This is a genomic window from Polaribacter sp. IC066, assembly GCF_007997085.1.
Taxonomy (GTDB): Bacteria; Bacteroidota; Bacteroidia; order Flavobacteriales; family Flavobacteriaceae; genus Polaribacter.
In genome coordinates this window covers 1-43,630 of the sequence record NZ_VORR01000035.1, presented here as the reverse complement: position 1 = coordinate 43,630, position 43,630 = coordinate 1, and the positions used below count along the sequence as shown (strand labels likewise).

37 protein-coding genes are annotated in these 43,630 nt (G+C 31.0%); 22 read left to right on the top strand and 15 right to left on the bottom strand.

All coding sequences use genetic code 11. The features are described 5' to 3' along the window. Positions 1-892 precede the first annotated feature (892 nt). On the top strand, positions 893-1,591 hold the full coding sequence (locus tag ES044_RS18950; protein ID WP_147187202.1) for a hypothetical protein: 699 nt from the start codon (positions 893-895) through the stop codon (positions 1,589-1,591). Next, positions 1,572-2,165, top strand: coding sequence for a transposase (locus tag ES044_RS18945; protein ID WP_147187200.1), 594 nt, complete (start codon positions 1,572-1,574; stop codon positions 2,163-2,165). The genes ES044_RS18950 and ES044_RS18945 overlap by 20 nt, the downstream gene beginning before the upstream one ends. 263 nt (positions 2,166-2,428) lie before the next feature. Here the strand turns inward: ES044_RS18945 and ES044_RS12380 are convergent, their stop codons facing one another. Next, entirely contained in the window at positions 2,429-3,859 is a 1,431-nt protein-coding gene (locus ES044_RS12380; RefSeq protein WP_147120480.1) for a sodium:solute symporter, read from the bottom strand. Positions 3,860-4,177: 318 nt separating this feature from the next. Here ES044_RS12380 and recR point away from each other — a divergent pair, with 318 nt between their 5' ends. Further along, positions 4,178-4,795: a recombination mediator RecR gene (gene recR / locus ES044_RS12375; protein WP_147120481.1), complete on the top strand. Its 618-nt coding sequence runs from the start codon at positions 4,178-4,180 to the stop codon at positions 4,793-4,795. 42 nt (positions 4,796-4,837) lie between these two features. On the opposite strand, the gene ES044_RS12370 is transcribed toward recR, so the two are convergent. The 3 genes from ES044_RS12370 to ES044_RS12360 all read right to left on the bottom strand — a co-directional run bounded on the left by ES044_RS12370 (position 4,838) and on the right by ES044_RS12360 (position 6,577). Then, positions 4,838-5,122: a hypothetical protein gene (locus ES044_RS12370; protein ID WP_147120482.1), complete on the bottom strand. Its 285-nt coding sequence runs from the start codon at positions 5,120-5,122 to the stop codon at positions 4,838-4,840. 166 nt (positions 5,123-5,288) lie between these two features. Further along, positions 5,289-5,702, bottom strand: a complete 414-nt coding sequence (locus tag ES044_RS12365) for a lipocalin family protein (RefSeq protein WP_147120483.1) — start codon at positions 5,700-5,702, stop codon at positions 5,289-5,291. Positions 5,703-5,746: 44 nt separating this feature from the next. Beyond that, complete coding sequence (locus tag ES044_RS12360; protein WP_147120484.1) at positions 5,747-6,577, bottom strand: universal stress protein; 831 nt, start codon at positions 6,575-6,577, stop codon at positions 5,747-5,749. Between the two features lie 191 nt (positions 6,578-6,768). On the opposite strand from ES044_RS12360, the gene rimP reads away from it, so the two are divergent. The 3 genes from rimP to infB are packed head-to-tail and all read left to right on the top strand — an operon-like array spanning position 6,769 to position 11,540. After that, positions 6,769-7,230 carry a ribosome assembly cofactor RimP gene (gene rimP, locus ES044_RS12355; protein ID WP_147120485.1) on the top strand — a complete coding sequence of 154 codons (462 nt, stop codon included), beginning with the start codon at positions 6,769-6,771 and terminating at the stop codon, positions 7,228-7,230. A 12-nt stretch (positions 7,231-7,242) separates the two neighbouring features. Then, a complete protein-coding gene (nusA, locus tag ES044_RS12350) occupies positions 7,243-8,499 on the top strand; it encodes a transcription termination factor NusA (RefSeq protein WP_147120486.1) in 1,257 nt (418 codons plus the stop codon). A gap of 59 nt (positions 8,500-8,558) precedes the next feature. Then, a complete protein-coding gene (gene infB, locus ES044_RS12345; RefSeq protein ID WP_147120487.1) occupies positions 8,559-11,540 on the top strand; it encodes a translation initiation factor IF-2 in 2,982 nt (993 codons plus the stop codon). Between the two features lie 71 nt (positions 11,541-11,611). On the opposite strand, the gene ES044_RS12340 is transcribed toward infB, so the two are convergent. From ES044_RS12340 to ES044_RS12320, 5 genes are all read right to left on the bottom strand, one after another. Further along, entirely contained in the window at positions 11,612-14,320 is a 2,709-nt protein-coding gene (locus ES044_RS12340) for a T9SS type B sorting domain-containing protein (RefSeq protein WP_147120488.1), read from the bottom strand. 1 nt (position 14,321) lies between these two features. Next, the gene (locus tag ES044_RS12335) at positions 14,322-19,811 is read right to left on the bottom strand and encodes a T9SS type B sorting domain-containing protein (protein WP_147187199.1); all 5,490 of its coding nucleotides are present in this window, start codon (positions 19,809-19,811) and stop codon (positions 14,322-14,324) included. Between the two features lie 278 nt (positions 19,812-20,089). Beyond that, on the bottom strand, positions 20,090-20,935 hold the full coding sequence (locus ES044_RS12330; RefSeq protein ID WP_147120197.1) for an ABC transporter permease: 846 nt from the start codon (positions 20,933-20,935) through the stop codon (positions 20,090-20,092). Positions 20,936-20,954: 19 nt separating this feature from the next. Continuing rightward, positions 20,955-21,854 carry an ABC transporter ATP-binding protein gene (locus ES044_RS12325; protein ID WP_147120198.1) on the bottom strand — a complete coding sequence of 300 codons (900 nt, stop codon included), beginning with the start codon at positions 21,852-21,854 and terminating at the stop codon, positions 20,955-20,957. A gap of 388 nt (positions 21,855-22,242) precedes the next feature. Next, positions 22,243-22,743, bottom strand: a complete 501-nt coding sequence (locus ES044_RS12320) for an IS1096 element passenger TnpR family protein (protein WP_147120199.1) — start codon at positions 22,741-22,743, stop codon at positions 22,243-22,245. 71 nt (positions 22,744-22,814) lie between these two features. Between ES044_RS12320 and ES044_RS12315 the strand changes: the two genes are divergently transcribed. Further along, a complete protein-coding gene (locus ES044_RS12315) occupies positions 22,815-23,231 on the top strand; it encodes a PaaI family thioesterase (RefSeq protein ID WP_147120200.1) in 417 nt (138 codons plus the stop codon). Positions 23,232-23,233: 2 nt separating this feature from the next. Further along, the gene (locus tag ES044_RS12310) at positions 23,234-24,337 is read left to right on the top strand and encodes a chorismate-binding protein (RefSeq protein WP_189663309.1); all 1,104 of its coding nucleotides are present in this window, start codon (positions 23,234-23,236) and stop codon (positions 24,335-24,337) included. 386 nt (positions 24,338-24,723) lie between these two features. Here ES044_RS12310 and ES044_RS12305 read toward each other — a convergent pair whose 3' ends face one another. Together ES044_RS12305 and ES044_RS12300 are read right to left on the bottom strand one after the other, a co-directional pair. After that, complete coding sequence (locus ES044_RS12305) at positions 24,724-25,083, bottom strand: PUR family DNA/RNA-binding protein (protein WP_147120201.1); 360 nt, start codon at positions 25,081-25,083, stop codon at positions 24,724-24,726. Between the two features lie 75 nt (positions 25,084-25,158). Next, positions 25,159-26,913, bottom strand: coding sequence for an ABC transporter ATP-binding protein (locus ES044_RS12300; RefSeq protein WP_147120202.1), 1,755 nt, complete (start codon positions 26,911-26,913; stop codon positions 25,159-25,161). Positions 26,914-27,060: 147 nt separating this feature from the next. Between ES044_RS12300 and ES044_RS12295 the strand changes: the two genes are divergently transcribed. The 8 genes from ES044_RS12295 to ES044_RS12260 all read left to right on the top strand — a co-directional run bounded on the left by ES044_RS12295 (position 27,061) and on the right by ES044_RS12260 (position 33,623). Continuing rightward, the gene (locus ES044_RS12295) at positions 27,061-27,999 is read left to right on the top strand and encodes a transcription antitermination protein NusB (RefSeq protein ID WP_147120203.1); all 939 of its coding nucleotides are present in this window, start codon (positions 27,061-27,063) and stop codon (positions 27,997-27,999) included. A gap of 50 nt (positions 28,000-28,049) precedes the next feature. Further along, positions 28,050-28,517 (top strand): DUF1573 domain-containing protein, encoded by a 468-nt coding sequence (locus ES044_RS12290; protein ID WP_147120204.1) that lies wholly within the window; start codon positions 28,050-28,052, stop codon positions 28,515-28,517. Positions 28,518-28,521: 4 nt separating this feature from the next. After that, a complete protein-coding gene (gene yajC / locus ES044_RS12285; RefSeq protein ID WP_147120205.1) occupies positions 28,522-28,848 on the top strand; it encodes a preprotein translocase subunit YajC in 327 nt (108 codons plus the stop codon). Between the two features lie 98 nt (positions 28,849-28,946). Beyond that, a complete protein-coding gene (locus tag ES044_RS12280; protein ID WP_147120206.1) occupies positions 28,947-29,888 on the top strand; it encodes a hypothetical protein in 942 nt (313 codons plus the stop codon). After that, a complete protein-coding gene (gene coaE / locus ES044_RS12275; RefSeq protein WP_189663310.1) occupies positions 29,889-30,488 on the top strand; it encodes a dephospho-CoA kinase in 600 nt (199 codons plus the stop codon). A 103-nt stretch (positions 30,489-30,591) separates the two neighbouring features. After that, positions 30,592-32,160, top strand: coding sequence for a sensor histidine kinase (locus ES044_RS12270; RefSeq protein WP_147120207.1), 1,569 nt, complete (start codon positions 30,592-30,594; stop codon positions 32,158-32,160). Between the two features lie 36 nt (positions 32,161-32,196). Beyond that, the gene (locus tag ES044_RS12265; protein WP_147187197.1) at positions 32,197-32,898 is read left to right on the top strand and encodes a response regulator transcription factor; all 702 of its coding nucleotides are present in this window, start codon (positions 32,197-32,199) and stop codon (positions 32,896-32,898) included. A gap of 104 nt (positions 32,899-33,002) precedes the next feature. Next, positions 33,003-33,623: an L-threonylcarbamoyladenylate synthase gene (locus ES044_RS12260; protein ID WP_147120209.1), complete on the top strand. Its 621-nt coding sequence runs from the start codon at positions 33,003-33,005 to the stop codon at positions 33,621-33,623. Positions 33,624-34,025: 402 nt separating this feature from the next. Here ES044_RS12260 and ES044_RS12255 read toward each other — a convergent pair whose 3' ends face one another. After that, the gene (locus tag ES044_RS12255; RefSeq protein ID WP_147120210.1) at positions 34,026-35,024 is read right to left on the bottom strand and encodes a glycosyltransferase family 2 protein; all 999 of its coding nucleotides are present in this window, start codon (positions 35,022-35,024) and stop codon (positions 34,026-34,028) included. Positions 35,025-35,069: 45 nt separating this feature from the next. Further along, positions 35,070-35,513: a type I restriction enzyme HsdR N-terminal domain-containing protein gene (locus ES044_RS12250; RefSeq protein WP_147120211.1), complete on the bottom strand. Its 444-nt coding sequence runs from the start codon at positions 35,511-35,513 to the stop codon at positions 35,070-35,072. Between the two features lie 514 nt (positions 35,514-36,027). Here ES044_RS12250 and holA point away from each other — a divergent pair. Both holA and ES044_RS19265 read left to right on the top strand, forming a co-directional pair. Next, complete coding sequence (gene holA / locus ES044_RS12240) at positions 36,028-37,029, top strand: DNA polymerase III subunit delta (protein ID WP_147120212.1); 1,002 nt, start codon at positions 36,028-36,030, stop codon at positions 37,027-37,029. Between the two features lie 189 nt (positions 37,030-37,218). Beyond that, positions 37,219-37,341 carry a hypothetical protein gene (locus ES044_RS19265; RefSeq protein ID WP_262712558.1) on the top strand — a complete coding sequence of 41 codons (123 nt, stop codon included), beginning with the start codon at positions 37,219-37,221 and terminating at the stop codon, positions 37,339-37,341. Positions 37,342-37,650: 309 nt separating this feature from the next. Here ES044_RS19265 and ES044_RS12230 read toward each other — a convergent pair whose 3' ends face one another. Together ES044_RS12230 and meaB are read right to left on the bottom strand one after the other, a co-directional pair. Next, positions 37,651-38,388 carry a hypothetical protein gene (locus ES044_RS12230; RefSeq protein ID WP_147120213.1) on the bottom strand — a complete coding sequence of 246 codons (738 nt, stop codon included), beginning with the start codon at positions 38,386-38,388 and terminating at the stop codon, positions 37,651-37,653. A gap of 108 nt (positions 38,389-38,496) precedes the next feature. Continuing rightward, complete coding sequence (gene meaB / locus ES044_RS12225; protein WP_147120214.1) at positions 38,497-39,564, bottom strand: methylmalonyl Co-A mutase-associated GTPase MeaB; 1,068 nt, start codon at positions 39,562-39,564, stop codon at positions 38,497-38,499. 492 nt (positions 39,565-40,056) lie between these two features. Here meaB and cysS point away from each other — a divergent pair, with 492 nt between their 5' ends. From cysS to ES044_RS12205, 4 genes are all read left to right on the top strand, one after another. Then, on the top strand, positions 40,057-41,535 hold the full coding sequence (cysS, locus tag ES044_RS12220) for a cysteine--tRNA ligase (protein ID WP_147120215.1): 1,479 nt from the start codon (positions 40,057-40,059) through the stop codon (positions 41,533-41,535). A gap of 82 nt (positions 41,536-41,617) precedes the next feature. Beyond that, the gene (gene yidD, locus ES044_RS12215; RefSeq protein WP_147120216.1) at positions 41,618-41,863 is read left to right on the top strand and encodes a membrane protein insertion efficiency factor YidD; all 246 of its coding nucleotides are present in this window, start codon (positions 41,618-41,620) and stop codon (positions 41,861-41,863) included. Between the two features lie 130 nt (positions 41,864-41,993). Next, positions 41,994-42,860, top strand: a complete 867-nt coding sequence (gene lgt / locus ES044_RS12210) for a prolipoprotein diacylglyceryl transferase (RefSeq protein WP_147120217.1) — start codon at positions 41,994-41,996, stop codon at positions 42,858-42,860. Continuing rightward, the gene (locus tag ES044_RS12205; protein WP_147120218.1) at positions 42,860-43,171 is read left to right on the top strand and encodes a DUF6787 family protein; all 312 of its coding nucleotides are present in this window, start codon (positions 42,860-42,862) and stop codon (positions 43,169-43,171) included. The genes lgt and ES044_RS12205 overlap by 1 nt, the downstream gene beginning before the upstream one ends. The last annotated feature ends 459 nt before the right edge of the window (positions 43,172-43,630 follow it).

Below are 43,630 nucleotides of genomic sequence, written 5' to 3'. Positions count from 1 at the left end.
TCATGTAATTGATTTATATGGCTTCTAGGGTCTTCTAACTTACCAAAAATACTTATTATTTTACTATCTGGATTCATACTGTTAATGTATTGATTATCAGTATAATATACGGTTTTAAAACAACTTAAACAACTATAAAATAGCTATTTATAATGCTTTTTTAAGGAAAAAAAGTGTGAGTTTGCCCTGTTAATATCTCTCTCAAATTTAAATTAAAATATTTTAGATTTATGAAAAAAAATGAATTTGTTTTTTGAAAATATTACTTTGATGTAGCTCTAGTAATTCTATTTTATAAAGGTTGGTAAGATTTTTTTAATAGGAGTGTGGTTATGATTGGGTTGATAAAAAATGAAAAGACTAGTGAAAACAACGTTCTTTGAAGACTTTTTTTAAACTTTAAAAGAATAAATTTAGGTTTAATTTAGTTTGTAGGTCAACCCAATAGTCTGACCAACACCTGTATAAATAGTATTAAAATTTTCTGAAGTAATATTCTTAACGTGAGGTATGGAATTATAAATTCAATTCAGAAATGGTCGTTAAAACACTTATTTGTGCCAACACTTAAAGATATAATAGAAATTCCGCCACTTAATTCTTCATGCTGAAAATTATTAAAATAAGTATTGTCGGCATTGCATTTAATGGTTCCGAGTCCAAATTCGAATCCAGTAAAAACTCTTAATTTTTTTTTGGTTGATAAAATTATTTCTCAAAGTAGGTATAAATGCAGACGAGTAGCAATACGAATTTATATTTCCAATAATTAGATTATGACCTTAACTCCGCAGGTCTCAATTCAAAAGAAACGGAAAGTCCTGTAAAAATAGTAGTTACAAGACTTTTCCATCTCAATAATTTTCACCAACTTGGATGAAAACCCTGACAGGTGAAAATTACAACAACTACAGAAAATATTAGTGCTTACGGCGGATTAAATTTTATATCCGAAATATTTAATAATCTTGAATTCTCTTCATTGATTGAAAAGCAACTTGGACAGAGACCTTTACAGTCAGAATTTAGCTATTTAGATGTAATTAAAAATCTTTGGATGCTATTTTTAGCAGGAGGGGATTGCGCCGAAGATATCGAGCAACATTTAAAGACAGACTTTCTTCAAATTCCAAATTTAAAAGTTTGTTCTCCAGATACTATTGGTCGAGTTTTAAAAAGTTTAGCACAGTCAAAAGAAGTTCATATCAGTAATTCGGGTATCGAACATCAGTTTAGTACTCACAAAAAACTGAATGCTTTAAACCTAGATATGCTGCTTAAAACAAGGGTTTTAGAAATTAATAAATACTATGATTTTGATTTCGATCATCAGTTTATCCCATGTGAAAAATACGACTCAAAAAAGAGTTATAAAATGAAACGTGGCTACTTCCCTGGTGTTTCTACTATTGGAAAACACATTGTTCATATCGAAAATAGAAATGGAAATACGAACGTAAAATATAAGCAAGCTGATACCTTAAAAAGTTCGTATTCACTGCTAGAAAGCAAGAACATAAAAATAAATAGAAGTCGAATGGACTGTGGTTCTTTCAGTAAAGATAGTATTGATGTGGTGGAAAAACAGTAAATTGTTTTATATAAGAGCGCAACGTTGTGTAGAACTTTCTTGCCAAATTAGAGCAGTAAAAAACTGGAAAACTGTACGTATAGGTCTTTTTGATATAGAAGTTTGCAGTGTAAAATACACGCCCTTTAAAGGCGATAAAACCTACCGTTATGTGGTAAGTCGTGAGCGTAATAAAACAGGACAAACTGATACTGAATATCAAGATAATTTCATTTATCGAGCCATTTTAACCACAGATACCGATTCTTCAGACCAAGAGGTTATTGAATATTACAATCAAAGAGGTGCTGCTGAAAAGATTTTTGATGAAATGAATAATGATTTTGGTTGGAAAAAATTACCTTTTTCATTTTTGGAACAAAATACGGTCTTTATGATGGTTATGGCAATGTGCAGAAATTTCTTCTTGCATTTACTCACTGTTTTTTCAGAAAAAGTATCTTTTGTAAAAACAACATACAGACTAAAAAAGTTCATTTTTAGATTTGTAGTGGTTCCATTTAAATGGATATACCATTCCAGACAAAATATCCTAAAATTGTATACCAAAAAAGAGTATCCTCTGCTAATTTAAGCATTAAAATTTCTTGATAAAGTAAATTGCTTAAGATAATTACGACTACTACAAAAACACAACTTACTTAAAATAAGATAGTTAAGTTTTTTGTTCTTTTGATTTCTTCCCAAAAATGAAATTTCAATGATTTAAACCTTAACTAGAAAATAAAGGTAAAAAATAAGTTAAAACGAACGTTGAAATAGCAATTAATTGAAAAGTTGCATCATTCTAAATACAACTAAAATGAACTCAACTATCCTAATATGTTACTTGTGGATTTAAGGTTTTACCAAATACAAGCCGGTGAAAGTTAAAAATCCGTTTAGAACTAAAACAAAAAAGCCAAAATCAAAATTAAAAAACACTAAACTTTGGTAGCTGATAATGAAAGTTAAAACAGGTGCGAGTAAACAAATTGCAGGCACCATTTTATCTTTTACTTTTAGTTTCGTAAACAATCCAAAACTGTATAGACCTAAAAGTGGTCCATAGGTATATCCTGCAGCTTTAAAAATATTCGCAATTACGCTGGCATCTGTAATAAAATATTTAAAAACCAAAATAGTTCCAATCAATATAAAAGAAAAAAGAATGTGAATTTGCTTTCTAGTTTTTTCTTGATCTTTTGGATTTTTCTTTTTATCAATTTCTAAAATATCAATACTAAAAGAAGTTGTTAAAGAAGTTAATGCCGAATCTGCACTAGAATATGCTGCGGCAATTAATCCTAATAAAAAGAAAATTGCGGTTGCTAAACCTAAAGTTCCTTTTGTGGCGATAATAGGAAAAAGTTGATCTTTGTGAGCATCAATTCCGTTTTGCTGCGCATAATCTGTTAATAAAACTCCTAAAGCCAAAAAGAAAAAGTTAACAATTACCAAAACAATGGTAAACCAAAACATGTTTTTTTGTGCATCTTTTAAGTTTCTACAGGTCAAGTTTTTTTGCATCATATCTTGGTCTAAACCAGTCATTACAATAGCTATAAAAGCGCCTGCTAAAAAACGTTTCCAGAAATAATCACCAGCTTTTATATCGTCAAAAAAGAATGTTTTAGAAAGTTCGTTTTCTGCAACATAAGAAAAAATATTGGTAATTTCCATTTCAGAAGAAATGGTATAAATACACACACCAACTGCAATTAACATAAACAAGGTTTGCAAAGTATCTGTCCAAACTATTGTTTTTATACCTGCTTTAAAGGTGTATAACCAAATTAATAGAATGGTAATCGTCACGGTTGCCCAAAAAGGAATTCCGTAAGCATCAAACAATAATAATTGTAGCACATTAGCGACTAAAAAGAGTCTAAAAGCAGCGCCAATTGTTCTTGATACTAAAAAGAAACTTGCACCCGTTTTATAAGAATAATCACCAAACCGATCTTGTAAATAGGTGTAAATTGATGTTAAGTTTAACCGATAATATAGGGGTAATAAAACCAAACCAATAACAGCATAACCCACAATATAGCCTAAAACCATTTGCATATAACTCATGCTTTGCGATTCTACCCAACCAGGAACAGAAATAAAAGTGACCCCAGAAAGTGAGGCACCAATCATACCAAAAGCCACTAAATACCAAGGCGAAGAATTATCTGCCTTAAAAAAAGTTTTGTTATTGGCAGATTTTCCAGTGAGATAAGAAATAAACATCAACACTGAAAAATAGCTAACAATTAATAATAAAATATGGATTGGTTGCATCTTTAGATTTACTTTTTTTAAGGCTACGAATATAGGATTTTTAGAGTTCGGAAAAGAGAAAAAAGAAAAGAGAGTGTAAGTTTTAGAAAAACTGATTTATACTAGAGATAAAGTAGAAACGAATTGAAACAGATTGCTTTTCGTTTTAGGGTTTATAACGATAAGGGGTGTATATAAAATTAAAAATTATTTAGATTTTTTTTTTTGATTTAAGAATTCATTGCTTCTGTTTACCCAATTAATTTAATAAATATCTAGAACGTCTTTTCTCTAAAATCTCTTCTCTTTTTTCTATTGAAAGTATTAAATTTGCACACTATGGATTTTTCATCAAAAATATTAGAAAATGCAGTGAATGAGGTATCTCGTTTACCTGGTATCGGAAAACGAACAGCATTGCGTTTGGTGTTGCATTTATTAAAACAACCAAAAGAAAATACATCTTATTTAACGGAAGCGTTGCTGCATTTGAGGAATGATGTAAAAACGTGCGAAAAATGTCATAATATTTCAGATACTATTTTGTGTGATATTTGTCAAAACCCAAAAAGGAATCCAGAAATTGTTTGTGTGGTAGAAGATATTAGAGATGTAATGGCTATTGAAAGCACTTCGCAATTTAGTGGTTTATACCATGTTTTAGGCGGTAAAATTTCTCCTATTGAGGGTATTGGTCCGCAAAACCTACAAATAGAATCTTTAATAAACAAAGTTGAAAAAGGTGAAACAAAAGAACTTATATTTGCATTAAGCTCAACAATGGAGGGCGATACCACTAATTTTTATATTTATAAGCAAATAGAAAGGTTTAACATTATAACGTCTACAATTGCACGCGGAATTTCTGTTGGCGACGAATTAGAATATGCAGATGAAATTACGTTGGGTAGAAGTATTGTAAATCGAATTCCTTTTGAGCAATCTATTAGAAGTTAAAAAAAAAACACTTTTAAAGTGATAAAGTGAGCTGTTTTTCGGTTAATATTTCTTGTAAGTTGCTTTATAAGTGTTTGATGTCCCGTTATATTCTTGTATAGATATAAAGCTACACATACTATTATTCTCAAAGAATGTTATTTTACGGGTTCCACTATCATTATTCCCATAATCAATTATATACGTTGTGTTCTCTATATTTTCCCAATTAGCAGAATTTACATTTGTATAGCAAGTAGTATTTGTTTGATTATGATAAGAAACCTCGGATATTGTTCCGTTTGCTAAATAAGTAATTGTAGTTTTTCTGCCACATTCTGCAATCATTTCTGCTTCATTTACTTTTTAGGAAGTAATTGCCAAGTGCCGATAATTGGATCTAAATCCGTGTCATTATCCGATTCACAAGAAATTAAAATGACAGTCGCGAAAAATAGTAAAAATAATTTTTTTATCTAAAAATACAAGTATAATTGAATCGTTAAAAAATGAATTAAATAATCTTTACAAAAACAGAAACAATTATTTGCCCATTACTATCTGCCTCTTCTAAACTAAATTTAGTGTTATTTTTAGTAAAAATAAATTCGAGAGACCTTAGTGTACCATTTGTACTTTCTATTCTATATTGAGAGTTTCCTGAATAAAACCAATTACTTACAATTTGAGGGCCGGCATTGCAGCCATTATTAAAAATACTATAAAATGTTTGTGTTAGCACTCGATCTGCCTGAAAAGTAAAAATGGTTTGTTTTGCACAATCAGTTATGGTCTCCTTCCCATCAATTATTTGTGATATTAAACTCCAACTCCCAACAACTTTGTCGGTAGACAAACCTAAATTATCATTAGAACTGCAAGAAGAAAGAAAAACTATTGTTAAAAGGAATTTGTATATTTTTTTCATAGCTAATATTTGCAAAATTTTAGGGCAAATATAAAGTACAAATCTTAAACCTTAATAGTTAAAATAGGTTTTAAGGCTTTTTTAGATAGATTTTTTGTGACGCTGGCAGAAAACAAATGAGATAAACCACTTCTGCCGCTGGTACTCAAAGCGATTAAATTAGCATTAAGATCTCTAGAGAAATTTAAAATTCCTTTTTCAATAGAAACATCATTGTAAATATGAATCGAATATTTGGGCAAGTCGAATTCTTTTATAAAGCGCTTTACTTTTTCTGTTGCTTCTTGCGTACTCTCAAAATTAGAGGGTGTATTTACCTTTAGTAAATGAATTTTACTTTTAAAATGATTTGCAAACCCTAAAAACTTTCTAAAAACTTCTTTTTTATTCTCATTTTTAAAACTAGAAGCAAAAACTAAATTTTTCATTCTAAATTTTTCATTGTCCTTTTTTACTACAATAACGGGTACTTTAGACGTTCTTACTATTTTTTCGGTATTCGATCCAATAAGTATTTCTTCAAAATTAGAATGACCTTTGGATCCCATCACAATTAAATCGACATTTATTTTATCAGCATATTTTAAAATACCCTCATAAGGGTTTTGAAGTTTTATAGCATAATGAACATCAGTGCTTTTATGAAAGAAGTTATTTTTAAATGCTACAATTTGCTCTCTAACCTTTCTTAAGTATAGCATACTTTCAGGGATGCTAAAGTTACTACCTGCGCCCATATCGGCAACTCCAGTGGGCAATTCTATGAGGTGTAATAAGTAAATTGTGCTGTTAGATTTTTTAGCAATTCTTGCCGCCATTTTAGAGGCAAATTCAGATTTTTTTGAAAAATCAATCGGGACTAAAATTTTTTTCATGACGCTAAAATTTAGATTTTTATAAGATACTTAAAGCTACGAAAATAATTGAATATATATTAGTTTGTTAAATAGCAAACATTTAGTATATTTGCACCGAATTTAACAGTAATTTGATAAATGAGGGGACTTAAAGTCCCCTCTTTTTATACTCAAAAGCAAATTTTTTGAGAATTTTGTAAAATTTTAAAATGGATCAAACCAAAGTAAAAGATTTAGTAGACGAGGCTTTAGCAGTAAATGAATCATTGTTTTTAGTTGATTTAGTTATTTCAGCAAACAATAAAATTCAGATTACTGTTGATGGAGACAATGGCGTTCCTTTAAGTGAGTGTATACGAATAAGTAGAAGTGTCGATGATAAGTTTGATAGGGAAGAAGAAGATTTTTCTCTAGAAGTATCAACACCAGATATTTCTCACCCACTTAAATTAAAGAGACAATATATTAAAAACGTCAATAGAATTTTAAAAGTTAAGTTGGCTGAAGAGGAAGTAGAAGGTACTTTAGTAGCAGCCGATAATGATAAAATTGTGCTAAATTGGAAAGCTAGAGAGCCAAAGCCAATAGGTAAAGGGAAAGTTACTGTTCAAAAGACAGCAACAATAGCATACCAAGATATTAAGGAAGCAAAAGTGAAGATTGTATTTTAAGTAAAATATAGAATGGAAAATATAGCGTTAATTGATTCGTTTTCAGAATTTAAAGATAATAAAAGTATAGACAGAGTAACATTAATGTCTATTTTAGAAGAAGTATTTAGAGCTACCCTAAAACGTAAATTTGGTTCAGATGATAATTTTGACATTATTATTAACCCAGATAAGGGAGATTTAGAAATTTGGAGAAATAGAGTAGTAGTTGCAGATGGTTTTTCTGAAGATGATAACGAAGAGATTGAATTGGCGGAAGCAAGGTTAATTGAGCCCGATTTTGAAATTGGAGAAGATGTATCTGAAGAAGTAAAATTAATCGATTTAGGAAGAAGAGCTATTTTGGCTTTGCGTCAAAACTTAATTTCTAAAATTTATGAGCACGATAGTACAAATATATTCAAGCATTTTAAAGATTTAGAAGGCGAGTTATACACGGCAGAAGTGCATCATATTCGTCATAATGCAATTATTCTATTAGATGATGATGGTAATGAAATTGTATTACCAAAAAGTGAGCAAATTAGATCAGACTTTTTTAGAAAAGGAGATTCTGTAAGAGGTGTTATTAAAACGGTAGAATTAAGAGGTAATAAACCTGCAATTATTTTATCTAGAACAGCTCCTTCATTTTTAAATAAATTATTCGAACAAGAAATTCCAGAAGTTTTTGACGGTTTAATTACGGTTGAAGGTGTTGCAAGAATTCCAGGCGAAAAAGCAAAAGTAGCTGTAGATTCTTATGATGATCGAATAGATCCTGTTGGAGCTTGTGTAGGTGTTAAAGGTTCTAGAATTCACGGAATTGTTCGTGAATTAGGAAACGAAAATATTGATGTGATCAATTATACCAAAAACGAGCAGTTATTTATCGCTAGGGCATTGAGTCCGGCAAAAGTAACATCAATGGAAATTACCATGTATGACGAAGAAAAAAATGGTAAAAAAGGACGTGTAAGCGTTTTACTAAAACCAGAAGAAGTTTCTAAAGCAATTGGTAGAGGCGGCGTAAATATCCGTTTGGCAAGTGAGTTAACAGGTTATGAAATAGACGTTCAAAGAGAAGGTTTAGAAGAAGAAGATGTAGAGTTAACAGAATTTGGTGACGAGATTGAAGATTGGGTAATCGTAGAATTCAAGAAAATCGGTTTAGATACTGCAAGAAGTGTACTAGAAACAAGTGTTGCAGAGTTGGTTAAGAGAACTGATTTAGAAGAAGAAACAATTGTAGATGTTCAAAGAATTCTGAAAGAAGAATTTGAAGAATAATAGTGCACAAAAGTGAAGTAAAAGGTATATTTTTACAATTATAAAGTTAAAAAGAATTTATGTCTGTAGGCAAAACAATGAGGCTTAATAAAGTGTTAAGAGAGTTAAACATTTCTCTTGATAGAGCGGTAGAATATTTAGCAAAGAATGGTCATGAAATAGAAGCAAGACCAACGACTAAAATTTCTGGTGACATCTATCAAGTTTTACAAGATGGCTTTGAAACAGATGCAAACAAGAAAGCTGCATCTAAAGAGGTTGGCGAAGAAAAACGCAAGGAGAAAGAGGCGATTCGTTTAGAACTTGAGGCTAAATTAGAGAAAAAAAGAGCGCAAGAAGAGGTTAAGAAGGAAGAGGTTCTTAAAGCTAAAGCAGACAAGTTAGAGTTTAAAACTGTTGGCAAGATAGATATTGATCAGGTTGGCAAAAAACCTGTTGATATGATCAAAGAGGTAAAAGAAGAACCAAAGCAAGAAGTTAAAGACGTTCCAAAAGAACAAAAAGAAGTTGTTGCTGCACCTAAAGTTGAAGAAACTGTGAAACCACAAGAAGTTGTCAAAGCTGAAGAGGTTAAAACAGAAGAAACGCCAAAGGTTGAAGAGGTTAAAACAGAAGAAACGCCAAAGGTTGAAGAGGTTAAAGTCGAGGAAGTAAAAGCTGAAAAACCTGTATTAGAGATTCTAAAAGTTAGAAAGTCAGTTTCAGAAATCGAAAAAGTAGCTTCTAAAGCAGAAGCGAAAGTAGATTCTAGAAAGTCAGACGCTAGAAAAGAGGATCAAAAATCTGAAGGAAAACCTGAAGAGGTTACTGCAGAAAATGCAGAAGCTATAAAAACGCAGTATAAAAAGTTAGATGGACCTAACTTTACGGGTAAGAAAATTGATTTAAAACAATTTGAAAGACCTAAAAAGAAGAAACCTGAAGTTAAGAAAACTACAAGTGCAGATGCTAAAAAGAAGCGCAAGCGTATTAGCAAACCAGGCGCAACTGGCGGCGGCGGCGTAGGCAGACCAATTGGAAACAGAGGTGCCGCAGGAGCTAGAAGTCCTGCTACAAGAAGCCCCGGAACTAGAAGTCCTGGATTTAGAGGAGCAAGAGGAACTAGCAGAAGTGCTACCCCTGTTAAAAAAGAAGAGCCAACAGAAGCAGATATCCAAAAGCAAGTAAGAGAAACTCTTGAAAAGCTTCAAGGGAAATCTTCTAGAGGTAAAGGTGCAAAATACCGTAGAAATAAAAGAGATGCTCGTAAAGAGCAAACAGAAGCAGAGCAAGAAGCGCAAGCATTAGATAGCAAAATATTAAAAGTAACAGAATTTGTTACAGTAAGTGAAGTTGCTACGATGATGGACGTTCCTGTAACAAATATTATTTCGGCATGTATGTCTTTAGGAATGATGGTTACAATGAATCAGCGTTTAGACGCTGAAACATTAGTAATTGTTGCTGAAGAGTTTAACCACAAAGTAGAATTTGTAGGTGCAGAAGTAGAAGAGTCAATAGAAGAGGTAATTGATAAACCAGAAGATTTAATAACACGTGCGCCAATTATTACAGTAATGGGTCACGTAGATCATGGTAAAACTTCGCTATTAGATTATATTAGAAAAGCAAATGTTATTGATGGCGAAAGTGGAGGAATTACGCAACATATTGGAGCATATTCTGTAAAAGTAGGCGATCAAAAAATAGCATTTTTAGATACACCAGGTCACGAGGCGTTTACAGCAATGCGTGCACGTGGGGCGCAGGTAACAGATTTAGTAATTATTGTAGTGGCGGCGGATGATGATGTAATGCCACAGACAAAAGAAGCTATTTCTCATGCGCAAGCAGCCGGAGTACCTATTATATTTGCAATTAATAAGATAGATAAACCAAACGCGAATCCAGATAATGTGAAAACACAATTATCTCAAATGAATTTGTTAATCGAAGAGTGGGGTGGAAACATCCAGTCTCAAGATATTTCAGCAAAAACAGGCGAAGGGGTTCCTGATTTATTAGAAAAAGTTTTGTTAGAGGCAGAGATTTTAGAGTTAAAATCAAATCCTAACAAAAATGCAGTAGGGGCAGTTGTAGAGGCTTTGTTAGATAAAGGTAGAGGATATGTTTCTACGATATTAGTACAAGCAGGAACTTTAAAAATTGGAGATTACTTGTTAGCAGGTAAACACAGTGGTAAAGTGAGGGCGATGTTTGATGACAAAGGAAATAATTTAAAGGTTGCAGGTCCATCAACACCAGTATCAATTTTAGGTTTAGATGGCGCGCCACAAGCAGGTGATAAATTTGTTGTCTTTGACGATGAAAGAGAAGCAAAACAAATAGCTTCTAAACGTTCTCAATTACAACGAGAGCAATCTGTAAGAACACAGAAAACACTTACGCTTGCAGAGATTGGAAGACGTATTGCACTTGGAGATTTCAAGGAGTTAAATATAATTTTAAAAGGAGATGTAGATGGTTCTGTAGAGGCATTAACAGATTCTTTCCAAAAATTATCTACAGAAGAAATTCAAGTAAATATTTTACATAAAGGTGTTGGTGCCATTACAGAAAGTGATGTGTTATTAGCAACAGCTTCAGATGCAATTATTGTCGGCTTTAATGTGCGTCCGCAAGGAAATGCAAGAATGATAGCAGATAAGGAAGAAGTTGATATTAGAACATATTCTATTATTTATGATGCAATTAATGACTTGAAAGATGCCATGGAAGGAATGTTATCTCCTGAAATGAAAGAAGAAGTTACTGGTAATGTAGAGATTAGAGAGGTTTATAAAATTTCTAAAGTTGGTAACATTGCAGGTTGTATGGTAATGTCTGGTAAAATATTCAGAGATTCTAAAATAAGAATTATTAGAGAAGGAATTGTTGTTCATGACGGAGTTTTAACATCATTAAAACGATTTAAAGATGATGTAAAAGAGGTTGCTAAAGGATATGATTGTGGTCTTCAGTTGAAGAATTACAATGATATTGAAGAAGGTGATGTAATTGAAGCTTACAAAGAAGTAGCAGTTAAAAAGAAGTTGAAATAAAACTTTAAAAAGAGAAGAGTATTACAAAAAACACCAAAACTAAATTTAGTTTTGGTGTTTTTTTTTGCGTATCAATTTCTAATTAAGCTAAAGTTTCTAGATTCTTTGATGAGATTATCATTTTTATCTATAATGATTGCGGTAAACCAATAACTATTAGAAGGCATCTTTTTGCCATCATAATTACCATCCCAACCCAAAGAATTTAAGTCTGTAATAGATGCAATAATTTTGCCATAGCGATCAAATATTTTAACATCGATAGATTTAAAAGAACTAGCGTCTAAACCTTTGATATTAAAAAAATCATTTTTACCATCATTATTTGGGGTGAAAAATTTCTGAAATCCAATAACTGAGGCATTTGTTTGAATAGGTTGTTCGCAATTATTTATATCTCTCACATAAATAGTTCTTAATCCTGCAGCTACATTATTAAACGTGTAGGACGATGCATTGCCATTGTAGTTTAGAGTGTCTAAAGAAAACTCATAACTGCTGTTTCCTTCTATAAAAACTTCAACGATATTGTTAGTTTCATCTTCTGTATTGATGAGAACTTTAGAAAATTTTGGCTGATCTGGATTCTCAATCCTAAAATTTTTGGTATTTGTACATTGTATTCCATTTTCTGTTTTATATACAGTTAATGAGAATTCACCAAGGGTATCAAGCGTGAAATTGGGATTGATACTAATAACATTCCCACTACTGTTTCGCCATTCAAAACGGTTGTTAGAAGTATTTGCTTGAATAATTTCAGGGGGTTTAGCATTAGGGTTAAAACAAATTTTATAGGTATCTTGAAGGTTTATGAGCGGCTCTGAATTTACAATAATATTAAAATATTGTATGCCACCACAAGAAAAATCTGCTTCTTGTGCTTTTATAAATATGGTGCTTGACGCGGAGTTAAAATTTTCTTCAAACTTATTTAAGTTGGTCTGAGCATCTATATAACTAGGATAAAAAGAAAGTATGGTAGTATTCTCTATACCGAGTTGAGTTCTAATTGTACTGGCCAAAATAGTGGTTACAAACTGACCCTTTGCATTTCCAGAAACGCCATCAGAATTTTCGCAAACAAAAAAATCAGGAATATTTCCTAGTTCAACAAAGCGCGCAATTACAGAGAAAGAGGTGATTTTAGAACATCCGTTTACATTTATTGCTTTTACAAATATCTCTTGATTGGGTGCGGTATTTTGAAAATTTTCTGAATCCTTAATTTGAATATCATTAGTTAAATTATTTAGACTTGTATAAAAGAAAAGCTCCTCATTTAAAGCAGGATTGGTTATTTTTTCACGAATTGAATTCAGGTTAAAAATAGATAATCCATCAAAATTTTCGTCACATTCTATTAATTCTTGATTAGCCAGTAAGTTTGGTAGCGCATACGCACTTACTATTTTATACACGGTTACTTTTTTAGATCCTACCGTTAAAACACCTTGAACCGTATATTTACCGGGTGCTGAATAGGTATGTGAAGTATTTGCGCCAGAACCAAAATTACCATCACCAAAGTCCCAAATAGCATCAGATATCGGCGCATAAGATTCAGATGAAAAGCTGAATTTATCTACATAACATTGATTTTCTGTAATTATTTTAGAGGCAAAATAGGATTGTATAAAGGTTGGTAATCCTTTTCTCGAACCACTAGGAGTAAGACGGAAAGGGGCAGACGTGTATAGTGACGAAAAACCCTTTTCATTCGGATTAGAAATAACACCGATAGTTTCACTATCGCTATCACTTAAAGATAAAGCAACATAAATTTTTTGATTATTTGCGAGTTGTAAACTTTCAACAATAATATTTGGTCTTAAATAAAGAATTGCGTGTGGATCGTCTGATGCTCCCTGACCTTCTAACTGGTATTGAAAGATTCCGTTCTGATTTCCTGCTTTAAAGCTTATATAAACAAACTGACCGTTTGGAGATATCTCCAAACCTTTTGGTGGCCAATTAGCTCCTGGTGGGTCTATAATTAAATTTCGAAGAAAAGTAATGTCTGCCGTTTCATTATTAAAGTTAAAGTAATGAACATACTTTACTCTAGTGTTATCAGTATTGCTTGCAACCAATAACTTTTTACCATCTGCAGAGATTTTCATAGATCCAAAATTATCAATCCCAAAATTCAATTCCGTTTTAACTTCATTAGTGTTTAAGCCAGTATCGGTAATATGATAGGCTTTAAAAACTGTCTTTAGCTTTTCGGAGTCAGCGTCTTCTGCGGTTAATGTTAGTAACCAAAAAGATTCTCCACTTTTATGATGCACCGCAGTTAGCTTTTCAGCGGGTGAGTCAGAGTCTAAAAAAGCATTTTTTCTAATTACTTTACCTAATGGAAACTCATTACTAAACTCTATTTCAGAATAAAAAATACCCGGAGTTACCAAAGGATTTGAGCTATTATTAAGTCTCGAATAAAATAAATAATATAAAGTATCATTTCCTGGTTTTGGGATAATTATGGCAGACTGAAAATTATTCGCATCTCCGGCAAGACCATTTCCATTTTCCATTACTTCATGATTCCTGTTCCAGACTGTTGTACCATTAGAATAAAACATTAAAAGTCCGTCTTCATTAGAAATAGAAGCAGAGCCTGCAGGAGTATCCATTTCACTATCTTCTAGAACTTCTATACGACCCTTATCAAAATTTAGGGCAGCTTTATTACCAAAATACCAATGAATCGTTTCGTTTTGAGCGCTTAAACTTATGCTTGTCAGAATAAAGAAGAAGACACTATAAGTTTTTATCATTTTATTTTCTTAAAAGCGAGAAATTTCCTTTTTTAGTGATGCTTGGTTTTGTGGTATCTGCAGGAATTAGGGTGATATTATACCAATAATCATCAGAGGGTAATAATTTACCCTGATAAATTCCGTTCCAACCCTCACTGTCAATGGGCACTTGTGCTACTAATTTTCCAAATCTATTAAATACATTGATACTTGCATTTGGATAAAAAGTTTGATTAGCACCTTTTACTATCCAAAAATCATTGTCGCCATCCCCATTTGGTGTAAAGAATTTCGGAAACTGTATGACTGAAACTAACAAAGTAGTATCGGGTACACAACCATTTTTATCATTCACAATAATTTGATAAATTCCGCCTTCTAAATTTTCAAACATCGGTTCCTCTTGAAAACCAATAAAAGGGAATCTTTCATTATTATCGGTGTTTAAAACAGCAAACTGATAATCTCCAATACCGATAGTATTACTGATAGTATCAATAGAGATTGATAAATTATTAGTACTCCCAAGATTATTTCCTTCATCTATAATGGTTACAAAACTATTTTCTAAAATTGCAGGATCAGATTCATTGATGACGATGGTTTCTTCTCTTTCACAATCGGTGCCGTTTGTTGTGGTTGCTGTCACTCGATAAGTTCCGCCAGAAAATACGTTAATATTGCTGTCTGTGCCAATAGTTGCACCCCTTTCATCTTTCCATTCATAGCTATAAACATCACGTGGATTCTCTACTGCAATATTTAAAGGGGCATCGATTAAACATAAAATTTGAGGTGTGGTAACTGTAAAATCTGGTAATGAATTTATAATCACATCAAACGTAGCATCGTCATTTACACACAAGGTTTGTTTTTGTTGAATGCGTACATAAATAGTTTCTGTCGGATTTGTATTTTCATAAGGAGATTCAATAGCATTATCTCCAGTAGTTGCATCTGTTTGCGAAAGATGAAAAGTAACGATAAAATCATTCGGATTTTGCGTACTACCTAATATTTCAGGAATTTTACTATCCAAATCTATGTTTTGCACAATTCCGTTAGCATCATCACCATCTAACGCATCATCACAATACGATAAATTAGTAGGAGCTATAAAAGTTGGTTCAGGATTTACAAGCACATCAAAATTAGAAATTCCGTTAACACAAGAAGTTGCCGTATTAAAAATACGCACATACATAGTTTCTCTATTCGGATTGTTATTTGAATACGGAGAAATTAAAGGATTATTTCCTATTTGAGCATCTGCAAAAGTACGATGATAGGTTACTTGATTAAGAGTAGCATCTTGTGTTCCTAAAATTCCGGGTGTTTGCGATTCTAAATCAATAGATTGCGAAAAACCGTTTCTTGCAGAACCATCAGAATTGTCATCACAAACTTCTAAATCTTCTACAAAATTAGCAATCGGAATCGGATTTACAATCACATTAAAAGAACTTTGCGCTGTAAAACAACCTGTTGTATTGTTGGTTACTCTTACGTAAATTAGTTGCGAATCTCGAACTGTGTTTGCAAAAGTAGCATTTTGAGGCTCATTACCACTATTGGCGTCCGCAGCAGAAATGTGGTAGGTAACTGTAAAATCATCGGGATTTTGAGTTCTTAAAATAGCATCTGTTTGACTTTCTAAATTAAAAGATTGTACAATTCCGTTTGCGCCGTCGCCGTCGTTGGCATTATCACAAAGCTCTAAATCTGTGACTGTATTTGCCTTAGGTACTACAGCTGTTTTTAAATACAACTCACCGGTTCCGCTACAATTGTTATTATTTTTATTGGTGATTTTAAAATAGATGGTTTGCCTTGTTACATCCGAAGGAAACCCAATATTTCTATAATTAGAGATATCTGCAATCGGGTTTATGACTGCAGTTCTATCCTCTTTGGTTTGATAATACGAAATTTCTAAATCGGGTTGTAAGGCAGGCGGAAAGAAGACAATAATTTCTGCATCAGCATCACTAAAATCGAAATTTGTAATACCATCTGTATCATTGTTATCAGCGCCATTTGTGCCGTCTGTTTGCAAGAAATCATCACAAACAGCCGGGAATTCTTTATTGTAAGCAACATCAGCCGCCGCTTCTACTTCTAAGTTTATTTTAGAAATTCTAAAACAATTTTCTGCAGAAATAGTTCTTACCCAAGCTTCACCGTTTTGGTTTACAGGGTATCGCAGTTTGTCATCAACCTCTGGCGTACCAGCAATGGCATGCGCTTCTGTTTCAAAATAGGTAAAAGTTTCATTCTCATAATTTGCCGAAATGCTAATTTCTGCTTCTGTAAGATTCACGGTAGATATTCTGTCTAAATCATCATCACATTGTAATAAATTTACTTCTGGTGTTACAGTTGGTGCTGGGTTTACAGTTAAGGTAACCGTATTTGAAGTTACTGTACAAGCGTTGCCCGTTCTGTTTAAATTAACTCGGTATTGATTATTGTTGTACGCTAAAGGTGTATTGCTTATTTGTAAAGTATTTGTTTTGCCACCCATGTAAAAAGTGTCGTCGGTAATTATGCTCCAACTTCTGCCATCTTTAGAAATTTCCCATTGAAAGCTTTCTGCTGTGGAGTTTATACTTATATAATCTGTATTATTTTCACAAAAAGCAAGATCTTCAAAGGACGTATTCAAAATAATTGGAGCGCTTGTAGTATACTCTAAATTCGGATTTGTGTAACCATTTGCGGCATTCATTACTACTCCATTTATATCAACTTGAACCGGACTATTTCCTAGAATACCATCATTATTTTCATCTGTAAAACCAGCTTCAGTAACATCAAAACATTCGTCGTTATCTGCGTCTAATTCTACAAAGTTAAAATCGGTATCATTGTCGGTATTTGCAATTATATACTTTAGTGAAAGTATTTTTGCATCTGGGAAAGTTTCTAAAGCATCGACTAAACCATTGATACCGATTAAAGCGTTTGCGTTATCAATAACACCGTCAAAATCCGTATCTAAATTATGACCAGCTTCAGTGGTATCAAAAATACCATCATTATCAGAATCTAAATCTAGGTAGTTTAAAATACCATCACTATCAGAATCTACATTTAAAGTAGTTGTAAAAACATCGTCTAAACCATCTTGATTGGTGTCTGAACCAGAAATAGAATTTGGTTGCGGAAAAGCTTCATTAATATCAGGAATTCCGTCATTATCCGAATCTAAATCAAACATATTTTCAACGCCGTCGCCATCAGAATCCAAAGAAAAGCAGGTGAGTTCCATGTTGCCGTTAAACCGAGATGTTGCGACAAGGCTTGTTGATTGATGTTTAAAAATAAGTTGATTTACTTGGTTTGCTAAAAACTGAAACGTACTTGCCGCTGCAGTTGTGTTTAATCTGTATTTAAACCGAATTTCTGATGCAGAAAAATTGGTAACTCCAGATTCAAATTCGCCATCAAAATTTGTGTCAATTAAAAGTTGATTATCAGGATCTAAAAGCGTTACATTTTTATTATTTGGGCCAATTTTTAGCACAAAAAATTCACCTTCAGAAATGACATGATCAAAATCCTCATTTTGAGAGAATTTAAAATTAATATTTTGAGTAAAATTTAGCGTATACGCTAGTTTAGAATTCACTGTTGTATTTATAACAGATTCAAAATTACCGCTGGTATTACCAATAAAAGAATCGCCAAAATCTGTTTCCGTATATATGCTAGAAATTATTGTGGAGTTTTTAGAGTTATCTCGAAAACTAATTTCAGGATTATTAATGTCACTAATATCTAAAGTAGCATTTCCAAGTGATTCATCACAATTTAAAATACCATCATTATCAATATCAACATCTAAATTATCGATGATTAAATCGCCATCAAAATCGTCAGGACAAAGACTTACAGGTATTTCAATAGACTCGAAAGTTGCACTGGTACAATCTACAGTGCCAATTAATCTATATTTTCCTGGCTCAGAATCTAAAGGTTTATAGTCTTCATTGATACTTCTTGCCTCCCAAGAAGATGTTGCTTCATTAAAATATTGCCATTCAAATCTATCGAATAAATCGGTATTTGCAGCTTGTAAAGTAAGATTCGGAATACAATTGCCTAGAGAAGCCACTGTAGTATCAAAATTAATTTCTGGTGATGAAAGAAAGCCAGAATAAAAACTACCAGAAGTTGCAGCGCCGTTTTGATTAAAATAGGCACAATAGATTTCTCCGCCGCTATCAATAGAAATATTACCTGTTAAATTTGTTACTTTATAGGTTACATAATTAGGGTTTCCGTCAACATCAAAAGGACCTGAAGTTGTAAAGTTTGCAATGGGTTGCGAGTTGATATTTACACTTTCTCCTTTGTTGGTAACAATAGTAATTCCGCCATTAAAGGTAACACCACCAATACGTTCTATGTTTGGTATGTTATCTACTTTTCCTCTGTTTTCGCAACTTAAAGGTGGTACAAAAAACAACCCTTGATTGGCTTCGCTATTATTTGCTCCAATTCCTTGGTATGCAAAAACAGGGGCAGAAGTTTTTACAAACATATTACCATTTGCATTGTATTGATTTCCTTCAATTAAAAGATATTGTCCTTTGTTTATGGTTTCGGCTGCACTACCTCCATTAATACGTATTGCTGTGTTGTTTTCATGAGCCACAATTAAAACGTTTTCCCAATTATTAGTACCGTTACCTTTTACAAAAATATAATCGGAACCAATTTTATCTACACCAACAATTTGATCTATTCCATAATCTCGTCCGCCACCATTGTGAAAACTACCATTTGCAGAACCTACATTTACAATAATTGGTTTATCGGCATTTATTAAAGTACCAATTAAGCCATCTCTATTGATAACATTATCAAAAGAATTTGTAGCAACTACATAGCTTTCACCCTCATTTAAAGTTATAGAAATTGGTAAAGTACCTGTATAATTTTTAATGAGAATACCCGCGGGTAAATCATCAAAAGTTACCTGTGTATTCTCTTCGGATGCCATTACAGAAATAAAATTCAGATAATTGTTTTGCGGATTTTCGTTGGTAAACATGCCGGCTCTAAAAGTAGTACCTAAAGCGGATGCACCTTTACTGACTAGCGCACCTGCTTGTGCGCCACCACCTGCTAAAACTCTAATAGAAACATAGATTACATCATTAGCTTCTATGATATAGCCTTTGTTGTTGTGAACAATACTTGTGGTTCTTGAATCTACAAAAAGTTGGCTATTGCCATTGCCTATAAATAGTTCTTGTGGTGAAGTACTAGACACAGTACCTTTAATGTCATTATCAGGAAAGCCTATTCTTTTAATGGTAAAACTTACATTCTGATTTTTTGGCGTTGATATGTAAAAATATTGATTTTCAGGATTTGCATTTCCTGCTTCTGCATATGTTAATGGCGGTAAATAGTGTTTTTTACTTAATTGCGCATGTATATTTTGATAGGTGATGAAACCCATGAGTATACATACTATTGACTGTAAAGTTTTAGACATTATTTTCAATTGATAAAAGTGGTTATAAGCAATGATGAACTAAAAAATTCATGTAATGCAAATTACAAAAGAAAATTGAAATATTTTTAAAAGTTTAATTTTGATTTAGAAATATAAAGAAAGTACGAGTTTATAAAAAAAAATGCTTTGTTTTAGGCACATTAGAAAACAAAAAAACAAGATTTTTACATCGGGTTTTTTTGTTTAAAATAGATATCTAGCCAAAATTATTTGTTTAATAATAGCGTTCTTTTTGTTTGATAAAGAAGAGATATAAATTACAAATCTCTTTTTACTAGTAGTTTATAAGATAAATACACAAAAATAAAAGTCCAAAAAGAAACGATTAAGATGGTTGTAAATTCTACAGAATAACTTTTGGTAAAGACCTCTCCCATAGTATTTGCAGCAGATCTTACCGCACCTAAATTAGAAAATGGTTCTTTAATTAAATTAGCCATAGCCTCTAAAGGTAAAAATTGCATGATAGTATCTACAGTTTCGCCTGTTTTTTCAGCACTTCTAAATTGCCAATATAAAAACCCTTTAAACATGCTTTCTATAATGAGCCAAACCACCATAGCACCAATTGCAAACGCAGAACGTTTTACAAGAATTCCTAAAAACAATCCGAAAGAAAAGAATCCTACTAATTTTATAAAGAATGCGAGTACATACTCTAGATTAGAAAATATAATTGAAAGTTCATTATAATCAGAATATACAAGTCCTAAAACCAATGTAACCACAAAGACAAAAACAGTTGATATCAATGCAAAAACAACCACGGTATAAAATTTAGAAAGAATAAATTCCTTTTTACTTAAACCATCAATTAAGTTTTGTTTTAATGTTTTATAACTGTATTCGTTAGACATCATAGAAACAATAACCAGTAATAAAAAGAATTTTAAAATGGATGCTACGTAGGTATTAAAATGCCATATATAAGGAAAGTTAAAGATTCCTGCATCTGCTAAATGCAGTTTAAAATTACCAAACTCGAACTTAATTGAGGCTATTAATGCAATGGAGGTAAGCAACCCAAAGTAAATAATAGAAAGTATTTTGCTGGCTCTATTGTATTTTAATTTATGGAATTCTATAGTAAGTAGTCTTAACATGACTGTAAGGTTTAGTTGATTATTGGTTGTTGGTTAAATCTAAAAATTGTTGCTCTAAACTAGGTTTACGCTTTACCAAATGCGATAAAATAAAACCTTTTTCAAACAAATATGTATTAATTTCTGTAGCTGAAATTTCGCGATTTAAAGTAGCAATAATTGTTTCATGATCTTTTTTGATTTTGCTAATAGCTACATGGTTTTCTAAAAGTACAATCAATTCCGCTTCTTTTTTATCAATTTTTAGTTCTAATAAACCATTAGAAGCCGTTAACTCATCTACGCGACCAGCGTATAATTTTACTCCTTTTCTAATGACAATAACATGAGAACATACTTTTTCTACTTCATCTAAAAGATGAGAAGCCAATAAAATGGTAGTTCCGTTTGCTGCAATATTTTGAATAATTTGTCTAATTTCATGAATTCCTTGAGGATCTAAACCATTTGTGGGTTCATCTAAAATTAAAATTTCAGGATCATTTAATAACGCAGAAGCAATTGCTAAACGTTGTTTCATTCCCAAAGAAAAAGTACTAAACTTACTATCTCTTCTATCAAATAGGTTTACAGTTGTTAATTTTTGATCGATTTTTTCTGTTGATATTCCTTTTATTTTACAAATTAAGGCTAAATTTTGAGCAGCCGTCATGTAAGGATAAAAATTTGGGCGCTCTATAATAGCCCCAACTTTCTTTAAAGCTTGATGTGTAGATAGATTTCCGTTAAACCAAGAAAACTCGCCAGAAGTTCTGTTTACAACATTTAAAATAATACCAAGAGTAGTAGACTTACCAGAGCCATTTGGCCCTAAAATTCCGTACACATTTCCTTTCTGAATATCAAAAGAAAGATTGTTTACTGCGTGAACAGTTCCGTATTTTTTATCGAGGTTTTTGAGAGATAAGATAGTTTCCAAAGAAATTGATTTAGTCGGTTATGCTATTTATGACGACTAAAATACAATTTTGTTACGAGGAAATAGGTGTAATCGTTTATTGGGAAACTTGTTTAATTGTGAAAAAGTTATACTTAAAGAGGATTGTTATAGTAATTTTACGGTTAAGGTTTTATGAAAGTAGTACACTTTGCTGTTTAAATTTTGCGATGTATTAAGTTGTTTTTTATCCAAAAAAATGATTTTACAAATAATAAAGTCCAAGTGAATCTTGAAAATTCAATAAAATATTCAAAGATAATTTTAAAGAAATTTGTGAACTAGTAGCAAGAATTCTAAAATGAAATTTGATTATTTATAGCTATGCAACATTTAGGCAATTCAACATTTAAGCAATTACACGATTTTGTTAATATTCATTATAATCGAAATCATCAAAATGACCAAATTCGTCATCAATATCTTCCTCATCACCAAAACCATCATCAAGTTTTTCTGCAACAAATTCTTTTTCAGGCGCTTCGGCAGGTATATCGCCAACAGATAAAATAGTTTGCGGTATATCTTCTCTTTTTTCTTCAGATATTTCAATAACATCCACATAAAAAGTCCACATTTTTAAGAAATCATAAACATAGATCAGCTTATTGTTTTCTTCGGGTAAGATTTCATATAGGATACAAGACTGCATAGAAATGTCTTCACCAGCCTCTGCCATATTAAATAAAGGTATTTCTTCTCCTTGGTTCCACTCATCATCGGTTTTGTAAAAGGAAGCCATTTCTTGACCAGCAAAACCAAAAGACGAAGCAATTGTAGTATGTAAGCTTTCTAAATCGATGCTATCATCAACTAAAACAGTTCTAATTACATCTTCTTGGGTATCTAAAATAACGCGTATTTTGTACATAAAATCATTAAATATAGGACTGCAAAAATACAATAAATTATACGTATTTTTACCCTTTAAACGGCTCTTTAATGGATAAAATAAAAACACTAGAAATTTTAAACAATCTTAATAAAAATACACTTATGGAAACTTTAGAAATAGAGTTTGTAGACGTTGGTGAAGACTTTGTAACCGCAAAAATGCCTGTAAATTCTAGAGTTTATCAGCCTTACGGAATTTTACACGGCGGTGCAACTGCTGCTTTAGCGGAGACTGTTGGTAGCTGTGCATCGGCACTTTTTGTAGATACAAAGACCAAAATTATTAAGGGAATTGAGTTAAGCATCAATCATTTAAAAAGTAAAAAAGACGGGGTTGTTTTGGCAATTGCAAAACCAATTCATAAGGGTAGAACCACTCATTTATGGGAAATTAGAATTATGGATGAAGAAGAGAATTTAATTTCTATTTGTAAACTGACCAACATTGTTTTAGATAAAAAATAAGAATGAAACTTTTTGATAAAATAAACACTTTTTATAATAAAGAATTACCTTTTGTAGTTTATAGAAAACCAAACAAGACAACGCTTACTGGTTTTTTTATGGAAGATGACGCTCTTTTTTATTCCGAGAACTTTGCAGAATCAGGCTTTGTTTTTGCGCCTTTTAATGCGTCTGAAAAAACAATTTTATTTCCTTTTGAAAAAGCTGAACTTTTAGCAGAAGAACTTTCTTTAAACAGTATTAATATCGAGGAAAAAGAATATTTGGCTGATGGTCTTTCAGAGGAATATCATCTTAAATTGGTAAAAAAAACGATTCAGGAAATCAATACAACTGCTTTAAAAAAAGTAGTGATTTCTAGAAAAGAAAAAATTGAATTAGCCGATTTTAATCTATTAAAAGTATATCAAAAATTACTGCAAAATTATAAAAATGCCTTTGTATATGTTTGGTTTCATCCAAAAGTAGGTTTGTGGTTGGGTGCAACTCCAGAGACTCTTGTACTGATAAAAAATTCAGATTTTAAAACGATGTCTTTAGCAGGTACGCAGGTGTATCATGTAGATTCCGAATTAAGTTCAGCACAAACAGAATCAAGTTTATTAGAATTAGAAAACGTAGTCTGGAAAAGTAAGGAATTAGAAGAGCAGCAGTTGGTTACAGATTTTATAAAAGATCAAGTAAAAGAGATTACATCAAATTTAAAAATTGATAAAACTAAAACCGTGAAAGCGGGCAATTTATTGCATTTAAAAACAACAGTTACGGGGATTTTAGTAGAAAAATCAAATTTAAAAGAACTCATTAGAGCTTTACACCCAACACCGGCAGTTTGCGGTTTACCGAGAGATAGTGCAAAAGAATTTATCGTGGCAAATGAAAATTATAAGCGTACTTTTTACACTGGTTTTTTAGGCGAAATACATATGGACAATCAAAGTTTAAAAAGCACAAATTCTTCTTTATTTGTTAATTTACGGTGTATGGAAATTCAAGATAATAACGCATTTATTTATGTTGGTGGCGGTATTACAAAAGATAGTGATGCTAAAAAAGAGTGGGAGGAAACTGTTTCTAAAAGTAGAACGATGAAACGGGTTTTATAATTTTATTTACTGAAACTAAATTTTGATAAATAGTGAAGCTCTGAACTCAAAATTGTAGACTGAATTAATTCCGCTATACGTACTAAACTTGTTTCAATACTTATTCTGATGTTGGCTTGAAATCTTGCGCTGTAGATTGAAGTATAAAATGGATTTTTTTTGATTCTTCGATAGTCGTTTCAATTTTATGTATTCAAGTGCTTAACTTTGCCAAAAATATAAAAACCGTAAACAAAAGCTTACGGTTTTCTAGTAAATGTGTAAATTGAATCTGAATTAAAATTGTTTTAAAAAACCTTTTGGGATAACTAACTATTCACAAAAAGTCAATAATAAAATAGTCTATAACTGCGCAAACAAGATACTGAAAAAATAGTTTGCAACTGTTAGATATCGTCAAAAGAAAGATCTGTAAAGTTTTGTGTTGGCGCTATTTCTTCAGTGCTTTCCTCTTTTTTAAAATCTTTTTGATGGCGTTCACTAATTACTTCGTCTCCTTTTTCGGTAACAATATAATCGGTAGCTTTTTGTAGCATTTCATGAAAATCAGCAAAATCTTCTTTGTATAAATATATTTTATGTTTTTGATAATGGAACGTGCCATCGTCATGCGTAAATTTTTTACTTTCTGTAACAGTTAAATAGTAATCGTCTGCTTTTGTTGCTCTTACATCAAAAAAATAAGTTCTTCTTCCTGCTCTTAATACCTGTGAAAAAATTTCTTCTTGTTCAACTCTCTCTGCCATAATCTTTTTAAATAGTGGTTATTGTTTGTTATACTTACAAATCTAATAAAATATTTTACGTTGCAACGTTAAAGATTAATTTTCTTTTTCTAAAAGTTGTTGGTCATACAAATTTTTATAATACCCTTCTTGTTTTATGAGTTGATTGTGAGTTCCTTGTTGTATAATAGCACCATTGTCTAAAACAATAATTTTATCAGCATTTTTTGCTGATGAAACTCTATGGCTAATAATAAAAGTGGTTTTGTTTTTAGAAATTTTTTCTAAATTTGAGAGTATTTTTTCTTCTGTCTCTGTGTCAACAGCAGATAAACAATCATCAAAAATTAATATTTTAGGATTTTTTATAATTGCTCTAGCAATAGAAACACGCTGTTTTTGTCCGCCAGAGAGTGTTACACCTCGCTCGCCAAGAATGGTTTTATAACCATTTGTAAATTCAATAATATTATCATGTACAACGGCATTTTTTGCGGCGTTTATAATTTCTTGTTCGGTAGCCTCTTCTTTTCCGAATTTAATATTGTTACTAATCGTATCAGAAAACAAGAAAGGATCTTGCGGTACAAAACCAATTTGTTTTCTAACATCATTTAAATTAGCTTCTTGAATAGGAATATCATCTAAAAAAACAGTGCCTTTTGTGGTGTCATACAATCTAGAAATTAGTTCTATAATGGTAGATTTGCCTGAACCTGTGTTTCCTAATATAGCCAAAGTTTGACCAGATTTTACAGAAAAAGAAATATTTTTTAACGCTGTAATGTTGGTGTCTTCATAGATAAAGGTAACTCCTTTAAAAGTAACATTACCTTGTATTTCTGTTTTTGTTAGCTGGTTGTTTTTAATTTCTGGAACTTGGTCTAAAAACTCATTAATTCTTGCTTGCGATGCCTCGGCCTGCTGCACCATAGAAGTTACCCAGCCAATCACGGCAACGGGCCATGTTAAGATATTTACATACAAAATAAACTCAATAATAACGCCAGCTTTAATTTCGCCGTTTATATATTGATTCCCGCCCACATAAATAACAATTAAATTACTGATTCCGATGAGTAAAAGCATCAAAGGATAAAAGAGTGCATTTGCTTTCTGAAGCTCGATGTTTTTATCTTTGCTTTCATCAGAAATTACATCAAAAGCTTTAATAGTGGCCGCTTCAATACCGTAAGATTTTACCACATTGATTCCCGAAAAAAACTCTTGATTAAAGGTGGTTAATTTTGATAAATATTCTTGAACAATGGTACTTCTTTTATGAATAACTCTACTTAATACAGAAATGGCAATGGCTAAAAGCGGAAAAGGAATTAAGGTGTATAACGTTAATTTTAAATCTACGCGTGCCATTTGTGTGAAACCTACGGCAAAAAGTACAAGCATGTTCATAGAGTACATAATAGCAGGGCCAACATACATTCTTACTTTAGAAACATCTTCACTAATACGATTCATTAAATCACCCGTTCTATTGTTCTTATAAAAATTGAGAGATAATTTTTGATATTGTTGATAAATTTCATTCTTTAAATCGAACTCAATTAATCTAGAAGTCACAATAATGGTCTGTCTCATTAAAAAAGTAAGAAAGCCACCTAATAAAGCAACCCCTATAATAATGAGTACATTCATTAATAGTTCGTGTTTTACAACAGCTACATCCGTTACATTTTCGCTTAAATAATCTTCAACGATATTAAAGGAATCGCCAATGATTCTGGGAACTTGAAGTGCGAGTAGTTTAGATACAATTGTCATTAACAATCCTATTAAAATGCGCCACTTGTACTTCGATAAATATTTATTTAGATATTTTAATGCTTTCAAGGAAAATTGGGTTAAAAAATAATGCACGAATATACGGGTTTCAGAAAGATATTTTTTCTTAAAAAAGAATTAAAAAAGTAATGAGGAGAAACTAAAATTAACACTATTTTTGCCCATTAAATCAATGCAAATTTATAAGTTCTTTATATGATTAACAGAAGACATATTCGAGTAAAAGTGATGCAATCTGTGTATGCCATGCAGCAATCTCACAATGATGATATCATTAAGGAAGAGAAATTTTTAAAACATAGTATTTTAAAAATGTTCGATTTGTATGTTTTGAACGTTCAGCTGTTAGCTGAAGTACAAAAATTAGCAGCCAAAAAAATGGCGCTTTCTAAAAAGAAAATTCTTGCTACTAAAGAAGATTTAAAACCCAACACAAAATTTATAGATAACAAACTCATCAATATTATTGCAGAAAGCATTAGTATAGAAAGTTATGTAGAGGTTAATGCATTAACGTATTGGCAACAAGATGTTGAGTATGTTAGAATCATTTTAGAAGAACTTCATAAAAGCGATTTATACAAAAAGTATATCAATACCGAAGAAGACTCTTTTAAAATTGATAAAGCTTTTGTGATTGATTTTTTCAAAGAAATTATTGCGCCAAATGAAAAGTTGGCAGAATATTTTGAAGATAAAATGATTTCTTGGGTAGATGATATTCCTTTTGTAAATACTTGGGTTACAAGATCGTTAAGCAAACAAAAAAACAATACTAATTTTGTTTTAGGTGTTTTGTATAAAGATATGGATGATGAGCAGTTTGTGTCTAGTCTATTTAGAAAAACGGTTTTAAAAGAGAAAAGTTACGAACAAGATATTACCGATAAAACACCCAATTGGGAAACCGATAGAATTGCAGACATCGATATGATTCTTATTAAAATGGCCATGACAGAATTTCTTAATTTTCCCTCAATACCCACAAGAGTAACCATTAATGAATACATAGAAATTTCTAAAGATTACTCTACCGCAAAGAGTAGTTATTTTATAAACGGAGTCTTAGATAAAATTTCTAAAGAGTTTACTAAAGAAAAAAGAATTGTTAAAATAGGTAGAGGTTTACTGTAACGCTATTGTTTAGAACGATTTATTTATTATTTTTGCCAAAATCTTATATCATGAAAAAAATAACAATCTTGTTTGCGTTTCTAATTTCTTCAAGCTTATTTATTTCTTGCGGAAACGGAACGGGTAGCGCAACTTCAAAAATTAACAAAGACAATTTAGAAAGTGCAAAATCTAGAGATGTAGAAATTAAAAATGGTGCAGCTTCTATTTCGTTTGAAAGTACTGAATATGATTTTGGTACTGTAAATGAAGGCGACATTGTAGAAACAACTTTTAAAGTAACTAATTCTGGTACAACAGATTTAGTGATTACAGATGCCAAAGTTACTTGTGGTTGTACAGTGCCTGTTTGGCCTAAAAAACCAATTAAGCCAGGACAAACTGAAGATGTTCAAGTTAAATTTAACACGAACGGAAAACAAAACAGACAACAAAAAAATATTACTCTAATAACGAATACAGAAACCGGAAGAGAAATTTTAACTCTAAAAGGTATGGTAACTCCAAAAGCAAAATAAAAATATGTTTTCAACAATAGTATTACAAGCAGATGCAGGAAGTTTAATGTCAATTTTGCCTTTTGTTGCAATGATTGGTGTATTGTATTTCTTTATGATTAGACCACAAATGAATCGCCAGAAAAAAGAAAAAACATTTCAGGCAGAGATTAAAAAGGGTACAAAAATAATTACCACAAGCGGGATACATGGTAAAATTATAGAAATTCATGATGCCGATAACACACTTACAGTAGAAACAGGAGCTGGCAGAATGAAGTTTGAGCGTTCTTCAATTTCAATGGAATTGAGTAAAAAACTTGCACCTGTGGCAGTACCTGCTAAAAAGTAGTTGCTACATACATTTTAAAAAATGAGCTTTTTCTTTTAAGACAAAGCTCATTTTTTTGTTTATGAACTTTTTATTAGCTTGCACTAAAAATTATCTTCTTGGCAAAAACCTCAAAGAAAATACCGAAAACATTTATCAGTTTTTTAATCATCTCTTTTGTGATTTGGTTTTTAATTACATTTTCTAAAGAATATGTTACTGTGGTTACCTGCCCAGTAATTTATAAAAATATACCGCAGAATAGGCTTTTACAAAAAAAGCCCATAAAAGAGATAGAAATTGCTATAAAAGCATCGGGATTTAAAATTTTAAGAACTAAATTTAATAATAAAAATATAGAACTAGAAGCTTCTAAATTACAAAAAAAGAAAGGTTCTAATTTTTATCTTTTACCAAAAAATCAAACAATAAAAATTCAGAAACAACTATTAACAGGAGTTGAATTACAAGAAATAATGCCAGATACCATTTATTTAAATTTAGGTGTTCTAGGGTCTAAAAAAGTAGCTTTAAAACCTAATTTAGATATTAGCTATCATATTGGTTATGATCTTTTAGATTCTATTACTGTAAAACCAGATTCTATTGTTATTTCTGGCTCTAAATCGCAACTACAAAAAATTAACTATCTTAATTTAAGTACCTTAACTTTAAAAGGTGTGAAATCAGATTTTAGTAATCAGGTATTTATTTCAAAGTCAGAAAACCAGAATAGTTTGAAATTTAATCTATTAAAAGCCACAATTACAGGTAAAGTAGATAAATTTACAGAAGGCGTTTTGCAAATTCCGTTTACAATAACCAACTTACCAGAGAACACAAGTTTAACTATTTTAACAGAAAATGTAGAGGTAGTTTATATTGTAGCATTGTCTAATTTTGCAAAAGTTTCAGAAGCTTCTTTTAAAGTTGAGTGTGATTTTTCTATCTCTGAAAAAAATAATTTAGGGTATTTAATTCCAAAAATAATTTCAAAGCCTAATTTTATTAAAAGTTTTAAAATTATGCCCGCTAAAATAGATTATTTAATTCAAAAATAAATGATGATTGTTGGTTTAACAGGTGGTATTGGTAGCGGCAAAACAACGGTAGCAAACTTTTTTTCAGCGTTTAACAATGTAGCTATTTATATTGCAGATGTTGAGGCTAAAAAGCTAATGAATTCATCGAGCAGTATAAAAGATAAATTAATCAAAGAGTTTGGTCAATTAGCTTTTGTAAATCACAAATTAAATAGAAAACACATTGCAGAAATCGTTTTTAAAGACAAAGAAAAACTATCAAAGTTAAATGCAATTGTGCATCCAGAAGTAAAAAAGAATTTTAAAGAATTTGTAAAAAATAATAGCAATAAAGACTATATAATTTACGAAAATGCCATTCTATTTGAAAGCAAAAGTAACTTAATTTGCGATTGTATAATTACTGTTTTTGCCGATATAAAGACTAAAATACAAAGAGTAATTGCAAGAGATTTATCTACAGAAAAAGAGGTTTTAATTCGTATGAAAAATCAGTGGACAGATGCAAAAAGAATACTGAAATCTAACTATATTATTTGCAATGAAAACCTTGAGGAAACAAAAGGTCAAGTCAGTAAAATTCATAATATTTTAACAAGAAAATCACAAAATGTTTAAATATCTTTAACGTTATTGTTAAATTACTCTTAAATTTTCTTTTTTTTTGTTAATCTACGTTAAAAACGTGAATTCCAATTTTTTAATAAACTAACTTTGATATATGGGCAAAAAAATGTTTATGCTTATTGTTGTTTTAATGAGTATTTCTTTGATAGGAATTATCTCTGTGCAGCTTTATTGGATTAATAATGCAGTAGAAAGTAAGAAAGAACAATTTAAAAATGATGTACAAAAATCTTTGGCCAGAGTTACCGAAAGAATTAATGAAAAGGAAGAACAACAAATAGAAAATATAATTGAAGGTTTTTTAGATAGAAAAACATTGGCAGACGATGCACAAATTAAAAATTTTCTGATTCAACAAATTGATACGACTAACAATAGAAAAATTACCTACGGAACCACAATTTTAGAAGAAAATTTTGAGATTCCTTTAGATTTTTTAGACAATGAAACGGTTATCTTTAAAAGGGTTTCTGGTAAAAAAGATTTTTTTCAGACTAGTTTTATAAAAGACGATGATCATATTTTTAAATCTGCGGATGAAAAGCGCTATTCGTTTTTAGGAAGAATGAAGAAATATGAGAATTTTCAGATTTCTGAAATAACGAAAGATTTTAAAAGTAAAAATCCGATTAATCAAAGAGTTAGTAATAGAGAGTTAAATGAAACGATAAAAGACGAATTACAAAAGAGAAATATACAGTTAGATTTTAAATATGGGGTGTACAGTAATGATGGTTTGGCAACAAAGCTAAAGTCTGGTTATTACACAATTAATCAAAAAGATAGTTACCCTTATCCGTTATTTTATGATACTAATGATAACCCAGAATATATTTTAAATTTAGAGTTTCCAACAAAGAACAAACATATTTTATCAGGTATTTCTAACATACTATTGCTCTCATTATTTTTCATTTTTATTATTGTTGTTGCTTTTTCAAGTTCGTTATATCAGTTAATTAAACAGAAAAAAATATCAGAAATAAAAACAGATTTCATCAATAATATGACGCACGAGTTTAAAACACCAATTGCTACGATTAATTTGGCTTTAGATTCTATCAAAAACCCGAAAATTATTAATGACAACGAAAAGGTTTTACGCTATGTAAATATGATTCGTGATGAGAATAAAAGAATGCATACTCAAGTAGAAAATGTGTTGCGAATTTCTAGATTAGAAAAAAATCAATTAGATATTAGTAAGGAAACCATCGATGTTCACGACATTATAGAAGATGCTATATCACATGTTAGTTTATTGGTTGATGACAAAAAAGGAACAATAGAAACGCATTTAGAGGCGATTACAGCAGAAATTTCGGGAAACGAATTTCATTTAACAAATGTTATTGTAAATATGTTAGAGAATGCAACAAAATATTCTGATAAGCCACCAAAAATAGATGTGTATACAGAAAGTACCAACAAGTTTTTTATTATTAAGATAAAAGATAAAGGAATAGGAATGGGCAAAAGTGTTCAAAAGAGCGTTTTTGATAAGTTTTACAGAGAGCAAAAAGGAAACATACACGATGTAAAAGGGCATGGTTTAGGTTTGGCTTATGTAAAAGAAATTGTAGAAAAACATCACGGAACCGTTTTTGTTGAAAGTGAAAAAGGACAAGGAAGTACATTTACAGTAAAATTACCTTTAATTTAAAAAGTTAAAAAGTTAAAAAGTTAAAAAGTTTATAAAATGGGAAGTAAAAAAATATTATTAGTAGAAGACGATCCAAATTTCGGAACCGTTTTAAAAGATTATTTAGCATTAAACGATTATAATGTTACACATGCTAAAGACGGTATAGAAGGGTTAATTATGTTTAAAAATAGCGATTATGACTTGTGTATTTTAGATGTAATGATGCCGCGTAAAGATGGTTTCTCGTTAGCTCAAGATATTCGAGTTACCAATAAAGAAGTGCCAATTATATTCTTAACAGCTAAAACATTAAAAGAAGATGTTTTAAGAGGATATGCGGTTGGCGCTGATGATTATTTAAATAAACCTTTTGATTCTGAAGTTTTATTGCACAAAATTAAAGCAATTTTACAACGTAAAGAATCTGATAAATCAGCAGAATCAGAGCAATTTGAATTTAATATTGGTTCATTTTTCTTTAACTCTAAATTGCGTCATTTATCTGTTGGTAAAGAAGCAGAACCTAGCAAATTATCGCCAAAAGAAAGTAAATTGTTGCGCATGTTAGCGATTCATAAGAATGATTTGATGCCAAGAGAGTTAGCACTTACCAAAATTTGGAGAGACGATAATTATTTTACCTCTAGAAGTATGGATGTATATATTGCCAAATTACGTAAGTATTTAAAAGACGATGATGCTGTAGAAATTTTAAATATTCATGGAGAAGGATTTCGATTGGTAGATAAAACCTAAAAAAAGATACTTTCCCAAAAGAATACCTTTGCTATACCAAGTAAGTTTTATAACATATTATAATATTTAGTTGGTATGGTTAGGTTTTTTCGTATTTTTATATAATGGCAGAGTTTATTAAAATTTACACCGAAAATCCTAATCCCAAAGAAATTCAGCGGGTTGTAAAAGTGCTTAAAAACGGCGGTATAATTATTTATCCTACAGATACTGTTTACGGTTTGGGTTGCGATATTACCAATACAAAAGCACTAGAAAAAATTGCCTTAATTAAAGGAATTAAACTAGAAAAGGCAAATTTCTCATTTATTTGTACTGATTTGAGTAACTTATCAGATTATGTAAAACAAATAGATTCACCAACGTTTAAGATTTTGAAAAGGGCTCTACCTGGACCTTATACTTTTATTTTGCCAGGAAGTAACAATTTACCAAAAGCTTTTAAAAAGCGAAAAACAGTCGGAATTCGTATTCCCGATAATACCATTGCAAAAGCAATTGTAGAGGCTTTAGGAAATCCTATTGTTTCTACCTCTATAAGAGATGAAGATGACGTTTTAGAATATACTACAGATCCTGAATTGATTTTTGAAAAATGGAGAAATTTAGTAGATATTGTAATTGATGGTGGTTTTGGAGATAATTATGCCTCTACGATAATCGATTTAACAGACGCTGAACCTCAAGTAATTAGAGAAGGAAAAGGAAGTTTAGATATCCTTTAAAAAGTTTTGTTTTTTTTAAGCATTTCTTAAAGTGCTAAACTCTCAAGATGCAATGATGGTACTCTTTTAAAGAATCAAAATTTTGCGAATTTTGTGGTTTTATTCTCTTTTTCTGGGGTTATTTTCAAACAATAAAATTTGGTGAAACCTTTTGTTGTATTTAAAAATATAGGCAGAAAGGCTTTTAGTTTGTTCGTGAAACTCAATTTTGTAAAATAGCCAAACTATGAATTCAAAATTGTAAGTTCAATTAATCTTGCATCGTTTGCTGAACATGCCTGTCCGGTAGTCAGTTTGTTTCAGTATTTAGGGCGATTTTTAGTTTAATATTCCGGCGCTTTACTTCGTAATATTAAAAAGATATTCCTTTTTGATATCTCGATAGCTTTCTTTCGAGGTTGTTCATTTTAAATCTTCAAACTTTTTTCTTCCCAGCGCAAAATATTGCCAAACAATACTGGTGTGTAAATTATAATTTGGTTTTTTGACTAATTCTTTGCGTTTGCGTAAGAATTTAATGAGGTTTTTATAGAAACTAAAATGCGCTCTTAAAATAGAGTAGGCATGCAAAGGTTTTAAGGCTGCCATAAACTTTAAGCTAGCAAGTCCGTCTAAAATCAAACGTAAAAAGATAATGCTAAAAACATGTTTATTAGGTACGTTTTTTACAATATTTAATAAACTATTTCTAAAATTTAAAAATGTTTTTTGAGGATTGTTTTCTTCTAGAGTTGCACCACCAACATGAAAAACGGTAGATGTACCAACATACTTTACTTTGTAGCCCCTGTTTTGAACTCTCCAGCAAAAATCAATTTCTTCTTGATGCGCAAAATAATCCTCATCAAAACCGTGTAATTGATGAAATACTTTAGCGCTTACAAATAAACACGCACCGGAGGCCCAAAAAATTTCTTTAACATCATTAAATTGACCGGTATCGGTTTCTAAATCATTAAAAACACGTCCTCTACAATACGGATACCCGTATAAGTCTATAAATCCACCAGCAGCTCCTGCATATTCAAATTTCGTTTTATCTTTAAAATCTAAAATTTTCGGCTGAATGATGGCTGTTTTATCATCTTCCTTAAAAATGGTGATAATAGGCTTTAGCCAGTTTTCGGTAACTTCAACATCAGAATTTAGTAAGCAGTAGAGATCAGCATCTATAGTTTGTAGCGCATCATTATAACCTTTTGCATATCCGCCATTTATAGCGTTTCTGATAATTTTAATTGACGGAAAAAATTTTTCTACATAACGAATCGAAGAGTCTGTAGAAGCATTATCGGCCACATAAATGGTAGCTTCTTGCGAACTAAAATTCACAATAGAGGGTAAAAACTGTTCTAGTAGTTTTTGTCCGTTCCAGTTTAATATTACAATTGCTGTTTTCAAGAGATCAAAATTACATTTAAAAATTGGGTAACAATTAAAGTTTTCTTAATTATAATCAGGAATGGTTTCTAGAAAAATATATGTTTCTTTTTCAAAATCCATTTTACAATAAAAATGCTCTAAACCGTTGGTTACAATTAAATAATTAGCGTTTAGCTTTAAGTTATAGCGCGCAATTTGATCAAAAGTAGCTTGGGTAATCTTTATAGATGGTGCTTTGCATTCCACAATAATTTCATGTTCGCCATCAGTATTAAAAACCAAAATGTCGGTTCTTTTTTTTCGATTGTTAATCGTTAACTGTTTTTCTAAAGCAATTAATGATCTTGGATATTTTTTTACATCAATCAAAAATTGAACAAAATGCTGACGAACCCATTCCTCTGGCGTTAAAACCATATATTTTTTTCTCAAATTATCAAAAATAAGCGTCTTATTTTCGCTACTTTTGAGTTTGAAATTATAGAAAGGGAGATTGAGTTTTTGCATCATTCAAAAGTAAATAAAAATCAGGTATGATTTATTTATTAGTTGGTAATACTGGCGCAGATAAATCTACATATGCAATAAAATTAAAGCAAAATTTAAATGTGTTTGTTTTTATATTGGTTGCATGGAATTAAATTCTGTTTTTACCCGATAAAACTGAAAATGATGGTTTAGATTGGTTTTTAGAAAGAATAGAAAGAGCGGAATTTTTAATGCAGGATTTAATGTTGCAATTAGAAAAATCTGGAGTTGATAGTATTCTAGATGTCGGACTTTCTAAATTTACAAAAGGGAGAAATATAAAAAGTTTGCCAACAAGAATTCTATAGAGTTTAAAACTCATTTTTTAAATATTCCGAAAGAAATAAGAAAGCAACGAGTTCTGAAAAGGCATCTAGAAAAAGGAGTCACTTTTTAGTTTAAAGTTACCAATGAAAATTTTGAGTTTATAGAAACTTGGTTTGAATTTCCGTTAGAAAGTGAATTAACAAATAGCATTATAATTACCGGTTAAATGAACGAAATAAGAAATATTGTTTCAGATATAAAAAAGGGAAATATCAAACCCATTTATTTTTTAATGGGTGATGAGCCTTATTATATTGATAAAATTTCTGATTATATAGAAGAAACTGTTTTAGAAGAATCAGAAAAAGGATTCAATCAGCAAGTAATGTATGGCAGAGATGCTACGATAGAAGATATTGTTTCTTCTGCAAAACGCTATCCTATGATGGCAGAAAGACAGGTTTTAATTATTAAAGAAGCCCAAGATTTAAGCCGAAATATTGAGAAATTAGTTGCGTATGCAGAAAATCCGCAACCCACCACAGTTTTAGTATTATGCTATAAATATAAAAAATTAGACAAGCGTAAAAAACTACACAAAGTAATTGCTAAAACAGGTTTGGTGTATGAAAGTAAAAAATTATACGACAATCAATTAGCAGATTGGATTCGTAGGGTTTTGAGTGGAAAAAAATATCAGATAGAACCCAAAGCAGCTCAAATGTTAATTGAGTTTTTAGGAACAGATTTAAATAAAATAGCAAACGAATTAGATAAATTAATGTTGATTTTACCTGTAGAATCTATCATTAATGATAAGCATATAGAAGATAATATCGGTATTTCTAAAGATTTTAATAATTTCGAATTGCGAAAAGCGGTTGGTGAAAAGAATGTTCTAAAAGTAAATAGAATTATCAATTACTTTGCAGAAAACCCGAAGAATAATCCGTTGGTCATGACCATTTCTTTGCTCAATAATTACTTTACACAGTTGCTCTTATTTCATGGTTTAAAAGATAAATCTAAAAGTTCTGTGGCTAAAAATTTAGGTGTAAATCCTTACTTTATTGATGAATATTTTACCGCTAGTAGAAATTATCCGATGCGAAAAGTAGCACAGGTAATTGCTTTTTTAAGAGATGCAGATGTAAAAAGTAAAGGAGTAGGAGCGAGCCAATCTCAAAGAGATATTTTAAAAGAATTATTGTTTAAAATTTTACATTAATATTAAAAAATATTTTTACAAAAGAAATTACGACGAAGTAGTTGCAATAATCAATAATTTAGCGAGTTCAACATAACTTATGTGGGGTAAAATATCGGTAGATAAAATGTTGACACATTTTTTTTTGTAATCTATGAAAGGCTATTTACAGACAAACATCCGAAGCCAAATTCTTTTGCAAAATTGCTGATGAAACCATTTGTAAAGAAAATTGTTGTTTCAGAAAAACCATTTGCAAAAAACGAAAGTACTGCATCACAATTTATAATTACGGATAAAAAGAATTTTGAAATAGAGAAAAACGCTTGTTAACTTTTATGTGCAAAGTTCAAGAATTAGTAGAGTTTTATTTTGAAGGAAAAGAATTTCATTCTTTTGGGAACTTAACTTCTAAAGAATGGAATAATTTATTTTATAAGCTTATAGGGCGTTATTTGAGACAGTTTAGGGCTTGATGGTTTTGTTAACGTTTGTGTATAATAATAGTCCGAAAAAAAAGCGACTTCCATTCGCATGAAACACAAGCCAAATTTAAAAATTTGGCTACCTCGAAAAAGTGACTTTACTATTGGGTTAGTCGACAATTTTCTTATTATTTTTATGCGTTGTTGACAATCGTTTTTATTCGGAATCAATGCTTTTCAGTTCAGAAGTTATTCCTTCAAAATGACCTTTTCCATAAATAATTAAAATCTTATTTTCTTTCGAATTATTAATTTTATTGGCTAAATATTGATTTCTAAAATCAATAATGAATTCTTTACTGAATTTTTCAGCTAAATCACTATCAATTTTTGCACAATCATATTCAGTCGAATTAGATGCTGTTTCAATGTCACAAGCAGAAAGCTCAATTTCTCCATACTTATTCTCAAATTCTTTTAATAAACTTTTAATTTCAACATCTGCATTTACAGCATTACTCATATTCACATTTAATTTAGGATATTTTGGCTGATTTGTCAGTTTGTATTCCCCTTTGTATTTAATTTTTCCGAAAATAATGTTATTTATCGTATCATAATATTTGAAAGTTTTTAAACCAGTAATTTTTCTAATTTTCTTTTTGTACAAATCATTTGTTAGAGAATCGTTGCTAGTATTTTTTTTAACTTTTTCAAAAAATACTACATATCCTATTTCTTGAAGCGAATCAACTTTAATTGCAACATCCTTATAAAATTCTTTTCTACCAATATGGTGCATTCCTATAAATAAAATACTTTTTTTATTATTGGTAATCGATTTTAATTTTGCTTTTTCATCAAACACTCCGATTTTTTCTAGAGCTTTATTTAAGAATAGAGAAACGCAAGAAGTCAGTGTTAGTGCCAATAAAATCAAAATTATTTTTTTCATTGTTTTATTTTAAAATAATTGCCAACATTACGATGACAAAAAACCATTTTAATATTTTATATCAGTAGTTAGTGAAGTTCTATTTTTAAAATTTAGAGATAAACCAAACTACAGTTCTAGCAATTTTTTAGCCGCATTAAAAGGAGTTGTTTTTCCGTTTTCTAAATTTAAAATTTCTTGTTTTAGCGCTTTTTTTATCAACGGATTTTGATAAAAATTATCTTTTAACTGCTGATTGATAGTTGATAATAACCAATATTTATTTTGGTCATTTCGTTTTTTATAAAAGTAAGCGTTTTCTTTTGTTAAAGAAATATAGTCCGCAATCATGGTTTTAATTTTTTCAATCCCTGTGTTTTGTAAAGCACTTGCGGTTAAAACTTTGGGTTGCCATTTGCTCTCTTTTAGCGGGTATAAATGCAACGCTCTATTAAATTCCACTTTCGCAATTTTAGCATTTTTTTCATTGTCACCATCCGCTTTGTTGATGACAATTGCATCTGCCATTTCTATGATACCGCGTTTAATACCTTGTAATTCATCACCTGCACCCGCAAGTTTTAAGAGCAAAAAGAAATCGACCATAGAGTGTACAACCGTTTCAGATTGCCCAACACCAACCGTTTCAATAATTATAGTATCGAAACCAGCAGCCTCGCAAAGAATAATACTTTCGCGCGTTTTTTGCGCCACGCCTCCTAAAGAAGTGCCAGAGGGCGAAGGTCTTATAAAGGCATTTTTATCGGTTACTAATTCTTCCATTCTAGTTTTATCACCTAAAATAGAACCTCTATTGATAGAACTACTTGGGTCTACCGCTAAAACAGCTACTTTTTTGTTTTGAGAAGTTAAGTGTTTTCCAAAAACTTCAATAAACGTACTTTTACCAACACCAGGAACCCCTGTAATTCCGATTCTTATAGAATTATTTGCATGCGGCAAACAACGTTCTAGAATTTCATTTGCTTTTTTTTGATGATTGCTATTAGTGCTTTCAACTAGCGTAATTGCCTTGCTTAAAAAAGTAATATTGCCTTCTAAAATTTTAGAGACAAACTCCTCTACCGAGTTTTGTTTTGCTCTACTAATCTTTATTTTTTCTGCACTTAATTTATTGGTTGTTGCTGGTTTGTAAACACCCTCGTTTTCATGTAAAGCAGATTTTTTTTTATCCATGGTAAAAGTTAATATGTAAATTTAAGGATTAAGCTTGCAACTGCAAAGAAACCAAAAGGTTTTTGTGCGTCGCTAAAAGTTTTTAAAATTTAGACAGACTATATCTCTAGATAAAGAATAGATGTTTTTGTATTCAAAAGATTCATCGATCTTATGTAACAATTAAGTCTATACTTTTTAAGTAGAAACAATTAACTAAATACATGTTTACAAGTTCATAATTGTACTTTTTTTAAGAGTTTTAAGTTCTTTTTACATCGTTTTAAACACATTTTCTTTATGGAGTAAGAGGAGGTGAAAATAGGGAAAGGTGGTCACAAAAAATAATAGGATGATTGATTTACAGGGGAACGAAAAGAAGTAAGAATCTTTTTTTTGTTGAAAATTAAAGGTATTTAATCGCTTTTAGAATTAAATTTATTCCTTTAAATTCCATTTCGCTATTCTACATAAAGTTCCTATCTTTCGCCCCTGTAAACAGTCACTTTTTTAATGGAAAGCTACAAAGAAAATCAACTTAAAGTATACAATTCTTTAAGTAAGCAAAAAGAGATTTTTAAACCTTTAACAGACGGATATGTAGGTATGTACGTTTGTGGACCAACCGTATATAGCAACGCACATTTAGGGAATGTAAGAACCTTTATGTTTTTTGATGTGGTGTATAGATATTTATTACATTTAGGCTATAAAGTGCGTTATGTGCGTAATATTACAGATGCAGGTCATTTAGAAAACGATGCAGATGAGGGCGAAGATAGAATTTCTAAAAAAGCACGTTTAGAAAAAATAGAGCCGATGGAAGTGGTGCAGAAATATACTGTAGATTTTCACAACGTTTTAAAAAATTACAACTTTTTACCGCCAAGTATAGAGCCCACAGCAACAGGCCATATTGTAGAGCAGATAGAAATGATTAAAGAAATCATAGAAAAAGGCTTTGCGTATGAAGTAAATGGTTCTGTTTATTTTGATGTTTTAGAATATGACAAAGAAGGTAATTACGGTATTCTTTCTGGTAGAAAAGTAGAAGATTTAATTCATAATACAAGAACTTTAGACGGACAGTCTGATAAGAAAAACCCACAAGATTTTGCCCTTTGGAAAAAAGCAGACGAGCGTCATATTATGCGTTGGCCCTCTCCTTGGAGCGATGGTTTTCCGGGTTGGCATTTAGAGTGTTCTGTAATGAGTACAAAGTATTTAGGAGAACAGTTTGATATTCATGGAGGCGGAATGGATTTAAAGTTCCCACATCATGAGTGTGAAATTGCGCAATCTCAAACCTGCAGTGGTAAGGCTCCTGTAAGCTATTGGATGCATACCAATATGCTCTTGTTAAATAGCCAGAAAATGGCTAAATCTACTGGTAATTTTATTTTACCAAATGAAATTTTAACAGGCGAAAATGATGTTTTAGGAAAAGCTTTTTCGGCGAGTGTGGTTCGTTTTTTTAACATGCAGGCCAATTATAGAAGTATTTTAGATTTTTCTGGAGATGCTTTAGAAGCGTCAGAAAAAGGACACGCTAAGTTAATGGAAGCCGTTGCGTTTATCGATAAAATAGAAGCGAGTAACACGTCTACTTTTGATGTTCAAAAATGGATAAATGATTGTTATGCAGCAATGAATGACGATTTTAATACGCCTGTTTTGATTTCTCATTTATTTGAAGCTGTAAAAATTATCAATCAAATAAAAGATCAGAAAGCTAGTTTAGTAGCAACCGATTTATCAGCCTTTAAAAAAGCCTTAAATGCTTTTGTTTTTGATGTTTTAGGGTTGATGAATGATACAGCTCAAGGCAATTCAGAAAAAATAAACGGAGTAGTAGCGCTGCTGATCAAATTAAGAAAAGAAGCAAGAGAAAATAAAGATTGGGCATTATCAGATCAAATAAGAGATGAGTTAGTAGAATTAGGTATTCAGTTAAAAGACGGAAAAGAAGGAACAACGTTCTCAATAAACTAATAATGCAATTAACGTATTGTCAGTTCGGGTGATTTTGATTTTTTTATCAACATTGTATCGAGAATTAATTAGAAATTAACGTTTGAAAAAAATATTTTCATACCCATTTATTTTACTGGTTCGATTTTATCAAGCAGCAATATCGCCCTATACGCCAGCAACTTGCAGATACAGTCCAACGTGCTCTCATTACACCATAGAAGCGTTGCAAAAGCATGGTTTGTTTACTGGCGGATGGCTGGCAATAAAAAGAATATTTAGCTGTCATCCTTGGGGCGGTAGTGGTTATGATCCGGTGCCAGAGAAAGTAGAAAAAAAGTTAGAGTAAAGAATATAGAAATAAGAAAAGAGACCTAAAGTTTAGAATAAGTCGTTTTTGGGAGGAAGTATTACAGAGCAATATACTAATCAAATAAGAGATTACTTCGTTAAATTATTAAAGAATAATAGTAAGAAATATGAGTTTTTTAGCAATAGAATGGGAGCCTTCTTTAGGCATTGATTTGGGTTTTTTTGTGGTTCGTTGGTATAGTTTAATGTTTGTAGCTGCCTTTTTACTCGGTTTACATTTCATGAAAAAAATATATATAAAAGATGAAATTCCGTTAGAAAAACTAGATGTTCTTTTTATGTACACTTTTATCTCTATGCTCATTGGTATGCGTTTAGGTGATGTATTCTTTTATAGCTGGGATTATTATCAAAACCATTTACTAGAAATTATTATTCCTTTTAAAAAGCAGGTAGGAGAAACTGCTATTTTTGGTTTGATAAAAGACTGGAAATTTACAGGTTTTACCGGTTTTGCAAGTCACGGTGCGGCAATAGCAATTATTTTAACAATGTATTTTTACGCTAAAAAGCATTTAGATAAGCCCTGGTTATTTATTTTAGATAGACTGGCAATTATGGTGGCTTTAGCTGGTTTTTTTATAAGAACAGGAAACTTTATGAATTCTGAAATCTATGGAAAAGCAACAGGAAGTAGTTTTGGGGTGATTTTTAAAAATAACGGAGAAAATTTTGCAAGGCATCCGGCACAATTATACGAAGCTGTTAGCTATTTAATTTTGTTCTTTATAATGTGGCATTTATACTGGAAAACTGATAAAAAACAGCAAGTTGGTTTTTTATTTGGTTTATTTATGGTCGTTTTGTGGTCTTTACGTTTCTGTATCGAATTCTTAAAAGAGGCGCAAGTAGATGGCAGAGAAGATTGGGTTTTTAACTCTTTAAACACAGGTCAGGTTTTAAGTATACCTTTGGTTTTAATCGGTTTATGGCTAATGTTTAGAAAAACAAACAAAACGGAAGAAAGAGCGTAATGGAAAAATTAAAAGAACGCTGGGGTATAAAAAGTAATTGGGCAATTGTTGCCATTTTTTTGGTGTTTGCAATTAATGGTTCTTTTGCCACCTGGATAGCAAAACCGATCACTGCTTTTTTTGGATTATCTCCTGAAACGATTTCAGTATGGCTATATTATCCATTAAGAATTTTATTGATTTTTCCTATTTATCAACTAACACTACCCATTATTGGGTTTGTTTTTGGTCAGTTTAAATTCTTTTGGGCTTTCGAAAAAAAATTTTTAAGCAGATTAGGTTTAGGTTTTTTATTTAAAGAAAATCATTAGTGTTCGATTAATTTCTTTTTAGTTTACTAAACCCTTCTAAAAGAAAGGAACCCATTATTTTTTTAAATGACGCCTTCTTTTTTTATAAATAATTTCACGAAGACAAAGTAGACAATTTTATTTCAAGTTATGCCTGTTTGTCTGATCCTTAAGATCAAGTCTTGGGTCTAAATTCGGAGCAGTTTTGAATCTTTTAGCTAACAAGAATATTTAAATATACTCAATACATTTAGGTTTTCGGGAACATAAAATTTCATGGTCTAATTATTGATATTAAATTACTGTTTTTCAGTTATTTAAGCACTATATTTTTGTTATTTTGAGTAATATTTAGTATCTTTATATTGTTGATATTCAGATGTATGACTATAAAATTATCACAAGAAGAGAAAATTACAATTAAACAATTACACCGTAATTGTAAACAAAGAAAACATGCCGATAAACTAAAAGCTATTC

Bases quoted from the DNA above. Each gene is read 5' to 3' on its own strand.
- yajC (WP_147120205.1), top strand. From the start codon at position 28,522: ATGTTTTCAACAATAGTATTACAAGCAGATGCAGGAAGTTTAATGTCA.
- ES044_RS12310 (WP_189663309.1), top strand. From the start codon at position 23,234: ATGAAACTTTTTGATAAAATAAACACTTTTTATAATAAAGAATTACCT.
- ES044_RS12330 (WP_147120197.1), bottom strand. From the start codon at position 20,935: ATGTTAAGACTACTTACTATAGAATTCCATAAATTAAAATACAATAGA.
- ES044_RS12230 (WP_147120213.1), bottom strand. From the start codon at position 38,388: ATGAAAAAAATAATTTTGATTTTATTGGCACTAACACTGACTTCTTGC.
- ES044_RS12380 (WP_147120480.1), bottom strand. From the start codon at position 3,859: ATGCAACCAATCCATATTTTATTATTAATTGTTAGCTATTTTTCAGTG.
- ES044_RS12365 (WP_147120483.1), bottom strand. From the start codon at position 5,702: ATGAAAAAAATATACAAATTCCTTTTAACAATAGTTTTTCTTTCTTCT.
- ES044_RS12265 (WP_147187197.1), top strand. From the start codon at position 32,197: ATGGGAAGTAAAAAAATATTATTAGTAGAAGACGATCCAAATTTCGGA.
- ES044_RS12370 (WP_147120482.1), bottom strand. From the start codon at position 5,122: ATGATTGCAGAATGTGGCAGAAAAACTACAATTACTTATTTAGCAAAC.
- ES044_RS12315 (WP_147120200.1), top strand. From the start codon at position 22,815: ATGGATAAAATAAAAACACTAGAAATTTTAAACAATCTTAATAAAAAT.
- ES044_RS12360 (WP_147120484.1), bottom strand. From the start codon at position 6,577: ATGAAAAAAATTTTAGTCCCGATTGATTTTTCAAAAAAATCTGAATTT.
- meaB (WP_147120214.1), bottom strand. From the start codon at position 39,564: ATGGATAAAAAAAAATCTGCTTTACATGAAAACGAGGGTGTTTACAAA.
- ES044_RS18945 (WP_147187200.1), top strand. From the start codon at position 1,572: ATGTGGTGGAAAAACAGTAAATTGTTTTATATAAGAGCGCAACGTTGT.
- ES044_RS12290 (WP_147120204.1), top strand. From the start codon at position 28,050: ATGAAAAAAATAACAATCTTGTTTGCGTTTCTAATTTCTTCAAGCTTA.
- recR (WP_147120481.1), top strand. From the start codon at position 4,178: ATGGATTTTTCATCAAAAATATTAGAAAATGCAGTGAATGAGGTATCT.
- lgt (WP_147120217.1), top strand. From the start codon at position 41,994: ATGAGTTTTTTAGCAATAGAATGGGAGCCTTCTTTAGGCATTGATTTG.
- cysS (WP_147120215.1), top strand. From the start codon at position 40,057: ATGGAAAGCTACAAAGAAAATCAACTTAAAGTATACAATTCTTTAAGT.
- ES044_RS12205 (WP_147120218.1), top strand. From the start codon at position 42,860: ATGGAAAAATTAAAAGAACGCTGGGGTATAAAAAGTAATTGGGCAATT.
- nusA (WP_147120486.1), top strand. From the start codon at position 7,243: ATGGAAAATATAGCGTTAATTGATTCGTTTTCAGAATTTAAAGATAAT.
- ES044_RS12335 (WP_147187199.1), bottom strand. From the start codon at position 19,811: ATGTCTAAAACTTTACAGTCAATAGTATGTATACTCATGGGTTTCATC.
- ES044_RS12270 (WP_147120207.1), top strand. From the start codon at position 30,592: ATGGGCAAAAAAATGTTTATGCTTATTGTTGTTTTAATGAGTATTTCT.
- ES044_RS12305 (WP_147120201.1), bottom strand. From the start codon at position 25,083: ATGGCAGAGAGAGTTGAACAAGAAGAAATTTTTTCACAGGTATTAAGA.
- ES044_RS12260 (WP_147120209.1), top strand. From the start codon at position 33,003: ATGGCAGAGTTTATTAAAATTTACACCGAAAATCCTAATCCCAAAGAA.
- ES044_RS12320 (WP_147120199.1), bottom strand. From the start codon at position 22,743: ATGTACAAAATACGCGTTATTTTAGATACCCAAGAAGATGTAATTAGA.
- holA (WP_147120212.1), top strand. From the start codon at position 36,028: ATGAACGAAATAAGAAATATTGTTTCAGATATAAAAAAGGGAAATATC.
- ES044_RS12295 (WP_147120203.1), top strand. From the start codon at position 27,061: ATGATTAACAGAAGACATATTCGAGTAAAAGTGATGCAATCTGTGTAT.
- ES044_RS19265 (WP_262712558.1), top strand. From the start codon at position 37,219: ATGAAACCATTTGTAAAGAAAATTGTTGTTTCAGAAAAACCATTTGCA.
- ES044_RS12250 (WP_147120211.1), bottom strand. From the start codon at position 35,513: ATGCAAAAACTCAATCTCCCTTTCTATAATTTCAAACTCAAAAGTAGC.
- coaE (WP_189663310.1), top strand. From the start codon at position 29,889: ATGATGATTGTTGGTTTAACAGGTGGTATTGGTAGCGGCAAAACAACG.
- ES044_RS12340 (WP_147120488.1), bottom strand. From the start codon at position 14,320: ATGATAAAAACTTATAGTGTCTTCTTCTTTATTCTGACAAGCATAAGT.
- rimP (WP_147120485.1), top strand. From the start codon at position 6,769: ATGGATCAAACCAAAGTAAAAGATTTAGTAGACGAGGCTTTAGCAGTA.
- infB (WP_147120487.1), top strand. From the start codon at position 8,559: ATGTCTGTAGGCAAAACAATGAGGCTTAATAAAGTGTTAAGAGAGTTA.